Origin of the sequence: Methanofollis aquaemaris, from assembly GCF_017357525.1 — an archaeon.
GTDB lineage: Archaea > Halobacteriota > Methanomicrobia > Methanomicrobiales > Methanofollaceae > Methanofollis > Methanofollis aquaemaris.
On record NZ_CP036172.1, the window covers coordinates 1,873,702 to 1,929,668 of the forward strand.

Below are 55,967 nucleotides of genomic sequence, written 5' to 3' on the forward strand. Positions count from 1 at the left end.
GCGGGGGCGCCCTCGTAGGCCCGACGCTCGCCCGTGAATATGATATGCGGGTGGGGACCAGGCTTATTCTGGGCAAAGTGGGAGAGGAGCGGACAGTGCGGGTCGTCGGGATCCTGAAGGAGTCCGGGTTCTCCGGGACGATGATGACCGACAATGCAGTCCTGGTTCCTGAGCGATGGTATACGAGTGCGTACGGGGACGACGGCTACGACATGGTTCAGGTGGTGGTCAGGGATCTCGGTGAGATCGATCGGGTCAAGGAACGGATCGAGGATAGACTGAACCGCCGGGAGGAGACGGTGACAGTCTGGGACTCCCGGGCCTTCCTGGAGATGATCCAGCAGGCACTGGGGAGCATATCCCTCTTTGTCATGGCCATAGGGGGGATTTCCCTGGTGGTGGCGGCGGTGAGCATCTTCAATGTGATGTTGATGTCGGTCAACGAACGGGTCAAGGAGATTGGGATTCTCAGGAGTGTGGGTGCACAGAAACACGAGATCACCCTGCTGTTTCTGTACGAGGCCGCGATCCTCGGACTGGTCGGTGCCGGGGCCGGCGCCCTCCTCAGTCTTGGGGCCGGGTACCTCCTGGTGATCCTGATGGTCCAGGACACGACCTACTTCTTCACGGCCCAGACTCTCCTCTATGTCCCCTTCGGGATGGGGGTCGGCGTCGTGATCTGTCTGCTCTCCGGCGTCTACCCGGCGCTGCGGGCGGCCGGTCTCAACCCGGTCGAGGCGCTTTCCGCCGAGTGACCGGGAGAAAATGGGTTGGATTCCGGGTCCGGTCAAGATCCTTCGGCGAGGATGCCGATATACCCCTGGACCTCCTCGCTCTCTTTCCTGAGCACTTCTTCAGCGGCCCGCCGGCCGTCGTCATGACCAAGTCTGAGCAGGCACGCAGCGGCCGTCCACCTACAGAAGTTGTCGGTGTCGCTCAACGCCCTGATCAGTGCCTCCACCGCCCGCTCGTCACCAATCTCTTCGAGGGCCCATGCGGCCGCGGTCCTGGTCTCCGGCGTCCCGATGTTGAGAGCTTCGATGAGGGGTTCGACGGCCGGGTTCCCTGCTCTGGAGAGTCCCATAGCCGCTTCCCAGGTCTCTTCGCCCTGTCCCTCCAGGAGGATCGGAACCAGGTATTCAACGCCTTGTTTCCCATTTTTTCCAAGTTCCCATGCTGCGGTGAGTCGTTCGTGGGCAGTGCCTTCTCTGACAAGTCGGGCCAGTCCCTCGAGGTCACCGGTTGATAGTAGTCTCTCGATGGTTCTCATGGTTCTCCTCGCTGTCCGCAGTATGCGGCGGCCCCTTCTCACACGCTGTTCGGTTATCAATATTTGCGAGGAGGTGCCGGGTGGCGGTACTGCCATGCAGGAGGGCCATGCAACCAGTACGAAGAGTATATATCTTGGGGGTGTGCAGTCACCATGGGGACCTCCGGACCCCGGGTGAACTCTATGAGTGACATCAACATCCATATCCCCTTCCCCTTTGACGATGACGGATATATCGAGAGAAAATGTCCGACATGCGAGCGGACCTTCAAACTGCAACTGGACGAGATCGAGATCGAACGGATATCCAGGGCACGATTGAACTCTTTTCATCTCCTCAACTCGAACCGACTCTATACTCTGGAGGAGGACGAGGGCCATGAGTCCACATGCCCATACTGTGGATATTCCGCCCCGGTGACCCATTGGTGGACATATGAACAGCGCAGTTACATTCAAGTCTATGCGAGCATGGTGATCCAGGAGATCCTCCTGCGAGACCTTGCGGCACGGCGCGCGGAGGGGGCAGGTCATTCGAGAGGAACTTATACCACTCGCCTGAACCTGAGGGGGGTGCAGAACCTCCCGCTCCCGGTACCCTGAGCGGGTACGGCTATACTTTTCTTATTTTTTCTGATCTGTTGAATCCTCTTCTGGGGAGGGTGAGTCATGGGCCGACCACACCCCGCCCCCGCGTGCCTGATAGGAGAGGGCGGCACCACGCTCTTCATAATCTCGTCCTGGCAATCGCTATGGCCGTGCACTTCTTCGCGCGAGGATGGGGATGGCGTAGGATCAGAGAGGTACGAAAAAAGTATGAAGGTCTCTACACCGTCATGTTCTCATCTCTTTTCGGCCTCCTAACCCCCGCCGCATCCAGAGGTAGGCCACGACCGCGAGCACCTCGGCGATCGCCACAAACCCGATGATATGAGTGACCGAAACCTCGTAGAGGATGCCCATCACCGTGCTCCCGAGAAACCACCCGGCGCCGTAGACTGCATAGATGAGACCGAAGGCCTGGCCCCGCACGTCGGTGGTCGTTCGGTCGGCGAGGGCGGCCCGCATCACGGTCTCATGCAACCCGATCCCGACACCCCAGATGGCGGTTCCGGCGATGACGAGAGGGACCGAGCCACTGAAGGCGAGGAAGGGGATGGCGAGGTTGACACACGGGATGAAGAGAAGGGCCCGTGTCCCGACGCGGTCGTAAGTCCAGCCAATGAGGAGGGCGATGGCAGTGGAGACGGTCATGGCGAGGGCATAGACAAGGGGGATCTGGGGGTCGGTGAGGAGACCCTGCACCTTGATGTGATACGAGATGAGGGGGAAGCTGGCGAACCCAGCCATCGAAAGGAAGAGAAAGGTGGCGAAAGGGACGAACCGGCGTGGGTCGATGTTCCGCTCCATCTCGTTCCTCTCGAAGACACCGGGTATGGGGGCAGTGTGTTTACCTATAAAGAGGAAGACGAAAAGGAGGGCGATCGGAAGAGTGAGCAGGGCGAAACCCGCCTCATAGCCTGCCCCCCAGAGGACGGCGGCAGAGAGAACGAGGGGACCGATGATCGCACCGACCTGGTCGAGGGCCTTGTGGACGCCGACACCCCAGCCGCGCCCGACCCGGAAAGAGGCAAGGGAGATGATGGTGTCACGTGCCGGAGCCCGGATCGCCTTGCCGACCCGTTCGGTGATGATGAGGACGGCGGCGGCCTCCCAGGTAGCGGCGACGGCGAGAAAGGGGATGGCGATCAGGAGGCCGTACCCGATATAGATGGTCCGCCAGTAGTGTCTGGTCTGGTCTGAGTACAGCCCGGTGAGTGCCCGGAGGCCGTACCCGGTGAACTCCCCGATCCCGGCGACGAGTCCGACGATGGCGGCCGACCCGCCGAGGGTGAGGAGGTAGGGGCCGGTGACACTCCGTGCGCCGTTCGAGACGATGTCACCGAGGAGGCTGACGACCCCGAGAATGAGAATGATCCTGAAGGCGGTCTGCCGCCGGGCCGCACCTGACGGCGGGCGGTCCTCCTGCATGGGGGTGAGGTGGGGAATGGAGGGGAAATAAGTTGCTCTCTCTCACTTTCACGCCCCGCCCCCGATCCCTTCATCTCTTTCCGGTGCCCATGAAGTCTCAAAGACCATGCCCCTCTATCAGATAGAGCACCGCGACCCCCGCCTCGGCACCACAGTGCTCGCTTCGTCTCAGGATCTTGCCGGCGCCCATGCCGAGCGGGTGCGCCTGGCCGCGGTCTTCGGCTATTCAGAACTGCGGCTCAGGAAGGTCTTCGGGACCGCCTTTAGATCGGCTCCAGGTACCAGCGGTAGGTGAAGGTCACGCGCTCTCCGACTTCTTCGCCGTACACCGCACTCGTCCAGGTGCCCGGGGCGACTCTCCCATTGCGGGTGAGACTCAGCCTCACTGCCTGGTCCTCTTCTCCATCGTCTTCGTCTCTGAATCTGAAGACCGAACCATCCGGCCCGGAGATGAGAAGGAGAAGAGAACTCTCATTGTCGTCCCATTTCAGGTCGATCGATGTCCTGGCGGTCCCTGTCGGAACGCCGGTCGCAAAAAAGGCATAATCATCCCCGGCGATCTCTCCTCTGTACTCCTCGTCCACCCTGGCCCCCCCATCCTCTCTGCTCTCTATGGCGTACTGCCCACCAGCCCTGTGCCCTGCACCATCCCCGTCCATTGCGAGGAGGCAGAGGTCGGTCCCACCTCGCCGCCGTTCGGTCCAGAGAAGGAGGTCGCCAGAGAGGGAGGGGGAGGGTTCTTTCATGGACCTGATCTCCTCGAGACTGGTTGACCCTGATCCGGTGAGGTCTGTGAGGCGGACCTGCCAGATGCCGTCGCCGCTCTCTCTCTCCTGCCAGACGATCATGTCTCCCGAGACGACCGGTCGATTCTGTTCTCCCGGTCCGGCGGCGAGCGGCTGTTCCTCGCCGGTGGCCAGGTCGGTGAGGTAGATGTCGGCGGTGCCGTCCCGCCAATCTTCCCAGACAACGACCGAGCCTGAGAGCCAGGGTCGACGCTGATCGCCAGGGGCGGTGCAGACCGCGGTCTCGGTGCCGTCGGTGAGGTTATAGAGGAAGATGCCACTCTCGCTGTTCTGAGTTCTTTCATACACGAGACGGTCCTCTCCGACGACAGGGTGCCCCTCGCTCCAGTTATTTGCCGGGAGGAGGAGGCGTTCCCTTTCCGGTCCGGTGAGCCAGGCCCGACCGGCACCGTCTGTTTCGATCCAGGCGATGCGGTCGCCCTGCACCGGGACGCCCCCGGTCCTGCGTGCGGTCAGCGTCCCACCCGCCGGATCATAGGTGAGGATGTCCCAGTCCCGGTGTCCGGGAGCGTACCAGACGACCAGACCGTCGCAGAGGACCGGGTCGACTCCGGCAGGTGCGCAGGGAACGAGGAGGAGAGGGTGACTCTCAGGGAGGACGCGGAGGGTGGCCGCGCCGCTGCCTGTACTTGCTGCCTGGCCAGGGGCGGCAAGGACAAGGAGAAGGGCGAGCAATGCCGCGGCCCGGCCGCGGCGGTTCATCGCCGTCCCGTCCCGGCCGCAGAGATTAAAGCGACGAGTGCGGCGGCGACACCAAAGCCAGGTGCCTGCGGTGTGGTCTCTGCAGACTGCGGCACAGTGTCTTCGGACATGGGGGTATGCAGGCTCTCAGTCTCTTTCACCGTGGGTGTAGTCAGATTCAGGAATTCTGGCGCCGGCAGAGTTGTCTCCTCTCCGGTGACAAGGTCGTACACCATGATCTCGTTCCTGTCCCTCCCCCTCTCGATCCATGTTACCCGGTCGCCCGAGATGGCGGGGGAGATGAACGCCCCTTCTTTCGAGAGCAATGTCCTGACCTGTCGCTCTCCGGCGTCCAGGATGCGGAGGTGGTATGTCTTTCTGTCCCCCGTCTCCTGCCAGATGAACCGTCCGCCGTTGGCCTGGAAGCCCCGGAGTTCCGGCGTCCGGGCGACTTCTTCAGACCGATCACTCCCCGGAGTCCGCATCATCACCACATATTCGTCACCTGGCCTCTCGGCCCAGACAACATATCCCTCTGAGACGGTGGGCCACTCCAGCCACCCGATTTCGGTGGTGAACTGCTCTGTCTTCCCGGTCCTGGTATCGTAGGCGATCACCCGCGCATTGCCCTTTCCGTCATACTCCCCCCAGACAACAAGGCCGCCCGAGGTCCGGGGTTGGTATGGCTTCCAGCCTTCTTCAGAGGGGTAGACCTCTCCGGTCCCGGTGGCGAGGTCGTATCCGGCAACCGTCAGGCTGTAGTTGAGAGTGCGATCGTCTCGCTCCTTCCAGACGACGCGGTTCCCATCGACGGCGGGCATCCCCGGCCCCCGTTTCCACTCGGTCAGGCCCGTCTTTTCGCCGGTGGCGATGGTGTATGCAAAGATCTTCGTGTGGCCTGACGAACTATAGTTCTCCTCTTTCCCGACCCAGACGAGGTGATCGGTCGAGAGTGCCGGCGCCGAGTACGGGTCGAGGATCGTGCCGGCGTTGACCTGGGTGGTGGTGCCGTCCTCCATCGAAACAAGGTAGAGGTGGTCGGGGTCGATGGCCGGGTTGATCCAGACCAGACGGTCACCGGCGAGGGCGAGATATGTCGGGTCGTACTCCTGCCCCTGCACAGTCCTCTCCACGGTAGTGAGGATCAGGTTCCGCTTCTCGTCGATGAGGGTGAAAAGATGGTCGCCGGGGTTGAGGTGCCCGGTGTCGAGGACGAACGACCAGGTTCTGCCACCGTATCCCTCTTCGACCGTGATCTCCCCCTCTGCAACGATCTTCGCCGGGTCGGCCCCGGTCTCGATCCCGCCCTCTGTCAGTTCATAGGTGAGGACGGTGCCTGGCGCGAGGTTGGTGGTCCCCGAGACCGTGATCGTCTCGCCATGCTCCCAGACTCGGGGGCCGTCGACGTCTGCCCATGAGGGGTACACCGGTACGGTCAACCTGACGATCCCGTCGTCACCCTTCCCGGTCTCGAAGACGTCGGCCAGTCTCCCGGCCAGGCCGGGTCCGTGTCTGACGGAAAACCCGGCACCTTCGGGGGCGACGACCTCACCTCTTCCGTCATCTTCTTGGAAGGTGACCGCCGGTTGCCCATCTTCTCCGGCGTCCTGGACGAAAAGAGTGTAGCCCCCTGAGTCCGTGGCCGATTCAACGGTCCAGGAGAACCCTCCCTCCTCGTTGGTCTCCAGATGATCGCACATGAGTCGTCCCCCTTCCACTGCCCAGATCCACACTCCTCCTTCCCGGTCGGTCTGTCCGGTGACGGTGAGCACGTCGCCCGCAGCAAGGGCGTGGGTGTCTGCCGTAGCCTCGAGGTACGCCCCCACCGGCGCAACCATCCAGAAAATCGCGGTTATCCAGAGAATTCCAAGTATTTCCATTCTGTTCATCTGTTCACTCCCTCATCTCTCCTATCCGGGGGGCCGGGCCCGGTGTCCCACTCCTGATGTCGGCGATTGTGCTATAAACGATCTCTGTGTCTTCTCTCTCCGGGTCAGGGCCGATCAAGAACCTTTATGGTTGAAAAGGGGGTATGACCACCTATGCGACAGCACGGGGTCTTCTTCGTCCTTCTCATGCTCATGACTGTGCTACCGGCATCGGCGTTTTCCTCATATGAGGTCGCCCCCTGGGGCGGGGCTGTCCCTGACAGTGCCGGGGTCGTTCCGGTGCCGCTCGCGTGGTGGGAGGTGCCGATCCCGGTCCTCCTCCTCTTCTTCCTCCTCCCCATTCTTCCGGCATCTTTTTTCGGACTGTTCTGGATGCTGAAGGTCTGTGTGTCCCTGGGTTTCAAACAGGTGCATAGGGGAGCTCTGCTGGCCAACCGAACAAGGCGCCAGGTCTACGACCACATCAGGGCGCACCCGGGGATCGGGTTCGCCGTCCTGAGCCGCGACCTGGGGGTGAACCGCGGGACGATCAGGTATCACCTCGCCGTCCTCGAACAGTTCGGAGCAATTACGATCTGGAAGAACGGTCGGTCGGTGGGGTACTTTGAGAACTCGGGAAAATATTCTGAGTCGGAACGCCGGGCACTTGCGGGTCTGAGCGAGGCCGAACGGGAGATCTGCACGATTCTGGCGATTTCGCCGGGATCGACGAGGAGCGAGGTGGCGGCCAGTCTGGGGGTGGCCGGTTCGACCGTCTCCTGGCATGTCGGCAGGCTCGCACGCCGCGGGGTGGTGGCGGTGAAAAAAGAGGGGCGAGAGGTCAGATATGATCTCTGCCCGCCGGCATCTCTGGCTGTCAGGGAATGATCGGGAAGAGGTCGTCCTCGTCGACGATGTCGGCCCGCCGCACCTGGAGCGTTCGCATGGAAGTGGGGTCACCCTCGGCCTCGACCTCGCCGCACCTGATAAGGAAGAGGAGACGGGTGTACAGGAAGGCGTCGCTGCATTGGTGATATTCATCTGACGAGGCCCCGAGTGCTTCCCCGATGACCATTGCAGCGCTGGTCCAGTCCTCCGGAACGGCGTAGAGCACGTCCTCTCCGAGGGTGGAGGGGATGGTGGGGTAGAGTTGTCCCCGCCAGAGTGTCCTGACATCGTCCTCTTCATTTTTGAGCCTCTCCCAGCTCCGCAGGTAGAACGCGGCCTCGTCCTGCGTGAGATGTCGGGCGCGGTCGGTCTGGTCCCTGAGCCAGTCGGGCGTGAGTTCGCCGAGGCTGATCGGGATGACGCGGTCAGGGCCCTCGTCGGGCTCGTCCTCCCAGACGACGTCGACGCCCTCGGTGAGGTCGATGACCTCGAAGGCGCAGGGATCCGGTTCTCTGGAGAGGAACTCCAGGAACCCGGAATATTCAATGGCCGATCGTCTGGTGAACCAGACGATCCGGCGTGTGTCGCTGGGCCGGGTTTTGTCCCAGAAGGCGCGGATCCCGGGGAGGTCGTCCTGGTACCAGGGCTCGTATTCGGTGTCGGCATAGAGCGTCTCGAAGAAGACCTGTCTATCGGGATAATGGTAGGGGTTGATCGGACCGAGTGATAGGTCGTCTGCGAGAGCGGCGACGTGCTGATCGGGCATGTCTCTGAATGCTGCTTTGAGGCAGCCCCCGGCTGACTCGGTGAAGGCGATGTGCATGGTGTCGGTCATAGTGGTCTGCTCCGGTCTGGTCAGAGAACGTGTGAGATCAGGTGTGATCCGCGGAGGGAAGAGGATTATGGGTTTGGAACGGAACAGAAAGTTTATCTCCAGGTTTGGTTCCGGGTTTTTCCTGTGGGGGTGTGGGCCGGAGGAGAGAGTGGTTTCTGGCTCGCCTTCTCTTCATGATCTCCCCGCCGCCTTCCGTCCCTATCTTCATCTCGGGGGTCCGGGGGCAACGCCCCCGGCGCGAGTGGTGGGAAGGCAGGATGATCCGACATGCCGCCCCCATTTAGACTCTTCACCGCAATCTTGCGCTGGAGAACTTTGCCCCCCGGAAACCCCTCACGAAAAGAGGATAGCCGAGGGGCGGTGATTGAACGAGATCCTCTCTGGTGTCGCGGCGCAAAGAGGGGGAATCCTTCCACATCTTGAAACGCTGCTCTGAGCAATGTTCAATCGCGTATGCTTGAGCTCAGGGTTCATGTTGAATTCAACAGAGCCGAAAAAAGTATCAGACATTTGAGTGATGATCGGGCACGAAGCCGTGTCCGAATGAAATTGGATTCTTGCGTTCAATCTGTATCTCTCGTGAAGAAGAGTGAATCCGAAGGCGCCGGGGGGGAGATTTGAACTCCCGAGGTGCGAGCACCAGTGGCTTTCGAGGCCACCGCCTTCCCGGACTAGACTACCCCGGCCTATTGCGGTAACCCTATCTGTCTGCTGCTCTGATAACCTTTGCGATGGAATGCACCCTTCGGTTCCCCCGCGAGGGGGTCGTGCTCACCTACCATGGTGAGGAAGGCGACACCTGGGAGAAGGCGCTTCTCTGCCTCGGCGTAAACCCCGACATCGTGATCGTCTTCGTGGAAGGCCGTCCCGTAGCCCAGGACGACGAAATAAAAATAGATGAGGCCGAGATAGTCTCGACCTGTTCGCGTGGCTGATCAGGTGATTGGATCTTACTTGCTGGCGGTGACGAACATGTCGTCGACCCGCACCAGCATGCTCGCCATCTCGGCCGCCGAGAGGATCGCCTGCTTCTTCACCCGTGCCGGTTCAAAGACCCGCTCGGCCTTCATGTCCACGATCTCGCCGGTGTAGACATTGAGCCCGGCGTATTTCTCGCCGTGTGCATGAGCCGCCTTGAGGGCGACGATCTTGTCGATGGGGTCGAAGCCCGAGTTCTCGGCGAGGGTCTTGGGGATGTCCTCGAAAGCATCGGCAAAGCCTTCAAGGGCGATCTGGGTCCGTCCGCCGACACTTGCCGCGTACTCTCTGATCTTGAGCATCATCTCGGTCTCGACCGAGCCGCCGCCGACCACGAACGTCCCGTCCTCCAGGGCATCCTGAACAACCCGACGTGCATCCTCGACCGCACGCTCAAGTTCGTCGATGAGGTGCTGGGTCGAACCCCTCAGCAGGATCGTCGTCGCCTTCGGGTTCGGGCACTCGCCGATCGTGACCAGGTCGGCGTCTTCGGTCTGCTCGACATATCCTGCCGTGCCGATCATCTCGGGGGAGAGTTCCTGGACCTTGTTGACGATGACAGCGTGCAGGGCCTTGGCTGCAAACTTCATGTCCTTCTCGGGGACATCCTCGACGGCAAAGATCCCGTACTTCGCCAGGTAATACTGGACGGCGTCGGCGATCCCTTTCTGGCAGAAGACCACGTTGACTCCCGCCGCCTTGATTTCGTCCGCGAGTTTTCTGAGGTTCTCGCGCTCCTGCTCGCCGAAGGCGTTGAGCTGCTCGCTCTCCGAGATCTTGATCTTCGACTTCACCTGGGTCTTGGTGATCTCCAGGGGCTGGGCAAGGAGGGCGATCTTTGCGTTCTCGACCCTCTTTGGCATCGCGTCGGCGACGCGCTTCTTGTTGATGACGACACCCCTGATGAGTTCTGCGTCGTCCATCGTCTCGCCGACATCCTTGACGACCTTGACATCGTCCTCGTCGATGACGATCTTCCCGTCCTTCTCTTCGGCGACGGCCTTGACAGCGTCGACGATGATCCCTGCAACCTTATCCTTCACCGACTCGATCGACTTGCCGGTCATCGAGGTGGAGGCGATCTGGGTGAGGATATCCCGGTCCTCAGGGGTGACGGTGATGACCAGGCCCTTGAGGATCTCGAGGGCCTTGTCCAGACCCATCCGGTAGCCCTGGGCGACGATTGTCGGGTGGATCTCCTGGCCGAGCATGGTGCCGGCCCGCTCCATCAGGGCGCCGCCGAGGATGCAGGCGGTGGTGGTGCCGTCGCCGACCTCGTCGTCCTGGGTCTCGGCGACCTCGACCATCATCTTTGCGCCAGGGTGCTGAACCGAGAGTTCGTGCAGGATGGTGGCGCCGTCATTGGTGATTGTCACATCTCCGGTTGGGGAGACGAGCATCTTGTCCATGCCCCGGGGGCCGAGGGTGGTCCTCACGGCGGCGGCGATCGCCTTTGCCGCCATGATATTTGACTCCTGTGCCTCTGTCCCCTTGGTGCGTTCTACATTGTCACGTAAGATTACGACTGGCTGTCCAGCAAGCATGATAGAAACCTCCGATATCTCATTACTATGGATTAGAACTTCTATATATGCCGTTCGGTGTTGGCCCCGCCCTCTCCCTTCTCCACCTGAAAACCGGCTTCTGACAGGTCTGCCCGCGTCTTTCCGGGCAAAAAAGCAAAGGTCAAACCTCCCGGAGACAACCCTCTGGTATGCAGACAGACCGCGATCCCACCGCCGCCCTCACCAGACTGGAGTGCGGGATCCTCGCTGCCATCCTTCTCATGACCGTTGCTGTTGTCATCCATGTCGGGAACGGGGCGATCGGCGCCCCGGCCGGGATGGTGCTGGGCGCACTGGATATCTCTGGGCATGCCGTCATCATCGACGATCTCTATGGTCACGCCGACCCGGCCGAACCAGGCAGGATGGGCTCGGTCTCCTTCTCGATCCGCCTCTTCCCCGGTGACATGGGGGCAGTGGACATGGGGCAGGCGGCTGTCGGGTTTGCCACGAAGGCTGAAGAGTGGTCGCTCACGCGGGACGGCCCGACCCCCCCCGCATGGAAAGTCATCGAACGTGCCAATGTCCCGCTCTTCCACCCCGCCGATGACGACGACCTCCTCGAACCCGGCGAAGTATTCGTACTCCTGGCAACCCCCGGCCGTTCCCTCGGCTCCGGCGAGACCTTCACCGTCACGGTCGCACCCCCTGGCGGTATCGCCGCCTCGGCCGTCAGAACTGTCCCTTCGAGGGTGACCGGGGTGATGGAACTTGCATAAGACCGCTCTCGTCGTCGGCGGCGGAGTCTATGGGGCCACCTGCACCAGGCACCTCCTCGGCGAGGGATGGCAGTGTGTGGTCATCGATCAGGACTCGCTCTGCCTGGCCGCACGTTCTGTTCTCTCCGGCGGGACCGATGGGAAGGTCTCGTTTGTACGGGGCGGGGTGGCCGCGGCCCTCGACCACTTCACCTCCCATGTTCCCGACTACCTCATCCCCACGGTTCCCTTCCATCTCCTTGCCGCCCTTGTCTCGCGGGCCTGCGGCTTCGTCCCCTCGGAACTGGGCGCCAGTGCGACCGCCGCGGCGCTCCCCCCCGACCTCATCCTCTCCTCCTCCGGAGGAACCCTTGTCCTCTCGTATAATCGCGAAGGCTCATGCCTCCCCGTCTGCCCGGCCCCGTCAGTCTGTCCTGCAACCGGCGAGCACCGCACCCGTCCGCTGCACACTGTCCTCAGGCACGCCCTCCCGACTGCCTCGGTCCTGGAGAGCGTGCAACTTGCCCCTGGCGTCGGCGGTCTGCGGGGCGATGACGTCGCTGCCGTGCTTACCCGTGCGAGGGAAGAAGAGAATATCGTCGTCGGGACGGCCTGCCGGTGCCACGGGGTGGTGACGGCGCTGACAAAAAGAGGAGTTTAGTCGATCCTCGATACCTTGCAGAGCGGGAAGACCGGGACTCCCTCGACGGCCCTGACATCCCGCTTGTCGAAGAGCACCCAGATGGCCACCGGCCTCGCGCCGTGGGACCGCAGATAGTCGACGACCTCATGGAGGGTTCTCCCGGTGGTGATCACGTCGTCGACGATGACGCACGACCGACCGGCGACACCGGCGAAACTCCCTGAGACCGAACCCCTCTTCTTCTCAGCCGAACTGTGCTTGGCCGGGTGGTAGATGGCCAGGCGCGATCCCGTCTCTTCGGCGATGAGGGTGGCCAGCGGGACACCGGAGAGGGAGATCCCGACCACAGTATCGAACTCGGCCTCCTCGGGTCCGATGAGGGTGTCCCCGCTCTCGACCGCAGCCAGATACCGGTGGATGAGCATCCTGGCTGTCATATCGATCATTTCGGCATCGCTGGAAACGACTGTCCAGTCGATATGCACATCCTTTGGGGCCTCGGCCCCGGGCTGCTGGGTCAACAGCCAGGTCACCGTCTCCATCGAGAGGGAGAGTTCATCTGCGATCTGCTCCTGGCTATGCCCTTCGGAGAGGAGGAGCCGTGCCTTGTTGATCAGTTCGTCGAGGGAAGACATACCAAATTGGTCTGCGGACGGGTATATAACAGTTTGCGAAATCAAGGCGCTGTCCTGGATTTTCTGAAATAATGGAGATTTTCTGGCCGTTCCACAACATCCGGGATCATTTTCGCCAGTTCGTCCGCCTGAAAAAGATTGTCTGATGGCCCCTGAGCCTCACCGGCGTTTCCGCCTCACTTCGGCACCGCAGACCGGGCACTCGCCGGGCTCGTCGTAATACCGCCCGCACCCGGCGCACCGGTACTTCCACTTCACCTTCTTTGCCCGCCGCTGCTGGATCGGGTGAGTTTCGACCCCCAGGTTGATCGCCGCGTTCTGGACAGCGAAGTCGTCGGTGTACAGCACGCCCTCCAGGTCGCGGGCCAGGGCCAGCACCTCAAGGTCGGTCGGGGAGAGAACACTGATGTCCCGACTCAGTCCGGCTGCCGCCTCCGCGGCCCGCCGCGCCTCGGGCGAGGGCTCGGTCACGGTCAGGCCGGTAGCCAGCAGCGTCTCGTACCGACACTTTGCCCTGAGGTCGACGAGTTCGGCCACGACCCGCGGGGTGGTGTAGATCTCGCCCTCGTAGGGCCGGTCCACGAAGAAGGCGGTGGCGTCCAGGATAATTTTCATGCCGAGAACACCGCCGGAGAGGTGCCCGAGACCGTGACCTCACGGCCGAAGCGGGCAAGGAGTGCGCAGGCTGTTGCCGCGTGGCTGGAGAGGGCGGGAGCGGTGTACCGCCCGCCGGCCCGGGCCAGATAGATAAGGAGCTGGTCGGCCATATGGACATCGACCTGGCCGGGCGTCTCGATGGCGGCGAGGAGTTCCCATGCCGCCACCCGTCCCACCTTCTCGGCCGGCAACCCCCGTCGGCCCAGGGCCACCCCCCCCTTCGACCCGCACCAGGTCGTCACCGAGGTTCCGGTGCCGGGGCCTCCGGTCCGTACGATCTCAACCGGATAGTCGGGAAGGAGTGCTGCCGCGGCCTCAGCCTGCCGCTCGGCCACATGCTCGGGGAGGCCCTGCGAGCAGGAGATGATCCCCCGGCGTGGGGGCACGACCGTGAGGTCGAGCGGGCGCAGGGTGGAGGGTTCCACGCTGACCCGAACCCGGCCCCCGCCACGCGGGAAGTAGCCCCGGTTGAGGATCTCCATCCTGACCCTTGCCCCATGGGCCTGCAGGACCGGGAGCAGCACCTCGGCGCAATAGTCGATGGTCGGGCTCTTCTGGACCTCGGTCCCGCCGGAGAGAGTGATCGCCCCTCCCGTGGCCAGGGCCACCGGGAGCCAGGCCTGGAGGACGAGCGGGATACTCCCGGCCGTCCCGATCGCGATCTCGCCCCTGGCACATCGCAGTTCGCCGGGGAAAAATGTGAGCTCGGTGCTCCCGATCGAGCACCCCTGCATCTCTGCTCCGCAGGTGAGGGCCACCGCCCGCACCGCCGTGCAGTGCTGGGCCGCCAGTCCGGGCTTTGGGCGCCCTGCCCTGATATGGGTGAGCCTGAGCGGGGTGCCGGTCAGCGCCGCGAGGGCGACGGCGGTCCGTACCACCTGGCCGCCGCCCTCCCCCATCGACCCGTCGATCTCTAACATTTTCTGAGCGCTGCCGCGATACACCTGGCCGCCGAGACCTCAGAGCACGCCCGCTCGATAGTGTCCGAACAGATCACGCTCTTCACCCCCGCACTGCGGAGATGGACATAGGCCCCGCCGGTGAAGACACCGTGGACGCAGGCTGCGTGGACCGCCGCCGCCCCCTGCTCATAGAGCATCTTCGTCGCCGTCGCCAGTGTTCCACCGGTGGCGATGATATCGTCGACGATGACGACCTCTCTGCCTGCGACATCAAAGGTCTTGGGTTCCATCCTGACCTCCTCGCCGGAGAGCCGGGTCTTCTTGAGATAGTCGGTCTGCCACCCGACAGCTGCGGCGACTTCGGCCGCAAACTCCGCCGCACCCGCGTCAGGTGCGAGGATCAGGGGGTTCTCGAAGCCCTTCGTCTTGAGGTGCTCCCCGACCTCCTGGGCCAGGGAGAGATCATGGGCCGGGCAGTCGAAGTATCGGGCGATGTCCCGCTCATGGATGTTGACGGTGATCACATCGGTGACCCCCCTGGATAGTGCCCGTGCCGCCACCCTGGCGCTCACCGGCTCCCCGTCCTTGAATTTCTTGTCCTGCCGTGCGTACCCGAGGTACGGGATGACCAGCGTGTTGGTGGTCGTCTCACAGGCGTCGACGAGGAGCATCAGCTGGATGAACGCATCGTTGTCGGTGACACTCCCGACGATCACGGTTTCGTCATCGAGAGGGTCGAGGACCTGCAGGTAGAGCTCCCCATCGGGGAAGCGGGCAAAGCGTGTGTCCGCCACCTGGACTCCGAGTTCGTCGGCGATCCGGACAGCGAGAATCTGGGATTGTTCTGTGCATACGACCTTCATTTCGGGTATTTCCTCCAGCTGAAACTACTTAAACTATCATGAAAATAGTATTTAAGTATCATTGCCCAATGAGGTTGCACCAATAATGGAAATGACTGATTCTGACATCCTTGAGAAGAATGCGGACGAGGATCTCCTCCTTGATTCAGGAATCTCCGACTCATCGGAGATCGAGGTCCCTCCCCGGCTGATCGACCAGGTGATCGGCCAGGAGAACGCGGTGGAGGTGATCAAGAAAGCGGCCACCCAGCGCCGGCATGTGATGATGCTCGGTACCCCGGGTACCGGCAAGTCGATGCTTGCCAAGGCGATGGCCGAACTCCTTCCCAAAGAGGAGCTCAAGGACGTTCTCGTCTATCCGAACCTCGAGGACTCCAACAACCCGGTGATCAGGACGGTTGCCGCCGGCCGGGGCAAACAGATCGTTGCAGCTCACAAGGCCGAGGCGGCAAAGCGCAAACAGATGCGCAACACGCTGATGATGCTTCTGGTCTTTGGCATCCTGGGCTACTCCCTCATCACCGGTCAGTGGCTGATGGGTATCATCGCGTCGGCCTTCGTCTTCATGGCCCTTCAGTACATGCGGCCGCGTGAGGAGATGATGGTTCCGAAACTTCTGGTATCCAACGAGGCGGACACCACCGCCCCCTTCATCGATGCCACAGGTTCGCATGCGGGTGCCCTTCTTGGCGACGTGCGCCACGACCCCTTCCAGTCGGGCGGGCTGGAGACTCCTTCCCATGACCGTGTCGAGGCCGGGGCGATCCACAAGGCAAACGGCGGTGTTCTCTTCATCGACGAGATCAACACCCTCACCCCTCACTCTCAGCAGAACCTCCTGACCGCCCTGCAGGAAGGGCAGTTCTCGATCACCGGCCAGTCCGAACGCTCGAGCGGGGCGATGGTCAGGACCGAGGACGTGCCCTGCCGGTTCATCATGATCGCAGCCGGAAACCTGGACGCGATGCAGGGGATGCACCCGGCGCTGCGGTCCAGGATCCGTGGCTATGGGTACGAGGTCTACATGCAGGACACGATGGTCGACACCCCGGAGAACCGGAAGAAGTACATCAGGTTCATCGCCCAGGAGGTCAAGAACGACGGCAAGATCCCGCACTTCGATCGTTCTGCCATCGAGGAGGTGCTCAGGGAGGCGCAGCGCCGGTCCAACCGGAAGGGCCACCTCACCCTGAAACTCCGTGACATGGGCGGGCTGATCCGGGTGGCCGGCGACATCGCCAGGCAGGACGGGGCCGAGAGGACCACGGCCGAGCATGTGCTCAGGGCCAAGGGTTCGGCACGCTCGATCGAGCAGCAGATCTCCGACGAGTACATCCAGAGGAGTCGCGACTACGACCTGACCGTCGTCACCGGCACCGAGATCGGGCGGGTGAACGGGCTTGCGGTGATGGGTGCCGACTCCGGCTCGGTCCTCCCGATCATGGCCGAGGTCACCCCGACGCAAGGGGCGACCGGTGCGGTCATCGCAACCGGTCAGTTGAAAGAGATCGCTCAAGAATCCATCAAGAACGTCTCTGCGGTCCTCAAGAAGTTCACCGGCAAGGACATCAAGAACATGGACATCCATGTCCAGTTCATCGGGACTTACGGGGGGGTGGAGGGCGATTCGGCTTCCATCTCGGTGACGACTGCAGTGATCAGCGCTATCGAGGGGATCCCGGTCAGGCAGGACGTGGCGATGACCGGGTCGCTCTCGGTCCGCGGCGACGTCCTGCCCATCGGCGGGGTCACCTACAAGATCGAGGCCGCGGCGAAGGCCGGGATCAAGACGATCATTATCCCGCGGTCAAATGCAGGCGATGTCCTCATCGAGGACCGATACCGCGAGATGGTCGAGATTGTCCCGGTCGATCATATCGAGGAGGTGCTTGAGACGGCGCTGGTCCCGCAGAACCGCGAACTCTTCCTGGACAAACTGAAGAAACTCGCCGCCAGACCGGTGAAGAAGGCGCTGGAGTCTTCTTCCAACATCGGCGGCAGACAGACGGCAGCGTGAAACGATGGAGAGCGTTCGTTACTATGACGTCCGCCATGTCCACGGTTCCTCAACCCATGTCGATATCGACAACGGGATCGTGGAGTCGGCGGGCACCAGCTATTTTGACCATGCAGTGGTCAGGGTGCTCGGCCAGAAGGGTTGGGGCGTCCTGACCCTGGATGCCTTCGACCCCGAGGCCCCGCTGAAGCCCCTCATTGAGAGGGGGTTGCGCCTCGCCGCACTCACCGGCGAGGAGGTCGACCTTGCCACCGCACCCCGTCAGGTGCTCGGAGTGCCCGGCGTGGCCGAGGATCCGCGGGAGATCTCCCTTGAGGAGAAGACCGAAGTCCTCACCGGGATCGAGGCGGCCGCCCGCCTGCCCGGGATCGTGAACACCCGCGCCCGGTATGCCGAGGTGATCGAGGCGGTGCGGTTCTTCGATTCCTCAGGGACCGAGTGCTCGTACGAGATCCCGCGTTGCGGTTTCTCGGTGACGGCGGTCGCCGCCAGGGAGGGGGAGATGCAGATGGGCCGCGAGAGCGAATACACCATCCTCGGTTTCAACCTCAGGCACCGCCAGGAGATGGGAGCGAAGGCGGCCGGTACGGCCGCCGCCCTCCTCGACGCGAAGGCGGCGAAGGGGGGGAGGATGCGGGCGGTTCTCGATCCCGAACTTGCGGGAGTCTTCGCCCACGAGGCGATCGGGCATGCAAGCGAAGGCGATCTGGTCCAGGAGGGATCCTCGGTACTGGCCGGGCGGACCGGCGAACGCATCGGCGCTGCCGGCCTCACGATCGTCGACGACCCCACGCTCCCTGAGTTCGGGTTCGAACCGGTGGACGCCGAAGGGGTCGCCGTCGGCCGGACTGAACTGATCAAGGACGGGCGGGTGAACGCCTTCATGCACTCCCGCCAGACCCTGGCGGCGGTCGGTAACGGCGTCGCAGGCCATGCACGGGCCAGCGCCGGCGACCCGCCCCTCGTGCGGATGAGCAACACCTTCATCCAGGAGGGGGACGCCTCGTACGACGAGGTCGTCGCCGAGTGCCGGGACGGGATCCTCCTCAAAGGTTCCCGCGGTGGCCAGGTCGATCCTGGCCGCGGGGTCTTCCAGTTCAATGCCGAGTACGGCTACCTGATCGAGGACGGCGAACTCGGAGCAATGGTGCGCGATGTCTCGCTCTCGGGCGAGATCCTGGGAACGCTCCATGCGATCGCCCTCCTCGGCAACGACCGCGAGATGCACCAGGGCTACTGCGGCAAGGGCGGGCAGAGCGTCCCGGTCAGTGACGGTTCGCCCCATGTCCTCCTTGAAAACGCGATGGTGGGTGGCAATGGAACTGATTGAGAAGATCCTGGAGTACGGCAGGACGCGGGCAGACGAGGTGGAGGTCTATGTCTCGGAAAGCGAGTCGGTCTCCGCCGATCTGAAGAAGGACCGGGTCGAGAATGCCGGTGGATCGCAGGCGTTCGGGATCGGGATCCGGGTCATCGATCACGGTCGGATCGGGGTCTCGGCGACGAGCAGCAAGGGCGAGTGGCGGGCCTGCCTCGACGCCGCCCTTGCAAGTGCGAGACTCGCCCACCCGCAGGAATGGAAGAGTCTGCCGGGGCCGGCGGCCCTGCCTGACGTCCCGGCGATCTTCGACGCTTCGCTCTCCCTTGATCCCGAGTGGTGCCGGACGGCCCTCGAAGGGATGCTTCATGGGGCGGAAGAGCACGACGCAGCCGTGACCGGGGGCGGGGCCTCGGTCGGGCGGGGAAAGGAGACCGTTGCCAACACCTCGGGCGTGCTGTACGAGCAGGAACGGACGAGCGCCGGGTGTTCGCTGGAGTGCATCCACGAGCAGTCGACGGGGTACGAGTTTGACGCTTCCTGCTTTGCCGGCGAGATCGATCCGGTCCGGGTCGGAAGAGAGGCGGCCTTCTTTGCCGAGCACAGTGCGGACGGCGAGGAGATCGAGACCGGCGACTACGATCTTGTCCTCTCTCCGGTCGCTCTCTCTCAACTCCTGGGCTATGTCCTTGAGCCGGCCCTCTCGGGGAGAAATGTCCATGCCGGTCGGTCATGGCTTGCCGGGAAACTCGGTGAGGTCTGCATCGGCGAGGAGATCTCGGTCTACGACGATCCCCTGGACGGCGGCCTCTCGAGCACGAGGTTCGATGCCGAAGGGATACCGGCACGAAAACTCACGTTCTTCGATCACGGCGAGTTGCGGAGTTATGCCTACGATCTCAGGACTGCCTATCGCTATGGGGCCGAGAGCACCGGTTCGGCGGTCCGCGGCGGTGCAGGTGGCGCCCCTGCCATCGGGATCCACACCCTGGTCATCGACGGGCCCAGGGGCACCGTCGACGATGACCGTGCGGTCTATGTCCACGACGTCGTCGGGGCGCACACCGCCAACGCTCTTACCGGCGACTTCTCGGTCGAACTCTCCAACCCCTCCTGGGTGGAGGACGGGGAGTTCACTGCGCCGGTGAAAGGGGCGATGTACGCCGGGAACGTCTTCGACCTCCTCGGCGAGGTCGTCGCCCTCGGCAGGAAGGAGCGGTCGGTCGGCGGGGCCGTCCTGCCGGCGGTAAGGTTAAGTGGCCAGCGTCTGATTGGTAGATGAGATGATTGAGACAATCCTGTTGATCGTCCTGATGATCGTGGTCGCCGCCGTCCTCTACTACTTCCTCAAAGAGGGGATGAAGTTGGTCATCAACGCCGTCGTCGGACTTGTTGTCCTCTATCTCATCAACCTCTTTGGCCTGATGAGTTATATCGGCGGCAGCGACCTTTCGATCACCTGGGCCTCGGTGATCATCTGCGCCCTCGGCGGGGTGATCGGGGTGGTCCTCCTCGTCGTCCTCGACCTCGTGGGGATCACCGTCTGAACGGGTTCTCTTTTTTTTGGCTCTGTTGAAGATCTCTTTTGGAGTGTGAACGGTAGAGGATGATCACGCCCCGGCGCGTATGGTATGGGAAGGCGTGATGATCCGACGTGCCGCCCTCAATCACAGAATCTTCGCGCCATCTCGCGTCGGGGGCAGACCCCCCCGGGGCATCCGGGACAGGTGCCCGGCGGTACGTCTCATCGACGCCGCGGTGGCCGAAGAGCGGTACGGGATCGAGATGAAATGCCGGGAACATTGGACCCGACCTTTTCACCCTCGCGCCCGGTTCGCGCCAGGCGGGTGACAACGTGGCGGCCGAGGAAAAGAGTTGATCCTTACCTGGATTCGTGTACAGAGTACATAGAGAGAAGTGTGTACAGGTACCCCTGATAATTTGCACACGATCCGGAGAACACCCGGCACCGGTGATCGTGAGGTAAGTCTCCCCGACTGTGATCCGGGCGCGAGTGGAAACAACATGGAAAACCTTGCATGCGCGCCTCGATCACCGATCGAAGGCTGATTATGAGTTATCGTCCGGTGTAAACCGGGCGCGAAGAAGAAAATAACTCTCTGGCCCTGTAAAACTCCTCTCCATTTTCCTGGATCCAGTATAATTCAACCGCCTCCCCACATCGATCGCGCCGGGGGAAACCCCTGGAACCCCCCACGGACAGAGGATCTGCAGGGGTGGCACAATGCTTGATTTCTGTCCGCTCCTCGGCCGCAAGGAGAAGGATCGATCCCTCCATGCCCCAGAGATCTGCAACGAGAAATTTTCATTGCGTATGCTTGGGGCGTGCTCTCGACTCATGCTCAATTACTATGAAAATGATCCAGAAGATCAACTCAGTAGGTATGAATGAGGATTTGACCGCTCAAAGCCCCACATAGACTTGATACACAGAGTACAGAGTCACTCTCTGAACGATCGGCCCTCTGCCTTCCCGGCCCTATCTTCATCCCGGGGGTCCGGGGGCAGTGCCCCCGGCGCGAGCGTGAGGGAAGGCACGTTGATCGGAAGATCTCCAGAATAATTTTCATCCCGTATGCTTGAGGCGTACTTTCCCTTCATGAGTGATTCAACAGGGCCCGAAAAAATCAAAAATTCACGATGGATCGAGGCATTCTCTCAGGCCATCCCTCTCTTGATGATGATTCAGAAAACATTCGCCTCAAAGTAAACCTGCACCTGGTCCCTGAGAAGTTCGTAGGGTTTAACTCCCCTGGAGTGATCTGAGCCCCGCATCTTTGCGACCTCGACGGCCGGGTGGACCTCGGCGAGTTTGTTGGGCCTGACGTATCTGAGGAGGATGACGGTGTCGGCCATGTACTCGACGAGGGCGTATTTGCTTGCGTACGAACTGTTCTCTCTGGTCTCGGAGGTGAGGATGAGGGTGCACGCCTCATCCCGCATGATCTCGATGAACCTGAAGAGTTCCTTTCTCCGCGTCGCCTCGTCGGTGAAGAGGCCCTCGAAGAGTGAGATGGGGTCGATGATCACTCGCTGAGCACCGATCTCCCGGATCAACTGGGGGAGTTCGTTTTTGAGGTGGTTGATCGAGAGGGTGAAGTCGGTAGGGTCGAGTTTGACCACATAGATCGAGGTGTTCCTGACCTCTTCGATGTCCCACCCTTTCCGCTCCATGTCCTGGTAGAGCATCTCCTCGCGCTCGTCAAGGGAGATGTAGATGACTTTCTCCCCGTTTTTCAGACCCTCGTGCGCAAAGTGGAGGGCGAGCGTCGTCTTCCCCGTGCCATAGGTTCCGATGATCGAGCAGATACTTTTTTCCAGCAGTCCGCCGCCGAGCATCTGGTCGAGCCCATCGATACCGAATCGCACCCGCGGAGAGTCTGCGGTCATACGACCACCCTGATATTGGAGACCTCGAACCCGCTTCCGGGCGTGATCTTCACGGCAAACTTGACCAGGTCACGCTCTTCCAGGTGGGGCATCACGCCCCTGAACTTCTGGACATACATCGTTCGCTGCCGTCGCATCCCCTGCAGTTCCTCCCATCTGAAGAGGATGACGGCGTCGGCGGAGTCCATCACTTCGAGTTCGTGCGGCCTGGAGAGCACGCCCTGGGCCAGGGGCAGATAGATCACCGATCCCCACCGCTTGGCGACCCGCTGTATGCCGTGGAGGAAACCGGTGAACGCCCGCCAACGCTCCTGGGTGTCGGCCTGGGTGGCGAGTTCGGTGAGAGAGTCGACGATGATCACACTCTGCGGTGCGGTCTCTGAGAGAAGCCCTGCAAGGCTGGCGAGGATATCATCGCGGTGGGAACGCTGGTGCATCCTGGCAACGATGTCGACGTTCTCCGAATACCACTCGACCGGGACGATGCTGGAATCAAAATAGATCTCAGAGAGATCTTCGAACCTGACACCCTTCTCGATGATGGGATAGATCTCAGGACTTACCGAGAGAGCGACCTCTCCGAGGATGTCCTCTCTGACCCTGGTGATCGTGATGTACACCACCTCGCCGTCGATCCCCGGAGCACTTCCGTTCCCGCTGTTTGTCTTCAATTTTGCGAGAGAAATTGCGGATGTCCTGATAAAGTCGGTCATCCCCGATCCAATGTCGCCGAGAAGAAGGACCACCGAGCCGGGCGGGACGCCGCCCTCCAGCACCGGGTCAAGAGAAGGTATGCCGGTGGGGATCTTGAGATCTGTCTGTCTCCACATCAGTCCTCTTAACATTATGACGGGCACGGTATAAATTCATAGCAGATCGCTTTGACAGGATAAATAAAGATAAATATTGGTTTTGATCAATCCTTCTGACAGGAACAAAATCATGCGTCTCCCCTTCTCCCGGAAGAGGTCGGATGGAACCCGTGTCCCCACAGTATATGACCCCAGGACCGAGCCGCCCCTGGTGGAAGCGGTCATACCTGACGGCTACGACCTCATCGATCAATACTGGGTGGAGGAAGGACGGTCGCTCGTCTGCATCCTCAGGGACACCCGGACCCACCAGCCCGAATACTATCTCATTGAACCGCCGCTCACCAACTTCGAGCACGAACTTCTCGAACGCCTCAACGAAGATCTGCGCAACGTGCTGGTCCTCTTAGATGAGGATCTCAGACAGGACCGCCGTCAGGTTCTGCTGAACCGGGCCGAAGACCTCTTGAAGGAGTATGGTCTCGACCCCGACCTGGAGACGAGGCGGCGGCTTGAATACTACCTCCTCCGCACCTTCCTGGGCTGGTCCAGAATCGACGGGCTGATGAAGGACGAAGAGATTGAGGATATCTCCTGCGACGGCACCGGCGTCCCGCTCTTCCTGTATCATCGGAGGTATCGAAACATCAGGACCAACCTCGTCTTCTCGGAGACCGAACTCGACTCCCTCGCCATTGCGCTCGCGCAACGTTCCGGCAAACATGTCTCGGTCGGTTCCCCGGTGGTGGACGCAACCCTTCCGGGGGGCTCCAGGCTGCAGCTCACCTTCGGGCGCGAGGTCTCGACGCGGGGCACCTCGTTTACGATCCGGAAGTTCAGGCCCGAGCCCTTCACGCCGGTTGAACTTCTCGCGCTCGGCACCTTCTCGGCCGAAGAACTCGCCTACTTCTGGCTGGCGATCGAGAATAACAAGAGCCTCCTTTTCATCGGGGGCACGGCGTCGGGCAAGACCACCTCGCTCAACGCCGTCTCCCACTTCATCCCCCCGCTTGCCAAGGTTGTCTCCATCGAGGACACCAGGGAGATCACCCTGTACCATGAGAACTGGGTGGCCTCGGTGACCAGGGACACGCCCTCGGGTGATGAAGGGGCGGCGATCTCGATGTTCGATCTCCTGAAGGCGGCGATGCGTCAGCGGCCCGAGTACATCCTGGTCGGTGAGGTGCGGGGACGGGAGGCGCAGACCCTTTTCCAGGCGATGAACACCGGGCACACCACCTTCTCGACCCTCCATGCCGGTTCGATCGATGCCGCCATTCACCGGCTTGAGAACGAGCCTCTCGAGGTTCCGAGAAGCACCATCCAGGCCCTTGACATCGCCAGTCTCCAGGCGCTCATCCACCGCGGGACCGAGCGGGTGCGGCGCTGTCAGGAGATCGTGGAGATCGCCTCGGTCGACCCCGGCACCGGCAACCTCCAGGTGAACACCGTCTTCGAGTACGATCCCGTCCATGACCAGATGCGCTATACCGGGCGGTCGCTGGTGTACGCCAGGATCATGGAGGGCCGCGGCTGGACCCGCGACCGACTCGATGAGGAGATCAGGGTGCGGATCACGGTCCTTGAGGCGATGGCGGCGGAGGGGATCACTGACTCCCGGGCGGTCTCGCGGGTTCTCCATGCCTTTGCGATAGATCGCGACCGGGTGATCGGAAAACTCGGCGACCTCTCAGGGCTGTTCCCATGAACGGCGGGAGAGGGGCGGGGAGATACCGGGAGTTTGTCGGGTGGGTGATCGGGCGCGACGAGGTGGGGTATGGGAACCTCGGGCGCTCGCTCGTCTCGGCCAGGCTCGGGATGACTGTCGAACGGTATGTCGGCCGCGCCTTTCTGGTTGCGCTCTCTGCGGCCCTCTTCGGTGCGCTTGTCGCCTACCTCCTCGCAGGGTTCGTCACGCTCCCGCAGCCCGCGGGTGACGCTCTCCCGCTCCCCCTCCCCGGGGCCGGGTTCCTCGGCCCGCTCCTCCGTCCTCTCCTCTCTCTCCTCATCGGTCTGGCTGCGGGCTACGGTTCGTATGCCCTCCTCCTCAGGTATCCGGAGATCGAGATGAAGAACCGGGCGACGAAGATCGATCTCTCCCTCCACAATGCTGTCTCATACCTCTATGCGATGCGCCGGGGTGGGGCCGAGTTGATGGAGATCTTCAGGTCGCTCTCGGTGAACGCAGGGATCTATGGCGAGAGCGCCCAGGAGTTCAGGCAGGTGGTCAGGGACACCGACTACTTCGGCGCGGACGTCGTCACGGCTCTCCGCGACCTCGCCGTCACCACTCCGTCTCCAAAACTCAGGGAATTTCTTGAGGATTTCATATCGGTGATCGAGAGTGGTGGAAACCTCTCGGCTTTTCTCTCGGGACGGGTACGGATCTTCCAGGAAGAGGCGGGTTTTGAGCAGAGAAAATTTCTTTCGAAGCTCGAACTCATCGGCGAGGCGTATGTGACAGTCTTTGTCGCCGGCCCGCTCTTTCTGGTCATCGTGATGGTAGTGACCGGACTGATCGGGGGCGCGGCTGTCACCCAACTCTCCATCCTCACCTATCTCCTCCTCCCGGTCGGGTCCATGATCATCCTCCTCTTCCTTGACCTGGTCTCGATGAAGGAGGAGGTGCCCGAGCGCTATACCGCCGTGAAGGTGCTCGATACCTTCAAGGATGTGCGGACTGTGGACACGGGAGACGAGGGGGCTGACTTTGCGCGTCTGGCCAGGTACGACCGGTACCGCAGCCTGAAGACTTTTCTCAAAAACCCTCTCCGGGTCTTTGTCCTCGAACCCCGCCTGACCTTCCTGATCACCGCGCCTGCGGCGATCGTCTACCTCCTCGTCGTCTTCTTTACCCTCCCGCAAGGGCTCCTTCCAGAGACGGCGATCGTCCTTGTCGACGACCATCTCGCCCTCGCCGCGCTCCTCCTCCTTGTCCCGTACGCCCTCTGCTATGAGGCGTGGGCGCGGAAGGTGCGGGGGATCGAGGCCGCGGTCCCCGACTTCCTTGCCAGGATGGCCGGGATCAACCAGGTTGGGCTGACCCTTGCCCGGGCGATCGAGATCATGGTCAGGACCAACCTCGGCCTCCTCTCGTATGAGATCAAGCGGGTCAGCCGCGATATCACCTGGGGAGCGAACGTGGAGGATGCCCTTGTCAGGTTCGAGCAGCGGGTGCGGACGCCGGCGGTCTCCCGTTCGGTCAGCCTCATCACCGCCGCCTCCCGGATGAGCGGGGAGATCTCGGAGGTGCTCGCCATCGCCGCAAAGGACGCCAGGATGTCCCATACCCTTGCGGAGGAGCGCAAGGCCGGGATGTCCCTGTACATCATCGTTATCTATCTCGCCTACGCTGTCTTCCTCTTCGTCGTTGTCATCATCTCGACCAGGTTCCTTCCCGCCCTCGGAGAGATCGCAGTCCCGTCTGTTGGGGCGGGCACCTTCCTCCCCGGCGTGGGCTCTTCCTCTCTCGTCCCCACCTTCGGTCGCCTTCTCTTCCATATCTCTCTTATTCAGGCCTTCTTCTCGGGTCTCGTCGCCGGGAAGATGGGTGAAGGCTCGGTGAAGGCCGGGGTAAAACATGCGGCGGTGATGCTTGGTGTGGCTTTGGTGGTCTTTGTGTTCCTGGTATGAGGTTTTTCTCGGGGAGAGAGGGCCTCTGAGAACATTGTCGAAAAATTGGCTCTGTTGAAAGCCTCTTCTGGAGTGACCATGAGGGGTTGATCACCCCCTTGCCCCTCCGTGACGGATCGGCAGAGGACGGGACACCCTCTGAACGATTCCCCGCCCGCCTTCCCGCCTCTATCGCAATCCTGGGGGTCGGGGGGCAGCGAGGTGCTCGGTTCCCGTCCCCCTCCCGGTCACGAAAAGAGGAATCGAGGGGGTCACCAGGGTTAGAAATTCTAAAATGCCCTCTCGTACCGGGGGGCCCCTCATTCGGTGGCCCCGGCACGCCCTCCCCATCCCGCAACCCTTATATCCTGCATCTCCCAACATCCCGATTATGTGTTCAGTTGGTGGAGGTACAGATCTCGAGATCGATGAGCGGGTGAAGGGCAAGGCCTACCGGTGCAAGGAATGCGGCGAACGCTTCAAGGCCGTCGGGAAACATCCGGTATGCCCTTCCTGCCAGTCGGAGGACGTTGAGGAGGCATGATCTGTCCCCTGGGGACGGACGACCTCCTCCTTGTCAGGGGTCCATCTTCTTTTCTCCTTGCCGGTGAGGTGCACGAGCGTTTTGCTCTCTGTATCGAGACAAAAGACGACGAGTATTGCGAAGGGCTCCATCCCGGTGACCTTGTCTGCGTCTCGGCCCCAGAAGGCGGCGCCCTCCGTGCGGCCGCGATGATCCTTCTCCTGGTCCGCGACCATCACTTCCCGGTCGTCGCCCTCTCCCCCGGCCACCCCGGTTCCAGGCGGGTGCCGATGGTCGTCTCCGCCGCCCCTGCGATCACCGTCTCCTGCGAGATCACGCGCGGCACGCACCCGGACCAGCACCTCCTCTGCGGCTCGGCCGAACTCGCCGGCCTCACCCTGCGAGGGGGGGGCGGTACTGTCACGCTCGGTGCTCTCCCCGCTGCGTGCACGATCTCGTATATATGTGTTGATCGTGCCCTGGTCGAAGAATAACAACAAATATAAAGGTAATTTTCATCAAATATGTGTAGGCCGTGAGAGGAGGGTTGGATGAAGAGTGAGGTTTTAAAGAGCATCAAGCAGGCAGAAGAAGAGTATAAGTCTATGGTCAGCACCGCAAACACTGAAAATAAGCAGAAAGTTGCGGATGCCAGGGCGGAGGCAGAACGTATCATCGAGAAAGCCACCGCCGATGCAGAGGCCTACAAAAAGACGAGGCTCGCTGAAGCCGGGACCGCCGCCGCGAAAAAACGTGCAGACATCTTGAAGGTCGGCGAACAGAAGGCGGCCACGCTTAGAGCGAACAGCCTTGAGAATCTCGATAAGGCGGTCGAGTTCCTCGTCTCGCGTTTTAAGGAGCAGCTGCATGTTTCAGCCTAAGCGGATGAGTCGTATCCTGATCGCAGGGTCCAAGGACCAGATGGATACGATCGTCCGTGAGTTGTATCATCAGCACGCTTTTCACGTTGAAGATTTTGTCGAGAAGGAAGACGAGGCCTACGAAGGATTCAGGATCGGAATGCCGCTTGACCAAGCAAGCGGTGCGTCCTCCGAGTTGATCAAGATCAGATCGCTCGAGAACACCTTCGGTATCTCTCCGGATACCGTTGATGCCACCAGAAAGCAGGCATCTCCTGAACTGAAGGCCGGCGTCGACCGGACTCTTGCCGCCCTCGTCGAAGACGTCGAGGATCTCACTGCACAACGGTCAAAACTCGAGGCACAGACGAAGGCTCTTGAGACGCGGGTCGCCGCACTCAAACCCTTTGCACCTGTCTCCCTCGACATGGACCTGTATCACGGCTACGAGAACGTCACCGTTTTTGCAGGCTACGTCGAATCCGACGTCGAGATCCCGGTCTCAAACGAGAAACACTTTGTCCCTGGCGGCAAAGGTGGACAGAACTTCATTGCAATTTTTGTCCCTGCATCAGAGGCAGAGGTCGCTGACCGCGCCCTGCTCGAAGCACACTTCCAGTCGGTCCCCATCCCCGAGGGCTCGGGTCCTGTCAAGGATCTCATCTACGATGCCCAGGGGAAGATCGCTCAACTCAACGAACAGATTGAGAAGGTCGAGAGGACCCTTGAGGAAAAGAAGAATGAATACGGCGAAGTCCTTGTTGCATACGACGAATACTTCACGGCCGTCGTGGAGCAGGCGGAGGCCCCGCTGCGGTTTGCAACAACGGAGGACGCCTTTGTGGCAGAAGGCTGGGTGCCGGCCGAGAAGGTCGAGGGCATCATCGCGTCTCTCACCCATGTGACCGGCGGGAAAGTCTATGTCACCGAACTCGAGGTCGGGGACGATTCCAGGGACGTCCCGGTTGAGTACAACAACCCGAAGTTCTCGCACCCGACCGAACTCTTAATTGACGTTTACGCTCGTCCGCGCTACGACGAGTTCGACCCGACGCTGCTCGTCTCGATCGTCTTTCCGGTTTTCTTCGGTTTGATCCTGGGCGATATCGGGTACGGTCTCGTGCTCCTTGCGATGTCCTTCGGATTGCGGAGGTACTTCAAAGGAGAGGCGGGCAAACAGCTCCTGGATACCCTGAGAAACTCCTCGATCATGAGTTGTATCTTCGGTGTCCTCTTCAGCGAATGTTTCGGATTTTCGCTCCCCTGGCATTCGATTATCTACTCCAGACACCTGAACATCGGCGCGAACGCTATCCATCACCCGATGGTCGCCGAACTGCTGATCGTCTCGGTCTGGATCGGCATCCTGCACATCACGCTGGGGCGTCTGCTCCACGTGAGAAACATCAGAGGTGCCATGCACCAGAGCCCCCACGCCACCAAGGAGGTCCTTGGACAGTTCGGCTGGCTCTTTACGATGTGGGGTATCATCGTTGCAATCTGGTCCATTTTCCCCATCCCCCTGATGGTGGACCTCACCGGTTTCCCGCCGGTAGCGATGGGCCTGAACGCGGCAGGTATCTTCGGTATCGTCCTTGTTCTGCTCGGCATGGCCCTGATCGGTCAGGAATCTCCGCTCGAACTGATGGAGATCCCGACGATCGTCAGTCATGTCCTGTCGTACACCCGTCTGGTTGCGGTCGGTCTCTCCTCGGTCGCGATCGCGATGGTCACCAACTACATCGCGCTCGACCTGATCATCGGCCCACAGCTCGAGTCACTCACCGTCGTGGGTGTTGTTATCGTCCTGATTGGTCTTGTCGTCCTGCTCCTCGGCCACGTGCTCAACACGGCACTCGGTCTTCTGGGCGGCGGCCTGAACTCGATCAGGTTGCACTATGTTGAGTTCTTCACCAAGTTCTACAATGGTGGAGGGAAGAAGTACATGCCCTTCGGCATGAGAAGGAAATTTACGGAGGAATAAGAACTATGGCAGATCCAGTTATGACTCTTGAAATGGTTGAAGCATCGCAGATGGGACTGAAGGCAGTCGGCGCAGGTCTCGCCGTCGGCCTGGCCGGTGTGGGTACCGGTCTTGGTGAGATGGGCATCGGTGCCGCCGCCATGGGCGCGACCGCCGAGAACAAGGACATGTTCGGTCTTGCACTGCTCTTCACCGTTATTCCAGAGACAATCGTCATCTTCGGTCTTGTCGTCGCTCTGCTGCTGCTCTTCTAAATACGAAGTGAACACGGAGTGAACGATGGGATTGGAAGCTGTCGTTGGAGATATCAAGGAAAAAGGGCGGAAAGAGGTCGCCGAGATCCAGACCCGAACCGGGGCTGAGGTCAAGAGCATCCTCGAAGAGGCGCAGGAGAAAGCGGCGGCGATCAAGCAGGCGGCTGAAAATGACGTCACGCGGGAAGTCACCCGTATCGTCAACCAGGAAGTCTCGGCTGCCAACCTCGCCGTCAAGCGCGAGACCCTCAACGCGGAGAAGGACACGCTGGCGCGTGTCCATGCCTCCGCCCTCGCCCGAATCGGCGACCTGCCTGCCAATTTCCACGCGCAGGCTCTCCGTTACCTCCTCCCCCAGGCGGCTGCCGATGTCGGGGGCGGTACGGTCTACTGCAACGCCCGTGATATCTCCATTGTCAAGGAGATCCTTGCCGAGAACGCGGACCTTTCCGGGTTCTCGCTTGGAGACCCCGTCGAGATTGAAGGCGGGGTCGTGGTTGAGAGTGCCGATGGCAGGATGAAGGTCGACTACAGTTACCGTACTTTCCTGGAGACGGTATGGGATTCAGGGCTTAAGGATGCGTCTGATATCCTTTTCCCCTGAGGAGGTCTCGGCATGGCTGACGTAGGGGGCCCCGCCCCATACATTTACGTCTCCACGCGCATGCGTGTGCGCAAAGCAAAGTTGATCCCGCGGGAAGAGTACCTGCGGATGCTCAATATGAGCCTGCCCGAGATCACCCGTATCATTGGAGAAACGGAATACAAAAAGGAGATCGACGAACTTTCGTCGTCTTTCTCGGGGGTCAACCTCATCGAGGTGGCGCTCTCCTGGAACCTTGCAAAGGAGTACCAGGAGATCCTGAAGATCACCCCGTCGGGACTGATGAAGTTCGTCCAGAGTTATCTGCGCCACTGGGATATCCAGAACGTCCTGACGATCCTGCGCGGTAAGACCCAGGGGGTCAAGCCGGGCAAGATCAAGGAGGTGCTCATCCCGGCAGGCGAACTCGACAGGAATGTTCTCGACCGACTGCTTGCGGAGGATTCTCCCGAGCGGATCGTCGAGGCGGTCAAGGGTCGACGGCTCGGTCCGGTCCTCGCTGCAGGTCTCCACGAGGCCCTCGAGGCCGGTTCGTTTGCCACGCTCGAAAACGAGTTGTACAAGAACCTGTACGGGCAGATGATCTCCGACGCCAAGGGCGGGATCAAGGGAGGCCATGAGTTCCTGGGATACATCCAGACTGAGATCGACACCAGGAACATCATGAACCTCTTCCGTTTCCGCGCACAGAAGACATCAGGCGAGGCGGTCAAGGCTCTGCTCATCCCTGACGGGAAGGCCTTCTCGGTCGACGAACTGGTCAGGATGAGCAGCATCGAGAGCCTGGACGAGTTGATTGAGGCTGCGAAGAAGAAGGCCACCGATCCCGAACTGGCCGAGGTCTTCGAGGAACTGCGCCAGCAGCGCCCGATCCACGAGGTCGAGGTGCTGTTGACGAATTACCAGCTCAAACAGATGGATCGGCTCTCCAAGCTGTATCCCTTCTCGGTCCTCCCGATCCTCGCCTACCTCGAGATGAAGCGGTACGAGGTGACCAACCTCCGTGCCGTCGCCCGGGGGAAGGAGTACGGCCTGCCGAACGAACGCATCGAGAGTTACCTGGTGATGTAGATGGTTGAGATTGCAGTCGTTGGAAGCAACGAATTTGTCATCGGATTCCGTCTTGCGGGCATTCAGAAGACGCTCGTTGCAGAGGATGACGAGGCCCTGAAGACCACCGTCCAGCACGTGCTTGATGATGCGTCGGTAGGCATCCTGGTGCTGGACAGCAGCGATATGAACAGGCTCCCCCTGCGGCTCCGGGCCCTGCTTGAAGAGTCCGTGAAGCCGACGGTGATCGCGATCGGCGAGGAGGAGGGAGGCCTCTCCATGCGGGAGAGAATAAAGAGATCGGTCGGTGTTGATCTGTGGAAATAAAAGTTGAATCGAACACAGGCACTTCGACAGGAGTGCTGAAGAGGATTGCAGGCCCGGTCGTTACGGCTGTCGGCTTCAATGCCCACATGTTCGACGTGGTCAAGGTCGGCCACGAGGAACTGATGGGCGAGGTCATCAAGATCGCGGGTGAGAACATCATCATCCAGGTCTACGAGGCCACCGATGGCATTCGGCCCGGCGAGCCGGTGGTAAACACCGGTATGCCGCTCGCGGTCGAACTCGGCCCGGGTCTGCTGAAGAGCATCTACGACGGTATCCAGAGACCGCTCGAGGTGCTCATGAACAAGATGGGCAGTTTCATCGAGCGCGGTGTGACTGCACCGGGGCTTGACCGCGCGGCAAAGTGGGAGTTTGTCCCTGTCGTGAAGGCCGGCGATCATGTCGCCCCCGGCATGGTCATCGGGACGGTCCAGGAGACCGAATCGATCCTCCACAAGATCATGATCCCGCCCAACCAGAAGGGCGGCGTGATCAAGGAGATCAAGGGCGGCTCGTTCACCGTCGAGGAGACCATCTGTGTCCTCGAAGACGGGACCGAGATCCAGTTGATGCAGAAGTGGCCGGTCCGTGTGCCGCGGCCGGTGAACGAGAAGATGAACCCTGACATCCCGCTCGTTACCGGGCAGAGGATTCTCGACGGGCTCTTCCCGATCGCCAAGGGCGGTACCGCTGCGATTCCGGGGCCGTTTGGCTCTGGCAAGACGGTCACCCAGCAGCAGCTCGCCAAGTGGTCTGACGCGCAGATCGTGGTCTACATCGGCTGCGGCGAGCGCGGCAACGAGATGACCGAGGTGCTGACCGAGTTCCCGGCACTCGACGACCCGAAGTCGGGCAGGCCGCTCATGGAGCGGACCATCCTGATTGCGAACACCTCGAACATGCCGGTGGCCGCCCGTGAGGCGTCTGTGTACACCGGTATCACCATCGCCGAGTATTTCCGTGACCAGGGCTACGATGTCTCCCTGATGGCCGACTCCACCTCCCGGTGGGCGGAGGCCATGCGTGAGATCTCCTCACGTCTCGAAGAGATGCCTGGTGAAGAAGGGTATCCGGCATACCTGGCCGCCCGTCTCTCTGAGTTCTACGAGCGTGCGGGTCGTGTGATGACCCTCAACGACCTCGAAGGATCGGTCTCGGTTATCGGTGCGGTTTCGCCGCCTGGCGGTGACTTCTCCGAGCCGGTTACTCAGAACACCCTGCGTATCGTCAAGGTCTTCTGGGCGCTGGACGCCAAACTCTCGCAGCGTCGGCACTTCCCGGCCATCAACTGGCTCAACTCATACTCCCTGTATCTTGACACCCTCAACGAGTGGTACGACAAGAACATCTCGCCTGAGTGGAACCAGCTTCGGAACTGGGCAATGGGTGTCCTCCAGAAGGAATCCGAACTCCAGGAGATCGTGCAGCTCGTCGGTTCCGATGCCCTCCCAGAAGAGGAGCAGATCACCATCGAGGTCGCCAGGATGCTCCGTGAGATCTTCCTGCAGCAGAACGCCTTCGACGATGTGGACACCTACTGTTCACTGGAGAAGCAGCTCGATATCCTCAGGGCGATCCGCACCTATGCTGATCTCTCGTCCGCGGCTCATGCCGCAGGCGTGATGCCGGCCCAGATCCTGGCGGTTAAGGCCAAGAACGACCTGCCGCAGATCAAGTTCACGGCAGACTACAAGCCTGAACTCGAGCGGATCCTGAAGGCAATGAAGGACGAATTTGCCGGACTGAAGGCGGGGATGGCATGAAAGAGTACAAGACAGTCAAGCAGATCGCCGGTCCGCTCGTCTTTGTCGAGAAGACCGAACCGGTCGGCTACAACGAGCTTGTGAACATCGTCCTCGCGGACGGTAGCATCAAGCGCGGCCAGGTGCTCGACACCTCCGACGACCTCGTGGTCGTCCAGTGTTTCGAGACGACGGCTGGTATCGGCCGCGACGCCGGGGTCAGGTTCCTCGGCGAGACGATCAAGATGCCGGTCTCCAAGGACATGCTCGGCCGGATCCTCTCCGGCGGCGGGAAGCCGATCGACGGCGGCCCTGAGATCGTGCCTGAGAAGAGGCTCGACATCCAGGGCGCTGCGATCAACCCGTACGCCCGTGCGTCCCCGGCCGATTTCATCCAGACCGGTATCTCGACCATCGACGGGACCAACACCCTGGTCCGTGGTCAGAAGCTCCCGATCTTCTCGGGCGCAGGTCTGCCGCACAATGATATCGCTCTCCAGATCGCCCGTCAGGCAAAGGTGCCTGGCTCCACTGAGGAGTTTGCGGTGGTCTTTGCGGCGATGGGTATCACGAAGGAAGAAGCCAACTACTTCATGGCCGACTTCGAGCGCACCGGTGCGCTGGAGAGGGCGGTCGTCTTCCTGAACCTCGCCGACGACCCGGCGGTCGAGCGGATCATCACCCCGCGTCTTGCCCTGACGACGGCCGAGTACCTTGGTTACGAACTGGGCTACCACGTGCTGGTCATTCTCACCGATATGACCAACTACTGTGAGGCGCTCCGTCAGATCGGTGCGGCCCGTGAAGAGGTGCCCGGCCGACGTGGGTATCCGGGATACATGTACACCGATCTGGCCTGCATCTACGAGCGGGCGGGTATCGTCAAGGGCAAGAAGGGTTCGGTCACGCAGATCCCGATCCTGACCATGCCCGGCGACGATATCACCCACCCGATCGCTGACCTGACCGGGTACATCACCGAGGGTCAGATCGTGGTTTCCCGTGAACTGCACCGGAAGGGTATCTACCCGCCGATCAATGTCCTGCCGTCGCTGTCCAGGTTGATGAACCTGGGTATCGGCGAGGGGCACACCAGGGACGACCACAAAAAGGTCTCCGACCAGTTGTACGCCGGGTATGCGGAAGGCAAGGACCTCCGCGGCCTGGTGGCCATCGTCGGGAAGGACGCGCTCTCCGAGCGTGACCGTGGTTTCCTGGAGTTCGCCGACCTCTTCGAGGGTCAGTTTGTTCGCCAGGGGATCGACGAAGACCGCTCGATCGAGAGGACGCTTGATGTGGGCTGGGAACTTCTGTCCACGCTGCCGGTCGAGCAGCTGGTCAGGATCGACCGCGACCTGATCAAGAAATACCACCCGCTCTATCGGAAGGGCGCAAAGGCTGAGGTGTAAGTCCGATGGCGCTCAGAGATGTCAAGCCGACGAGGTCAGAGCTGATCGACATCAAACGCAAGATCAAGCTCTCCGAGCGCGGCTACAACATCCTCAAGATGAAGCGCGACGGGCTGATCCTTGAGTTCTTCAAGGTGCTGAAAGAGGCGAAGGACACCCGGGGCGAGATGCTGCGCAAGTACCAGCATGCCCAGGAGATGATCGCCCTTGCAAACACGGTCGAAGGGACGATCGGGGTAAAGGCTGCGGCTTTCTCTGTCAAGGAGAACCCCGAGATCACCCTCAAGTCCAAGAACATCATGGGCGTTGTCGTCCCCCAGATCGAGGCAACGAAGGTCAGAAAGAACCTGCTCGAGCGCGGCTACGGTGTGCTCGGCAGCAAGTCGGTCATCGACGAGACGGCCGAGGCCTACGAGGAACTTGTCGAGGCGATCCTCGAGAGTGCCGAGATCGAGACGACGATGAAGCGCCTGCTGGACGAGATCGACCACACCAAGCGGCGTGTCAACGCCCTTGAATTCAAGGTGATCCCTGAGTTGAAGGAAGCCGCTGCGTTCATCAAGATGCGGCTCGATGAGATGGAACGTGAAGAACTCTTCCGTCTCAAAAGGATCAAGGCAAAAGCGATGGTTAAGGCTGAGGCCGAGGCTGCGGCCGAGGCCGAGGCCGCCGTATAAGAGAGAAGAGGAGATATGTCGTCGATTGGGACGATCAGCGAGCTTGCGTCTGAGGGGAAGACGGTCCTCCTCCGTCTGGATCTGAACTCCCCTATTGACCCGGCTTCGAACCAGATCCTGGATGACAAGCGGTTCCGAGAGCATCTCCCGACGATCAAGGAACTTGAGGAGAGCCGCGTTGTCATCATCACCCACCAGAGTCGGCCGGGTAAGAAGGATTTCTCCACCCTGGAGGGGCATGCTGAGAAGCTCGCCCACCTCCTGGGCCGTCCGGTGGGGTATGTCGACGATATCTTCGGCCGGTCGGCGCGGGAGGCGGTTGTGTCCCTGCGGACGGGCGAGGTGCTGATGCTGGAGAATGTCAGGTTCAACGCGGAGGAGAACCTGACGCTTTCGTCGGAGGCGGCGAAGGGGACACATATTGCCCGCCGCCTTGCGGCGATGGGCGATGTCTTTGTCAACGACGCCTTCGGGACGGCCCACCGTTCACAACCGACGGTGGTCGGCCTGCCCATGCTGATGCGCTCGGCCGGCGGTCTCCTGATGGAGCGGGAGGTGACAAACCTCTCCCGCGTCTTCACGGGGGCGCCGCGGCCGGTGACCTTTGTCCTGGGCGGGACGAAGGTGGACGACTCGATTGCGGTGGCGGCGAATGTTCTGGAGAACGGGGTCGCCGACCAGGTGATCGTCATCGGTGTCGTGGCCAATGTCTTCCTCACGGCGGCAGGCTACGATATCGGGACACCTTCGGCCGACCTGATCGCTCAGTTGAAGTACACGGGCGAGGTCGCAAAGGCGAAGGCCCTCCTCAACCGGTTCGGTGACCGGATCCTCTTCCCCGACCAGGTGGCCGTCCGCGAGGGCGGTGAACGGGCCGAGTATTCGATCGAGGCAATCCCGGCAGAGGCGCCGGTGATGGACATCGGTGCCGACGCGCTTCAAACGGTGAATGAGGCGATCTCGTCGTCAGGGACGGTCGTCGTCAACGGCCCCGCAGGGGTCTTCGAGGATCCGGCCTTCTCGGCCGGCACCTTCGAGATCTTGCGGGCCTCTTCAAAGGTGCCGTTCTCGGTGGTCGGCGGTGGTCACACTGCGGCGGTCATCGAGCAGATGGGACTCGATTCGGCCTTCACGCATATCTCCACCGGTGGAGGCGCATGCATCGAGTTCCTGACCGGCAAGAAACTCCCGGCGATCGCGGCACTGGAGCGCTCGCGGGAGATCTTCGGGTGAAGGGGGTTCGGCCCTCTTCACGTCTTTTCGTTCTGTCCTGAGAGCCGTTGAGGACGGTCCGGGGTTTTATGGTGTGTTGTTCGTTTTCGGGCGAGTGGTAACGCCCCGGGATTGTTGGAGTTTAGGGCTCTGTAGAATTCGGCATGAGCCTCCGGGCTCAAGCATACGCGATGAAAATTCTCGTTGGTCTCTGGCGGGCATGGATCCGTGCTCCCTCTTCAGAGCAGGACACCAGATGGGACCGCCACTTCATTGCCGCCCCGCCCCTATCTTCGTCGCGGGGGGTCCGGGGGTTGCACCTCGTGGTCCTCTCATTCAGATGATTGGGCTGGGCGGGAGTCAGTCGACAGGATGGTGCAATTGCCTCACCTGGTCCACCGCCTGGCAGTTATCTGTCGATCGTCATCGTGAGGGACCGGGGAGGCGAAGTCTCCTCCAGGCATGGGGTGTTCTGCGTTCTTTTTCGGAATGTTCAAGGGTTCGTAGAGTGATAGGGCCATGATCGCGTATGCGGGTGTTCAGACTTTTCGCTCTCGTCTCTCTCCTCTTTCTCTGCATGCTTCCGGCGGCGGCGACAAATATGGTTCCTGAAGGGCCGATCAGTCCGGAGAGCGTGATCGCCCTCGTTGTCTTCTGGCTGACGCTCTACTGCATCGCCGCCGTGGTCTTCAGTGCAGTGGTGGCGGGGATCTATCTCCTGCTTGAGTGTCTCCCGATGCCGCGGGTGCGGGCCGCGCTCCCGCCACTTGTCCTCGCCTTCGTCGCGGGGGCGTATCTTCTGGGGGCGTTCGGCCAGTTCCCGGCCCGATTCCCGCTCTCGATTCTTTCTCTTGCCATGGCCGTGCTCACGCCCTGGCCGGTGGTGGCATCCGGGTTCGGGTCAGGGCGGCGGCCCTGGGTGCTGGTGTTGATCGCTGCGTTTACGACGACCCTCCTGGCCACTGCGCTGAATTTCTTCCCCTACGTCGGCGGCCCGGGCCAGGTCGCATATATGCCTGATATCGGCCTCGATATCTTCTTTGAGATCGGTGAGACAGTCTGTATTGCGTGCCTCGTCTGGGCAGTGATGCTCCTGCTCGGCCGTCTCAGGGAGGGGGAGCGGGTCTTCCTCCTCGTGCCGCTGCTGGTGATCGTGTGGGTGGGCCTCTCACGAGGGGCGCCTTCCTCGCTCTTCCCTGAGGGTGCGCTCATCGCCGGCGGAGTTGCGTCGGTGCTCCTCCTGGCCGCCGCCCCTCTCGCCGGTCGGCGACGTGTCGGGGCGCTGTTGCTCGTCGTCGCGGCGGCTCTGACGGTGGCAGGGGGTCATGCCCTTATCCTCACGCCTGGTGGCGAGTGGGCTACTATCAGTGTCGCCCTCTTCATCGTCCTGATGCTTGCCCTGGGCACGGCCGCCGGGCTCATCCTCATTCAGCCGGAGGGCCTGCCCTGGTGCATGGGTGCGGCCTTCGCCGCCCCGCTCCTCGTCGCCCTGGGGTATCGGCTCGTCGGGGGAAACTGGTGGGAGATCTGGGAGCGGGTCGGGGCATCTCTCCTTTCTCTCCTTCTGCTCGGTGCGGTGAGTACTCTTGCTGCGGCGACGATCGGCGGGTTTGCGAGGTGGGCGAAGAGCGGGAAAGACGAGGGGCCGGTGCATTCGGAGTAGGTTGTGGGCAGCACAGTCGGGTGATCAGATGAACACGACAGAATGGCGGAAGGTTCGACAGCGTTGTTCTATGATGAGGCACGCACCGCCTCCGCTCAATGTTTTCCCTTCTTCCTGAGCACGCTGTTCCCTGACTCTGTCCTATTGTCCCGGACTTCAAGGAGCGCGGCGATCACCTCCATCGAGTGACCGTCGGTTCTTCGGTGAAATCTCGGCGCTCTCAGACTAAGCCCTTCGATTCTGCGCCCTTGCATCGGTCCCCCCGTGCGAGTCTGATAGGGGTGGGAGGGCATACCTCTATATATGGGTTGCGCCCCGGCTCACTCGTACCGAAGCGCCTCGATCGGGTCGAGGCGCGAGGCCTTCCAGGCCGGATACACCCCTGAGAGGAGACTGGTACCGAGGCCAAAGCCCATCCCGAGGAGGACCGACCCGATCCCATCAGGCCCAAGGCCGGTCGGCACCGTCCCGTACCCCGCAAAGACGGTCTCCGCGACCGAAGCGGTGACGGCCATGCCGGCAACGGTGGAGACGGCGCCGCCGATGAGGCTCCCGGCGACGCCGAGGATGAGCGCCTCGTACAGGAACATGCGCATCACCTCGGTGCGTCGCGCCCCGATGGAGCGCATCACCCCGATCTCGTGGAAGCGTTCGGTGACCGAGATGATCATCACGTTCAGGATCGAGACGCCGGCGACGAGGAGGGCGACCCCACCGATGCCGAGGAGGAAGATCGAGATGGCGTCGTAGGTCTGGTAGAAGAGTTCGAGGATCTCCCGCGAGTCCTGGACGTCCACCACTTCCTTTCGCCGGTTGAACTGGTCGGCGATGGCCTTTTTCACCGCCGGGATATCGCCGAGGTCGGTGACCTTCACCACCACCCGGTCGTACGCGGGTTCGGGGTGGCGCTCGGTGTACCATCCATGGGTGACGACGACGGCATAGTCGGGGTTGATGTCGATGCCCATGCCCCGCTCCTCCAGCACACCTGCGACCCGCACGTCCTCGCCGCCGAGGTTAATCCGCCCGCCTGCCCGCACCTCGGCCTCCTCTGCCAGGAGCGATCCGACAAGGACGCTCTTCCCTGAAGACGGCGGCAGGGCGCCGTCCTCGACGTCGAGGAGCACCGGGATGTCGTCATGGTGGATGACGATCACCGGGACATACCCTTTTTTCCGGCCTCTCTCCAGGAGTTCGGCGGTCTGAAACAGAGGCACCGCCTGATATGGCCCAACGGCTCGCTCGATCCGATCCAGGTCACGCTCGGTGAGCCCGCCGGCCAGGGCCGAGCGCGGGTCGAAGGGGTCGCCGCTCGCGGCCGCAAGGTGGGGAGTGACGACCACCGTGTCTGAGACGTCGGCGACGAGGCCGGAGAAGAGGATGATGAGGTTGTTGCCCAGGATCCCGAGGGTGGCGATGGCCGCGACCCCGATGACGATCCCGAGGGCCGCCAGCCCGGACCTGACCCAGTGGCGTCTGAGGTTCCTGACCGCAAAGGTGAGAAAGATCCCGGCCACTCCCTTCACCCCCGCAACGCCTCGATCGGTGTCATCTGTGCGGCCTGCCATGCGGGATACACCCCGGCGGCGACGCTGGTCACGATCCCGAAGAGCATCGCACCCAGGATGTAGGCGACCGAGAGGGGGTCGAAGACCGTCGCCCCCTCGGCAAAGGTCGTCCCGGCGGTGAAGACTTCGATGGCGGCGAGGCTGATCACATACCCGCCGACAAAACTGAGGGCGCCGCCGATGAGGCTCCCGGCGAGGCCGAGGACCAGGGCCTCGTACAGGAACATGCGCATCACCTCCCCTCGCAGGGCGCCGATGGAGCGCATCACCCCGATCTCGTGCCGCCGTTCGGTGACCGAGATGATCATCACGTTGAGGATGCTCACCGCCGCGATGACCAGGGAGACCGCCCCGATCCCGAGGAGGAACCGCCCCATCGCGTCATAGATCTCGTTCACCTGGTTGAGGCTCTCGCGCGAGTCGGTGATGTCCACCGTCTCGTCCCGGCGGTTCATGAGGTTCTCCACCGCGGTCTTCACCTCCTCCATCTCGTCGGGGTCGCGGACCGTGATCACCACATAGTCGTAGCCCTCCTTCTGGGGGAACTGATCCCTGAACCGGTCGCGCTCGATGACGACCGCATAGTCGGGGTTGATGTCGAAGGCGAACCCCCGCTCCTCCAGCACCCCGGCGACCCGCATCTCCTCGTCGCCGAGAGCGATCCGGCTGCCGGCCCTGATCCCGTACTCCTCTGCCAGGACCGATCCCACCAGGGCAGCCGGCGAACCCGGCCTGAGATAATTGCCCTCAGAGAGATCGAGGAGATCGGGGATGTCGTCGGTCGCAAGCCCGATCACCTGGGCATACCCGCCCTCATTGCCGACGCGGAGGTCGGCGGCCTCCTCGACGACCGCGACCACCGGGTTCCCGCCGGCCGCCCGTTCGATCCGGTCGACGTCGGCCTCTGAGATGGTGGCGGCCACCACGGTCCTGGGGTCGCCGACGAACCCCTCGCCTCCGAGGGCGGTGTGCGGGGTGATCACCACGGTGTCGCCGACGTCGGCGATGAGCCCGGCGGCCAGGAGGTTGATGGAGTTGCCCATCACCCCGAGGGAGGCGATGGCGAAGACCCCGATGACGATCCCGAGGGTGGCGAGGAATGACCTGACCGTGTGGCGCCTGAGGTTCCTGGTGGCGAAGGAGAAGAAGATCATGCGATCCTGCCGTCGACGAGATGGATCCGCCGGTGTGCGTAGGCGGCGATGTTTGTGTCATGGGTGACCATGATGATCGTCTTGCCGCGCCGGTTCATCTGGGTGAGGAGGTCCATGATCCCCTCGCCGGTGTGAGTGTCCAGGTTGCCGGTCGGTTCGTCGGCGAGGAGGATCTCGGGTTCGTTGATGAGGGCCCGCGCGATGGCCACCCGTTGCTGCTGTCCGCCGGAGAGTTCGGCCGGGCGGTGGGTGTGGAGTTCGGGCTCCAGGCCGACGGCGTCGAGGAGTTCGAGGCATGCCTCGTCGCACCCGCTCCGCCGTTCCTTGAGGACGCGGGGGAACTCGACGTTCTCGATGATGTTGAGGAGGGGGATGAGGTTGAACTGCTGGAAGATGAAGCCGATGTGATCGCGGCGCAGACGGGTGAGGTCGTCGTCCGAGAGAGTGCCGATGTCCCGTCCCTTGATGGAGAGGGTGCCTGAACTCGGGGTGTCCAGGCAGCCGATGAGGTTGAGGAGGGTGGACTTGCCAGAGCCCGAGGGCCCCATGATGGCGACGAAGTCGCCGGCCTTGATCTCGAGGTCGATGTGGTCGAGGGCGACGACGTCCCCTGCCGGGAGGGGATAGACCTTGCTGACGTCCACAAATCTGATGATCGATTCTGGTTCATTCATGGCGCAACGCCTCGATGGGGCTGAGGTGCGAGGCCTTCCATGCGGGGTAGGCCCCTGAGAGGAGACTGGTGGCGATGCCGAAGGCCACGCCGTACGGGATGGCGATGAGGCTGGTGGGCTCGAAGAGGAATTTGGTCTCTTCGAGCATGACCGCGAGGGCGAGGTAGCCGCCGAAGAGACTGAGGACGGCGCCGATGGCGCTCCCGACGAGTCCGAGGATGAGGGACTCGTACAGGAAGATCCGGAGCACTTCCCCCTGTCTGGCACCGATGGAGCGGATCACCCCGATCTCGCGGGTCCGTTCGGTCACCGACATCATCATCACGTTGAAGATGGAGACGCCGGCGACGATAAGTGAGATGCCGCCGATCGCGGTGGTGAAAGTCGAGATCCGGTTGAAGGTGTCGAGGAGGGTTTCGAGGATCGCCCTGGTGTCGAGGACGTCCACCTCGTCCTCGCGCCGGTTGAGTTGCATCTCGATCGATTCTTTGATGCCGTCGATCTCTTCGAGATCCTCCACCTTCACGATGACGAGGTCCCACTCTTCGCCGCCGTAGAAGTCCTGGTAGAACTCGTCGGAGACGATGACCGCACGGTCGGGGTTGATGTCGAAGCCAACGCCCCGCTCTTCGAGGACGCCGGTGACCCGGAGTTTCTGTTCTTCGTCGCCGATCCTGAGTCTGCTTCCAGGGATGAGGTCGTAGTCCTCGGCAAGAATGGCGCCGACCATCGCCCCGCTTTCGCCCCGCAGGTAGGTGCCGTCGGTCACCTCCAGGAGGTCGGGGAGGTCGGTGGGGCTGATCCCGTAGACCGGCGCCGCGGTCGTCTCCCCGCCGATGACGAACCGGTCGCTCCCGCTCATGATCGGGATGACCAGGTTGGACCCGGCGGCCCGCTTGATCTCGTTCACCTGCCGGTCGGTGACCCCGCGGCCGCTCACGGCGATCGGAGGGCCATCTCCTTCTCCCCCGCCGCCGGTGTGGGCGGTGATCACGATGGTGTCGCCGACGTCGGTGAGGGACTCTGAGATCGAGAGGACCAGGCTGTTTCCGAGGATGCCCATCGAGGCGATGGCCGCCACCCCGATGACCACTCCGGTCACGGCAAGGAAGGAGCGGAGCCAGTGGAGCCTGATGTTGCGCGTGGCAAACTGGAAAAAGATCATCCCCCCTTCCATCGCTATCCTGCCAGGGGTGCGCGGCAATAAACGTGCCGGTGAGAGGGGGGCGACTCGAAGATCTTCGATCTTTTCGAACTCACTGTCGCTCGTTCCCCCCGGCATCCCTCCACGGACGAGAGAATTGGTGGGGGCCGGCAGAGTGGTGGATCAAATGAGTGGTCCGCACTGTCTCTATCAGCCGAATCCCCTCCCCCCACAATCTTCCGAATAAGGGGATCAGGGGCCGAAAGGGCCGTAAAAAATCGTCTTTTATGGCTGAAAATCGGAGCAAAATCCATGAGATTTGTCGGTATCATATCGCCTCTCTTTCTAGGTACAGGGTGAATGATATCACTCCCGCTCATACAGTCCGCCAGAGGGCGAGGAGAGGCCCATGATACTCTGAGTATCTCGTGAAAAACCCTTATTCCGTCAGTATCGTAAAATCTCTTCAGAATGGGCCGGGACCGGTCTGTCTGTTCCCGAAACAGGGGCTGAAATGGGCAGATCTCGCCCCCGGTCCCATACGGTTGAGGTGAGAAGAAATGTGAGAGAAGGGTGAGTGAGCGATAGAGTTCCGGCTGGTTATCGCTCACCTGGGTTGGTTTTCGGGTCCTCTGTTTCTGCCTTCCGCTCCCTGATCGCCCTCGCTGCCTGGGCGAAGAGGCCGTGAACACCTTCGGCGAGTGGGTGGACGTCGATAAGGTCTTCGAGGTCGAAGACGGTCTTATTCTGCCTCATTGCCTCTGCGAGGTAGGTGGCGGTGATCCCGGCGCCAGGCGAGGCCGCCCAGATGCCGCGGAGCGCCCCGGTCTCAGGGTCAACGAGAACCGTACCGAGACCGGTATCGCCCTTCGGGACCGACCAGAAGGAACCCGGGCCTGCCGGGGCCGGGAGGGAGAGGGCGATGCCGTCGTCGCCGTCGTCGCAGAAGGCGAGGTCGTTTGCGAGGGCGAGGGCTTGTGGTACGGCTTTCGGGGCGTAATTCATCTCACGGCCGAGGATGTTCTCCGCCGCGACCACCCCCTGGAGACGGGCGAGAGGGGTGAGGTACGGCGGGCCGGCGGCGTCGCCCGCGGCATAGACGTCCGGGACCGAGGTCTGCATCCGGTCGTCGACGACGATCTCCCCGCGGGGCCCCTTCTCCACACCGATGACCATCGAGGTCTGGGGCACGAGCCCGACGGCCAGGAGGACGGCATCGGCCTGGCACTCTCCCGGCGCCGCGCCGCCGAACGCCGCACCTTCCACCCGATCGCTGCCGATGATCGCGGTGAGCGGGGTATGCTCCCGCACCTCGACGCCGGAGAGTTCTTTGAGGGCCAGTCGCCTGAGGCGGGGGTCGAGGTCGCCGAGGAATTCCCGCCGAGCAAGGAGCGTGACCTGGCTCCCGAGTCGGCTGAAGATGTATGCGAACTCAGCCGCCGAGACCCCGCCGCCCGCGATGACAAGACGCTCAGGGAGGGCCGGCATCGTGCGAAGCGTGCGGGAAGTGTAGACCCCCGGCAGATCGGTGCCGGGGAGCGCCGGGACCGCGGGCGCGGACCCGGTCGCGATGACGACCGCCTCGGCCTCGACCTCTTCGTCGTCGATGAAGATCCGGCGCCCGTCGACCCTGGCCGTCGCCCCATAGCGGACCTCGACGCCTGCGGCCCGCGTCTCCCTGTCGAGGACGGTTCTGATCTTACTCTGGACCTCTCCCATCTCGCGGAGCAGCGCGGGAAACTCCAGGTGCAGGACGCCTTCCAGCACTCCGGCCGCTGCGAAGTCCCCTACTCGCTCCATCGTCCGTGCGGCGTCGTTGAGGGCGCAGACCTGCATGCACCCCGAGTTAAGGCACTGCCCCCCGATGGCCTCCCGCTCGACCAGCGTCACCTCACGCCCGGCCTGACCAAGCCTGGCGGCCGCGAACCGCCCGGCTGGACCCCCTCCGATGACGACGATCATGACTTCAGAAGATCTCCACGCCCTCGTCAGAGGGCATGCCCATCACCTCGCCCGTGAAGGCGTTCACTTCGACGACTCGATCCCTTCCCTCGACCTGCCAGACCGGGACATAGACCATGGCCACCTCGGTGGTGATGTTCTCCTTCTTCGGCTTGAGTATCTCTTCACGGTAGAAGACCGTGTCGCCTTCCTCTTTTTTGATCCTGACCCGTTGCGTGAGGTTCTGGATCATGGCGGCGACCGCCGTCTCCTCGATACCTTCGCGAGGGATCTTCGGGGTGAGCACCTCGCAGCCGTCGGGCATCATCGTGTCCACTGCGTCGCCGAGACTCATCTCCATCCTGGTCCCGTTGATCGCATTGATCCCGTCGTTTCGTTCGGCCTCGAAGGAGACCACCCTGTTCATCACCGACTGCGAACCGGTGCTTGTGCAGTGGCAGCACCAGTACGGGACGAAGCGGCACCGCGCCTTTCCGCGCGTCCCCGAGAGGATCGCCGCGTCCCGCTCGCCGACCTTGATCGGGAGATGACGGATGGCACTCTTCGTCTGCCCGCCTCTCCCGACCGGAACGGCTTCATCGAGGACGAATTTTCTTCCGAAGATCCGGGCGAGTGCCACCTCCCCCGCGTACCTGGCGATCTCCTCTTCCCCCCAGCAGGTGCAGTGCTCTGCAGCGAGCGCACCGTCGAAGGTGACCAGGATCTTCCTGCATACCTCGGTATGCTCCCCGTTCCTGAGCCTGAAGGTCCGGTGGCAGAACCTGTCGCACTCCTCCTGGTTGTCCGAGATCAAGACCACGTAACTGTCTTTGTCGCCCACGGCCGAGAGATCGAAGAGCTCGTCGGCGGCCTCGACCTCGTATCCCGAGGCATTCAGGATCATTGCTACAATATCCTGCGTCCTCTCCCGAAGATCGCCTTCCATCTGTTGTAATGGGGCTTTGTCCATTGAACAATTTTTCCATCTGTGTCGGCTGTTTATATGGGGAGTCGGAGAGGATTGATCGGTGCTGTGGCTTTTTAGAATTCAAACTCTGTTTGGGGCGGCCCGTCTGATCGACATGCCTTCAAGCACGCTCGCACCGGGGAATTCGGCCCCCTGGTCCATGGATGAAGATAGACAGGGGACGGCAAACCCCTCTCCCAGCACGGATGTGATGACCTCAACATGAAAACTCGCATGAAAATGGGTGTCCTGACCCCTCGACCCCGTTGGACGGAACCTTTTTTCTATTCCCGTAACCGAGATCATGGTGTGAATGCTCCCCTGAAGTTCATCCATCATCTGATCGAAGAAGAGGCCATGCAGGTGACCTTCGACCCTGTCGAGGACGAAGGGCTCGTCATCTACAACCTCTCCCTGATCAGGGAGGATGACTTCGAACCTGTCCTTGCCATTATGAAACGAGCCTCCAGGGCCGGCCTGGCGCCGAGCGACCTGGTCCGAGTCCTGCAGCCCGGTGAAGGAAACAATATGGCCGTGATACCTGACAGGATGGTCGGGCTCTGTACGGTCTGTTCCATCACCTTTGACGGGGTGATGATCCGGCGGGGTGCGCCCCTTCACCCGGTCGGCGGCGGCGTGGTCGAGGTCGAGGACGGTGTGCCCAGGCGGTTCACCGACATGCTTCTCTACGACGCCACGACCATCGACCCCCTCCAGGTTCTGGTCTCCCAGGAGATCACCGACGTCTGGGGAGTGATCCGGGAGGGGAGGGGCAGTGTCCTGGCCAACCTCAGGGAATGTCATATGGAGGCCGAACCGACGGTGGCCGGGATCCTCGAAGACCTAGAACGCAGTCGGATCGGCGGGGTGCTTGAGGTGGGTGCCCCGAACGCCCCCGTCCTCGGGTTCGGGTGCTCGCCCCAGTACTTCGGGATCACGATCCTGGGCGGGACCAATGTGATGGCCGCAGTAAAAGAGTCGGGGTACAGGGTTGAGATCAACTCGCTGCGCGGGCTCATCGATATCGGCGATCTCGAATCGGTCGATCACCTCTGACGGGTTTTTCCGAGGTAACTCCTGGTCAACTCCGAATACCTTGAAAAGAATCGTGCGAAACCCTCTGACTCGGAATATAGGGCGGTCGGCACCTCACCGTGTCCGCCCATCGCCACCAGCACTTTTTCTCGATCAATAAAGAGCACTCCTGCCATGTCGGTCCCGCGTGTCTCTTCACGCCAGATCGGCGGGACCGAGACGATGACTTCCATTCCCTCAGGGATCTCGCCTTCCCATGCGGAGGCGATCACATCGACCCTGACCCCTCTTTTCACCGCGCCGGAGAGGGAGTCCCGGAGGTCTTTGAGGAGGATCCAACTTCCGATGATCTCGACCTGCTCCTCCGCCTGGGCGATGAGGTCGCGCATCCTGCTCTTGATATTTGCCTCGCCCAGGATATTCCAGATCAACTCCTGGCCGCCCCCTTCGATGCTCGCTCGCTCTGCATAGATCTCCCCGAGCACCACCTTGGCATACGCTCCTTTCTCCTCGATCTCGCGCATGAGGCTATTGATCGCCTCGTCCGGGGGGATGGCGTTGAAGCGTTTGGGTGTGGTGTGGGAGACCGTGACCAGGTTCTTCTGGAGGAGGCGGTCGAGGACCGGGTAGACCGATGCGCGCGGCACCCCCGAGATCTCGTGGATCTCGGTTGCGGTGGCACTGGTGACCCTGAGGAGGGCGACGTAGACGAGTGCCTCGTACTTGGTCAGACCGAGGGTTTTGAGGGCGGTGGTGATTCCCTGTGGGGGCTGTGGCGGTGGCGACATGACAATATCTATTTATATCAGCCAGCGGATAAATGTTGTTACAACAATAACAACAAGGTGAACATATGGATATCAGAAAGTGCATTCTCCTGAGTCTCCTCATGATAGCGCTTGTCGTTCCCGCCCTTGCAGGCGTTCAGTTTCTGTACGGCAAGCCGGAGATGTCTGCGGCGATCTCAGGGACAAACGAGTTTTCTCCAGGTGTCGAGACCCCGATCGCCGTGGTCGTCTCGAACAGCGGAACCAACCCCATCATGGAAGTCGACCCCACGAAGATCACCCCCCAGGACCCCCCCAACCTGGCCAAACTGGTGAAGGTCGGGCTTGAAGCAGGCGACGCACCGGTCGAGATCAAGTCCGACCCACAGATGCTTGGCGACATACCGGGCGGGATGAGCAAACCGGTCACCTTTGTCGTGAAATTCGACAAGGATGCAAAGGCCGGGACCTATGACCTCTCGCTCGTCCTCACCTACCAGTATGTCGACTGGAACGAGCAGAGAGATAACAGCAACATCCTCCAGACCGACTACCGGAAGAAGACCGAGAAGATCTCTCTCCCGGTCACCGTGAAGTCTGATGTCAACCTCCAGGTGAACAAGGTGGAGACCGAGCACCTCAATGTCGGGACCGAGGGATACCTCAAACTTGTCCTGGAGAATGTCGGTGACGAGCATGCCGGGAAGGCGGTCGCCAAACTGGTGCCAGACGCCAACGGCCCCCTGGTCCCGACCGATGGGAGCGTCTATATCGGCGACTTCAACCCCGACGACGTGACGACCTGTGTCTTCAAGGTCTCGACCTCCAAGGACGCCGAGCCCCAGACCTATCCCCTGAACGTGGTCGTGGAATACGAGAAGGCCAACGGTGAAAAGGCCACCTCTGACACCGAAGTCGTCGGCGTTCCGGTCGGCGGCAAGATCGACTTTACGATCGTCTCGACAGCCTCCTCGGTCCACCCCGGTCAGAAGGCAACGATCGAGGTGACTTACAAGAACATCGGATCCGCAACAGCCTACAATGCCCAGGCCAGGATCAGTGCCGTCGATCCGTTCACCTCCAATGACGACACCGCATATCTCGGTGACCTTGCCCCTGGCGAGACCGCTGTCGCCCATTACAAGGTGACCGTCGACAAGGAGGCAACGCTCAAGAACTATGGCCTTGACTCAGAGATCCGCTACCGTGACGCCCTGGACAACAGCCAGATATCCGACACCATGAAACTGACCGTCGGCGTGGTTAAGGCCGAAGGTCTCGGTGCCGCGATGTCCAATCCGATCGTCATCGCAGCAGTCCTTGCGGTCCTGATCGGTGCCGGGTATTATATAGTCAGAGCGCGCAAGTCGAAGTGATGTTTCCCTGGGACGGACCGCTGCCTGCACCACATATCAGAACCCTCGCTGATATGGCTGAGGTGCTGGCCGAACCCATGGGTGCGGGCGGGGATCCCGGCCGACCCCTCTATTTTATGTACCGGGATCTGGCCAGAAACGATCACGACCGGGCCTGGCTTGAAGGGCATGTCCTCAGATACGACGCCACGGTCATCCCGCCCGGACGTGTGGGGGGGGAGTATGTCAAGACCAAGGGGCACTTCCATCCCGAAAACCGGGTGGGCGTGCGTTTTCCTGAGGTCTATGAAGTCGTCACCGGGAAGGCCCACTTTCTCCTGCAGACCTGGATGGCAGACGATGTCGTCCTCGTCGAGGGGTCGGCCGGCGATGTGGTAGTGATCCCGCCAGGTTACGGGCATGTCACCATCAACCCGGGCGAGGAGGAACTGGTGCTTGCAAACATCGTCTCGACGGCGTTTTCGAGTGAATACGGCCCGTATGTCAAACGGCACGGCGCCGCCTACTATGAGATGGCTGACGGTACCCTGGCCCCGAACCCGGCCTACGAGGATCCGGCCCCTATCCGCCTGGCGGCCCCGGCGGCGGTGCCGGCCTTCTGTACCGGCCGGAAGTCGCCGCTGTACTCCCTTGTCGGGAAAGAAAAGTGTCTGGACTATCTCAACCGGCCTGAAAAATATGGTAAGGCCTTCAGCGGGTGCTTAAGAGATCTGGCGGAGCAACCCGCTTGTGCGCCGATGCCCTGACTCTTTTGAGAACCAGTTCTTCAATCTCATTCTCCGCCATCCAGTCCTTCTCTGCAAGTGACCTGAGGGCCGCATCGATCTCGTCGTAGGTCGCCCCGAGTTCTTTCTCATCGGTCTGCCCCGTCCAGAGCCCGGCGGACGGCGGTTTCTCGACGACCCGTGCGGGGAGCCCCATCTCCCGCGCCACCTCGAAGACCTCTGTCTTGTACAGGTGGAGGATGGGCTGGATGTCGGCGGCGGCGTCGCCGTGTTTGGTCGAGTAGCCGACCAGATACTCGGTCCTGTTGGAGGTTCCGCAGACCAGACGGTTCTCCTGGTTTGCGACGGCGTACAGGAGGGTCATCCGTGTCCTGGCCATCAGGTTGCCGAGGACATATTTGCTCTCGGTGAGTCCGGGATACTGGCGGTAGGCCTCGATCACCGGTTCGATGGACATCTCCCTCAGTTCGATCCCGAGGTGCCGACAGACGGCCCCGGCATCTTCGAGGTCCGCGGGGGGGGTGACCGCACTGGGCAGGGCGATCCCGACCACCCGCTCGGGGCCGACGGCCCTGGCTGCAAAACCAGCCGCCACTGCGGAGTCGACCCCGCCGCTGATTCCGACGACGATCCCGTCTGCGCCTGCGTTCCAGACTGCATGGCGGACCATCTGGTCCACCGCTTCCATGACACATCCGATCTGCTCGATCATATTTATCCAACCTGAAAATATCCTGATATTTTCTGACCGCTGTCTTGGGGGTGAAGATATTGATACTCCTGTCGGAGAAGGAGGGGCCGGTTCATCCTCCCCGCGCTTCCCTGAGCACCTGGCAGGAGCGGCAGCGCTCGCCGGCATAGGGTTCGCCGCAGACCTCGCAGACCTTCAGGCTCTCCCCGGTCGTGCCGCAGACCCCGGAGAGTTCTTCGCCCAGGTTCTTGAGCGCGAACCTCGCGGCCGGGTGGCGGAGGGCATAGTCGTTGAGGAGGTTTCTGACATCTCCCCTGAGGGCGGTGCGGGAGTACGGGCACGCCCCCTCCTCGAAGTGCGCCAGGGTCAGGTGGGCATACAGGGCAACCTCACGTTCGGGTACCATGGCGAAGGGTTTGATCCTCGGGACGACCCCTGCCATCGGGGTCTGTTTCCCAAGCAGCCGCGCCGCGTCCCCTCTGAGGACGTTCATCAGTATCGACTGGGCCTCGTCGTCGAGGTTCATCCCGACGGCAAGTCTGGTTGCCCCGAGGTCGCGGGCGGCGGCGTTGAGGCAGTGACGACGGAGCACTCCGCAGTAGGTGCAGGAGAGGGTGTCCCCCTTCTGCTCCACGATCCGGTCGGTGGTGGTCCCGAGCATCTCCGTAAAGGAGACGCAGTGCCAGGGGACGCCGTGGTTCTCTGCGATCTCGCGGGCCACGGTTGGATCGCGGTACCCGGCGATCCCCTCGTCCACGGTGAGGGCGAGTAGGGTGACGTCCCGGCGTTCACCAAAGGTTCTGGCAAGAAAGTGGAGGAGGGCGCCGGAGTCCTTCCCACCTGAGAGGGCGACCGCGATGGTGTCTCCCGACCGGACCCACCGGCGTTTTCTGATCTCCCGCTTCGCCTTTGCCTCCACATCGGCGATAAAGTGGTCCCTGCAGAGGTGAAGCCCTGAGTAGCGCTGCCAGATCACCGCTTCCTTCCTGCACTTTGAACACTGCATTGCCCTGACCTGATCAAACTTTATCATCAGCCCTGATATAATCTGTAGTACGCATGCCAGTTTCTCCTGAGCAGATGAAGGCTCTGCACAAATACGACCTTAACGTCCTGTATGCCATCGAGCGTCTGATGCAACGGTACGCCTGGGTGCCTCTCGATGTCCTGAAGACAGCAACAAAACTTTCGGAGTCGGAACTGACGTATCGGCTCGGCCGACTCATCGAATGGGACCTGGTCAGGTCCGACGCGGTGCCGTACCCCGGTTACGCCCTCATCTTCGGGGGGTATGATACCCTCGCCCTTCAGACCCTCATCAAGCGGGGTTCGGTCTCGGCCCTCGGTCCTGTTATCGGGGTCGGGAAAGAGTCCGAGGTCTATGGGGGCCTTGGCCTTGGGCCGGTGGTCCTGAAGTTCCATCATGTGGGGCAGCGATCCTTTCAGTCGGCCAGGAAGGAGCGGGGGTATATGCCTGGCGGCGGCCACTGCCCCTGGATCTTCGCCTCGGCAAAGTCGGCCGAGCAGGAGTTCGAGGCCCTCTCCCGTCTCTCACCTGAGGTCTCGGTCCCGGTCCCGGTCGACCGATCCCGCCATGTGGTGGTGATGTCCGAGGTGCAGGGGGTGAACCTGAACCGCTGCATCCTCGAAGAGCCGCGTATGGTCCTCGATGAGATCCTGGAGAATGTCAGGCTCGCCTATGCGAAGGGCGTGATCCATGCCGATCTCTCGGAGTACAATATCATGCATGACGGGGAGAAGGTCTGGCTCATCGACTGGCCGCAGTGGATCGAGACCGACCACCCGAACGCCGAGGCGATCCTTCGCCGCGACATCGAGAATGTGCTTACGTTTTTCAGGAAAAAGTACCGGATAGACTATCCCACCGAGGAGGCGGTGGGTGTGGTGGTCGGGTGAAGGTCTTCGGGGTCGACATCATCAGGGGCTCGGTCCGTTCCAGGACCGAACGGCCGGTCTATGCCCTGGTCGTCCTGGAGGACGGCGAGGTGGTCGCCACCATGCAGGTGAATGCCTTCCGTCTCTCCAGGCTGATCGGACGCGAAGAGCCCGATATCCTGGCCACCGACTCGGTCCAGGAACTCGCTGTCGACCAGCGTGCCCTCGTTGGCTTTATGCAGACCCTGCCGACGAAGACGGCGCTGGTGCAGGTGACCGGCGGCGAGCGCAAAGAGACGCTCCAGAAGGTGGCCGGGCGGTACAATATCCTGGTCGAGAAGACCGACCCCTTTGCCGAGGCCGGGGCGGCGGCGCGGATCGCGTACCTGGGCGGCGGCGCGGTGGTGGTCGCCTTCGAGAAGACGACCGAGGTCACGGTCTCCCGCCACCGTTCGCCCGGCAAGGGGGGATGGAGCCAGAACCGGTACGTGCGCAAGGTGCACGGGGCGGTGCGGGAGCGGGCCCGCGAGGTGGAGGGGCATCTCGTGGCTGCCGGGCTGCGGTACGAGAAGAGCGAACGGCTTGCCTTCGGGGGGTTCTCGCGGGTGCAGTTTGTGGTCTATGCACTCAGAGACGAGATCCCGGTGCGGACGTATGCGGGGGCCGACGTGCAGGTGCGGGTGCAGGGGCGGCGTCTGGACAGGATCCGGTACGAGCCACTCTCGCGCCGGCCGCGCTACCTGATCGTGGGGATCGATCCGGGCACGACGACCGGGATCGGGGCGGTGACGCTGGAGGGCGAGGTGGTGGAGATCTTCTCGTCCAGGCAGATGGGTCCTGCAGAGATGATCGAGCATATCACCTCGGTGGGCAAGCCGCTGATCATCGCCTCAGATGTATCGCCGATGCCCGACACTGTCGAGAAGGTGCGGCGGGCCTTCAATGCCGTGGCGTACGTCCCACCGCAGGACCGGTCGGTGGAGTTGAAACTCGACCTGACGGCCGGGAGCGGCTACGCCAACCCGCACGAGCGCGACGCCCTCTCCGCGGCGCTGGACGCCTACCGTTCGTACAAGAACAAGTTCCAGAACATCGCCAGGCGAGTGCCGCCCGGTTTCGATCTGGACGAGGTGCGGGCCGGGGTGTTGCGGGGGCGTTCGATCGATGCGGTGCTCACTGATCTCTCGGGACGGCAGCGGCCTACGAAGCCTGAGAAGGAGGCCGCACCTCCGCCGGAAGTTCCAGTGGAGCGGGACGAACGCAGCGAGCGGATCGCGCAACTGGAGCGGACGGCGAAGCGACTGCGCGAGTTCGTGCAGGAACTCGAAGAGGGGATCGGCGAGAAGGACGCGGAGATCACGCGCCTGAAACGCCAGATCCGGCGCGAGCGCTCGGACCGTTCGAAGGTGGTTCTGCGGGATGCGGAACTGGGGAAGAGGGACGCGCAGATCGCGGCGCTCAAGAAGCGGCTCAGAAAGGAAGAGAAGAGGAACAAGAGCCTGAAAAAACGGATCGAACGGATGCGACGGGTCGAGGAACTCCAGATCGGTGAGGGACAGGCAGCGGTGAAGGCGCTCGACTCGCTCACCCACGACGCGCTCCGGGCGCTGGAGGCCGAACTGGGGCTCGGCGAGGAGGACGTCGTCTCGGTGCGGACGACCGGCGGGTGGGGCCGGAGCGTGGTGAAGGACCTGGCTGCGAGGCAGGTGCGGGCGGTGGCGGTGCCCGGCGACTCCCTCGACGAGCAGGATCCGTACCTCGTCGCCGAGGCACTGGTCGCCGGACTCCCGCTGGTCCCGGCCGGTGCGGTGGGGCTGCGGCTGATGGGTCGGATCGGGACGGTCGAGGAGGAGCATCTTGCCGCGGCCCTGGAGGCCTGGGGTGAACGGGTCGAGGCGCGTGAGCGGGAGAAGAAGGCGGCGATGCTCAACCAGGTCTTCAAGGAGTACCAGACCGAGCGGGAGAAGGAGGTGCGGCGGCGTGGATGAACGTGGACTCATCCGGGGCATCTCCGCGATTCTCCCAGGCGGGGCGACGGCAGACGACTGTGCGGTGCTCCCGCACGGCGACGAACTCCTCCTCCTCTCGACCGACATGCTCCACGAGACGACCGACTTCCCGGTCGGGATGACCGACGCGGAGATCGGGTGGATGGCGGCGGCGGTGACCATCTCGGATATCGCGGGGATGGGGGCGCGGCCGCTTGCCCTCCTCCTCGCGGCCGGGCTCGACCGGCCCGAACGGCTTGCCGGGATCACGGAGGGGGCGGCGCGGTGCTGCCGCACCTACGGCGCATCTCTTGTCGGCGGGGACACCGACGCCCACACCGAACTGACTCTCGTCTCCACCGGCCTCGGTGCGGCTGAGCAGGTGGTGCGACGACGGGGCGCCCGCGTCGGCGACCTGATCTGCGTCACCGGGTACCTGGGCGGGGCACAGGCGGCGCTCTCAGGCTACGACGACTACTGGCAGCGGCTCATCGCCCCGCGGCCGCGGGTGGCCGAGGGCCGAACCCTCAATGCGGCGGGGGCGACGGCGATGATGGACATCTCGGACGGGCTTGCGATGTCGCTCCACGACCTCCTGGGCGTGAACGGGTGCGGGTTTGCAGTGGAGAGCGAGCGTCTCCCCGGTCCCGCGGGAGTGCCCGAGGCCGAAGGCCGGGCGTTCGCCCTCTCCGGCGGCGGCGACTTCGAACTCCTCTTCACCATTCCCCCCGAACACTTCCCGGTGGCGGGGGTGGAGGCGACGGCGGTCGGGCGGGCCGTCGCGGCGCATGGGGTGTGGGCCGATGGCGTGCCTCTGGCGGCGGAAGGGTATATGCACCGGTGGGAGTGAGGACTCTCTCTTTTTTCGAGCGTTAGGTTCCATCAGAAGGATAGGCGGGGGCGGCGATGAAATGGTGGTCCCACCGGCTGTCCTCTTCCAGGGCTGGAGCAAGGAGCCGTGCATGCCCTCGGAGATCCACAAGAATTTTTCATCAGGCATACGTGCGCCCCGACGGCCTCCCCCGCCGTCCATCCCCCTCTATGCCCTCCACCGGGCGGTACCAAAAGAAGGAATCAACGTTCTCTCGGTGGGATTTATAGATCGTCTGTGGTTTTGAAAATCAATATATCAAATAATGACATCCTGAACCGATCGAAAATAGGATATATTGTTGTCAAATTATAGTTACTCATCCAGATCCGCTTCATTTTCAGGAGGTTCTTATCACGACTGAACGGTTCATCT

At 62.0% G+C, this 55,967-nt stretch carries 53 protein-coding genes and 1 tRNA gene (1 of these 54 running past the window's edge); 32 read left to right on the top strand and 22 right to left on the bottom strand.

Features of this window, described 5'->3' with window-relative positions:
• Positions 1 to 755, top strand: partial view of an ABC transporter permease gene (locus tag RJ40_RS09010; RefSeq protein ID WP_265580523.1) — the 3' portion only. 406 nt of this gene lie to the left of the window's left edge; 755 of the gene's 1,161 nt are visible here — the last part of the coding sequence; the start codon falls outside the window, past its left edge; its stop codon occupies positions 753 to 755.
• 32 nt (positions 756 to 787) lie between these two features.
• Here the strand turns inward: RJ40_RS09010 and RJ40_RS09015 are convergent, their stop codons facing one another.
• Positions 788 to 1,270: a HEAT repeat domain-containing protein gene (locus RJ40_RS09015; RefSeq protein ID WP_265580524.1), complete on the bottom strand. Its 483-nt coding sequence runs from the start codon at positions 1,268 to 1,270 to the stop codon at positions 788 to 790.
• A 183-nt stretch (positions 1,271 to 1,453) separates the two neighbouring features.
• Between RJ40_RS09015 and RJ40_RS09020 the strand changes: the two genes are divergently transcribed.
• Positions 1,454 to 1,873, top strand: a complete 420-nt coding sequence (locus RJ40_RS09020) for a hypothetical protein (RefSeq protein ID WP_265580525.1) — start codon at positions 1,454 to 1,456, stop codon at positions 1,871 to 1,873.
• A 231-nt stretch (positions 1,874 to 2,104) separates the two neighbouring features.
• On the opposite strand, the gene RJ40_RS09025 is transcribed toward RJ40_RS09020, so the two are convergent.
• On the bottom strand, positions 2,105 to 3,301 hold the full coding sequence (locus tag RJ40_RS09025) for an MFS transporter (RefSeq protein ID WP_265580526.1): 1,197 nt from the start codon (positions 3,299 to 3,301) through the stop codon (positions 2,105 to 2,107).
• Between the two features lie 106 nt (positions 3,302 to 3,407).
• Between RJ40_RS09025 and RJ40_RS09030 the strand changes: the two genes are divergently transcribed.
• Positions 3,408 to 3,596, top strand: coding sequence for a hypothetical protein (locus RJ40_RS09030; RefSeq protein ID WP_265580527.1), 189 nt, complete (start codon positions 3,408 to 3,410; stop codon positions 3,594 to 3,596).
• Here RJ40_RS09030 and RJ40_RS09035 read toward each other — a convergent pair.
• Positions 3,565 to 4,809: a TolB family protein gene (locus RJ40_RS09035; RefSeq protein ID WP_265580528.1), complete on the bottom strand. Its 1,245-nt coding sequence runs from the start codon at positions 4,807 to 4,809 to the stop codon at positions 3,565 to 3,567. The genes RJ40_RS09030 and RJ40_RS09035 overlap by 32 nt on opposite strands.
• Positions 4,806 to 6,677, bottom strand: a complete 1,872-nt coding sequence (locus tag RJ40_RS09040) for a PGF-CTERM sorting domain-containing protein (RefSeq protein WP_265580529.1) — start codon at positions 6,675 to 6,677, stop codon at positions 4,806 to 4,808. The genes RJ40_RS09035 and RJ40_RS09040 overlap by 4 nt, the downstream gene beginning before the upstream one ends.
• A 153-nt stretch (positions 6,678 to 6,830) precedes the next feature.
• On the opposite strand from RJ40_RS09040, the gene RJ40_RS09045 reads away from it, so the two are divergent.
• The gene (locus RJ40_RS09045) at positions 6,831 to 7,544 is read left to right on the top strand and encodes a winged helix-turn-helix transcriptional regulator (RefSeq protein ID WP_265580530.1); all 714 of its coding nucleotides are present in this window, start codon (positions 6,831 to 6,833) and stop codon (positions 7,542 to 7,544) included.
• Here RJ40_RS09045 and RJ40_RS09050 read toward each other — a convergent pair.
• Together RJ40_RS09050 and RJ40_RS09055 are read right to left on the bottom strand one after the other, a co-directional pair.
• Entirely contained in the window at positions 7,534 to 8,379 is an 846-nt protein-coding gene (locus tag RJ40_RS09050) for a DUF3658 domain-containing protein (protein ID WP_265580531.1), read from the bottom strand. The genes RJ40_RS09045 and RJ40_RS09050 overlap by 11 nt on opposite strands.
• A 602-nt stretch (positions 8,380 to 8,981) precedes the next feature.
• A tRNA-Ser gene (locus tag RJ40_RS09055) sits at positions 8,982 to 9,065 on the bottom strand.
• 45 nt (positions 9,066 to 9,110) lie between these two features.
• On the opposite strand from RJ40_RS09055, the gene RJ40_RS09060 reads away from it, so the two are divergent.
• Positions 9,111 to 9,314 carry a thiamine S protein gene (locus RJ40_RS09060; protein WP_265580532.1) on the top strand — a complete coding sequence of 68 codons (204 nt, stop codon included), beginning with the start codon at positions 9,111 to 9,113 and terminating at the stop codon, positions 9,312 to 9,314.
• A 15-nt stretch (positions 9,315 to 9,329) separates the two neighbouring features.
• Here RJ40_RS09060 and thsA read toward each other — a convergent pair whose 3' ends face one another.
• Positions 9,330 to 10,901, bottom strand: a complete 1,572-nt coding sequence (gene thsA / locus RJ40_RS09065; RefSeq protein ID WP_265580533.1) for a thermosome subunit alpha — start codon at positions 10,899 to 10,901, stop codon at positions 9,330 to 9,332.
• Positions 10,902 to 11,071: 170 nt separating this feature from the next.
• Between thsA and RJ40_RS09070 the strand changes: the two genes are divergently transcribed.
• Both RJ40_RS09070 and RJ40_RS09075 read left to right on the top strand, forming a co-directional pair.
• The gene (locus RJ40_RS09070; protein ID WP_265580534.1) at positions 11,072 to 11,641 is read left to right on the top strand and encodes a hypothetical protein; all 570 of its coding nucleotides are present in this window, start codon (positions 11,072 to 11,074) and stop codon (positions 11,639 to 11,641) included.
• On the top strand, positions 11,634 to 12,281 hold the full coding sequence (locus RJ40_RS09075) for a hypothetical protein (RefSeq protein ID WP_265580535.1): 648 nt from the start codon (positions 11,634 to 11,636) through the stop codon (positions 12,279 to 12,281). The genes RJ40_RS09070 and RJ40_RS09075 overlap by 8 nt, the downstream gene beginning before the upstream one ends.
• On the opposite strand, the gene RJ40_RS09080 is transcribed toward RJ40_RS09075, so the two are convergent.
• The 4 genes from RJ40_RS09080 to RJ40_RS09095 form a co-directional block, all read right to left on the bottom strand.
• Positions 12,278 to 12,898 carry an orotate phosphoribosyltransferase-like protein gene (locus RJ40_RS09080; protein ID WP_265580536.1) on the bottom strand — a complete coding sequence of 207 codons (621 nt, stop codon included), beginning with the start codon at positions 12,896 to 12,898 and terminating at the stop codon, positions 12,278 to 12,280. The genes RJ40_RS09075 and RJ40_RS09080 overlap by 4 nt on opposite strands.
• 159 nt (positions 12,899 to 13,057) lie before the next feature.
• Complete coding sequence (locus RJ40_RS09085) at positions 13,058 to 13,513, bottom strand: NOB1 family endonuclease (RefSeq protein WP_265580537.1); 456 nt, start codon at positions 13,511 to 13,513, stop codon at positions 13,058 to 13,060.
• Entirely contained in the window at positions 13,510 to 14,475 is a 966-nt protein-coding gene (gene rtcA, locus RJ40_RS09090) for an RNA 3'-terminal phosphate cyclase (protein WP_265580538.1), read from the bottom strand. The genes RJ40_RS09085 and rtcA overlap by 4 nt, the downstream gene beginning before the upstream one ends.
• Positions 14,469 to 15,320: a ribose-phosphate diphosphokinase gene (locus RJ40_RS09095; protein WP_265580539.1), complete on the bottom strand. Its 852-nt coding sequence runs from the start codon at positions 15,318 to 15,320 to the stop codon at positions 14,469 to 14,471. The genes rtcA and RJ40_RS09095 overlap by 7 nt, the downstream gene beginning before the upstream one ends.
• Before the next feature lie 85 nt (positions 15,321 to 15,405).
• On the opposite strand from RJ40_RS09095, the gene lonB reads away from it, so the two are divergent.
• Genes lonB through RJ40_RS09115 form a run of 4 tightly spaced genes read left to right on the top strand, consistent with a single transcriptional unit; the run spans position 15,406 to position 20,202 of the window.
• Positions 15,406 to 17,337, top strand: a complete 1,932-nt coding sequence (lonB, locus tag RJ40_RS09100) for an ATP-dependent protease LonB (RefSeq protein WP_394357379.1) — start codon at positions 15,406 to 15,408, stop codon at positions 17,335 to 17,337.
• A gap of 4 nt (positions 17,338 to 17,341) precedes the next feature.
• Positions 17,342 to 18,667, top strand: a complete 1,326-nt coding sequence (locus RJ40_RS09105) for a TldD/PmbA family protein (RefSeq protein WP_265580541.1) — start codon at positions 17,342 to 17,344, stop codon at positions 18,665 to 18,667.
• Complete coding sequence (locus RJ40_RS09110; RefSeq protein WP_265580542.1) at positions 18,654 to 19,937, top strand: TldD/PmbA family protein; 1,284 nt, start codon at positions 18,654 to 18,656, stop codon at positions 19,935 to 19,937. Before RJ40_RS09105 ends, RJ40_RS09110 begins: the two co-directional genes overlap by 14 nt.
• Position 19,938: 1 nt before the next feature.
• Positions 19,939 to 20,202 (top strand): pro-sigmaK processing inhibitor BofA family protein, encoded by a 264-nt coding sequence (locus tag RJ40_RS09115; protein WP_265580543.1) that lies wholly within the window; start codon positions 19,939 to 19,941, stop codon positions 20,200 to 20,202.
• A gap of 1,159 nt (positions 20,203 to 21,361) precedes the next feature.
• Here the strand turns inward: RJ40_RS09115 and RJ40_RS09120 are convergent.
• Positions 21,362 to 22,066: a KaiC domain-containing protein gene (locus RJ40_RS09120; protein WP_265580544.1), complete on the bottom strand. Its 705-nt coding sequence runs from the start codon at positions 22,064 to 22,066 to the stop codon at positions 21,362 to 21,364.
• On the bottom strand, positions 22,063 to 22,896 hold the full coding sequence (locus RJ40_RS09125) for an RAD55 family ATPase (RefSeq protein WP_265580545.1): 834 nt from the start codon (positions 22,894 to 22,896) through the stop codon (positions 22,063 to 22,065). The genes RJ40_RS09120 and RJ40_RS09125 overlap by 4 nt, the downstream gene beginning before the upstream one ends.
• 112 nt (positions 22,897 to 23,008) lie before the next feature.
• On the opposite strand from RJ40_RS09125, the gene RJ40_RS09130 reads away from it, so the two are divergent.
• From RJ40_RS09130 to RJ40_RS09200, 15 genes are all read left to right on the top strand, one after another.
• On the top strand, positions 23,009 to 24,586 hold the full coding sequence (locus tag RJ40_RS09130; RefSeq protein ID WP_265580546.1) for a type II/IV secretion system ATPase subunit: 1,578 nt from the start codon (positions 23,009 to 23,011) through the stop codon (positions 24,584 to 24,586).
• Positions 24,583 to 26,511: a type II secretion system F family protein gene (locus RJ40_RS09135; RefSeq protein WP_265580547.1), complete on the top strand. Its 1,929-nt coding sequence runs from the start codon at positions 24,583 to 24,585 to the stop codon at positions 26,509 to 26,511. Before RJ40_RS09130 ends, RJ40_RS09135 begins: the two co-directional genes overlap by 4 nt.
• 370 nt (positions 26,512 to 26,881) lie before the next feature.
• The gene (locus RJ40_RS09140; RefSeq protein ID WP_265580548.1) at positions 26,882 to 27,034 is read left to right on the top strand and encodes a hypothetical protein; all 153 of its coding nucleotides are present in this window, start codon (positions 26,882 to 26,884) and stop codon (positions 27,032 to 27,034) included.
• Positions 27,031 to 27,507, top strand: coding sequence for an alpha/beta hydrolase (locus RJ40_RS09145; protein WP_265580549.1), 477 nt, complete (start codon positions 27,031 to 27,033; stop codon positions 27,505 to 27,507). Before RJ40_RS09140 ends, RJ40_RS09145 begins: the two co-directional genes overlap by 4 nt.
• A 57-nt stretch (positions 27,508 to 27,564) precedes the next feature.
• Complete coding sequence (locus RJ40_RS09150) at positions 27,565 to 27,894, top strand: V-type ATPase subunit subunit G family protein (protein WP_265580550.1); 330 nt, start codon at positions 27,565 to 27,567, stop codon at positions 27,892 to 27,894.
• A complete protein-coding gene (locus tag RJ40_RS09155) occupies positions 27,881 to 29,857 on the top strand; it encodes a V-type ATP synthase subunit I (protein WP_265580551.1) in 1,977 nt (658 codons plus the stop codon). The genes RJ40_RS09150 and RJ40_RS09155 overlap by 14 nt, the downstream gene beginning before the upstream one ends.
• Positions 29,858 to 29,862: 5 nt before the next feature.
• A complete protein-coding gene (locus RJ40_RS09160) occupies positions 29,863 to 30,111 on the top strand; it encodes an ATPase (protein WP_265580552.1) in 249 nt (82 codons plus the stop codon).
• A gap of 25 nt (positions 30,112 to 30,136) precedes the next feature.
• Complete coding sequence (locus RJ40_RS09165) at positions 30,137 to 30,715, top strand: V-type ATP synthase subunit E family protein (protein ID WP_265580553.1); 579 nt, start codon at positions 30,137 to 30,139, stop codon at positions 30,713 to 30,715.
• Positions 30,716 to 30,727: 12 nt separating this feature from the next.
• Positions 30,728 to 31,786, top strand: a complete 1,059-nt coding sequence (locus RJ40_RS09170) for a V-type ATP synthase subunit C (RefSeq protein ID WP_265580554.1) — start codon at positions 30,728 to 30,730, stop codon at positions 31,784 to 31,786.
• Positions 31,787 to 32,092, top strand: coding sequence for a V-type ATP synthase subunit F (locus RJ40_RS09175; protein ID WP_265580555.1), 306 nt, complete (start codon positions 31,787 to 31,789; stop codon positions 32,090 to 32,092).
• Positions 32,083 to 33,855: an ATP synthase subunit A gene (locus RJ40_RS09180; protein ID WP_265580556.1), complete on the top strand. Its 1,773-nt coding sequence runs from the start codon at positions 32,083 to 32,085 to the stop codon at positions 33,853 to 33,855. Before RJ40_RS09175 ends, RJ40_RS09180 begins: the two co-directional genes overlap by 10 nt.
• Positions 33,852 to 35,243, top strand: coding sequence for an ATP synthase subunit B (locus RJ40_RS09185; protein WP_265580557.1), 1,392 nt, complete (start codon positions 33,852 to 33,854; stop codon positions 35,241 to 35,243). Before RJ40_RS09180 ends, RJ40_RS09185 begins: the two co-directional genes overlap by 4 nt.
• Before the next feature lie 5 nt (positions 35,244 to 35,248).
• Positions 35,249 to 35,920 (top strand): V-type ATP synthase subunit D, encoded by a 672-nt coding sequence (locus RJ40_RS09190; protein WP_265580558.1) that lies wholly within the window; start codon positions 35,249 to 35,251, stop codon positions 35,918 to 35,920.
• A 15-nt stretch (positions 35,921 to 35,935) separates the two neighbouring features.
• On the top strand, positions 35,936 to 37,153 hold the full coding sequence (locus RJ40_RS09195; protein ID WP_265580559.1) for a phosphoglycerate kinase: 1,218 nt from the start codon (positions 35,936 to 35,938) through the stop codon (positions 37,151 to 37,153).
• A gap of 508 nt (positions 37,154 to 37,661) precedes the next feature.
• Positions 37,662 to 38,795: a hypothetical protein gene (locus tag RJ40_RS09200; protein ID WP_265580560.1), complete on the top strand. Its 1,134-nt coding sequence runs from the start codon at positions 37,662 to 37,664 to the stop codon at positions 38,793 to 38,795.
• A 320-nt stretch (positions 38,796 to 39,115) separates the two neighbouring features.
• On the opposite strand, the gene RJ40_RS09205 is transcribed toward RJ40_RS09200, so the two are convergent.
• From RJ40_RS09205 to RJ40_RS09230, 6 genes are all read right to left on the bottom strand, one after another.
• Positions 39,116 to 40,363 carry an ABC transporter permease gene (locus tag RJ40_RS09205; protein WP_265580561.1) on the bottom strand — a complete coding sequence of 416 codons (1,248 nt, stop codon included), beginning with the start codon at positions 40,361 to 40,363 and terminating at the stop codon, positions 39,116 to 39,118.
• On the bottom strand, positions 40,318 to 41,517 hold the full coding sequence (locus tag RJ40_RS09210) for an ABC transporter permease (RefSeq protein WP_265580562.1): 1,200 nt from the start codon (positions 41,515 to 41,517) through the stop codon (positions 40,318 to 40,320). The genes RJ40_RS09205 and RJ40_RS09210 overlap by 46 nt, the downstream gene beginning before the upstream one ends.
• Positions 41,514 to 42,191 carry an ABC transporter ATP-binding protein gene (locus tag RJ40_RS09215; protein WP_265580563.1) on the bottom strand — a complete coding sequence of 226 codons (678 nt, stop codon included), beginning with the start codon at positions 42,189 to 42,191 and terminating at the stop codon, positions 41,514 to 41,516. Before RJ40_RS09215 ends, RJ40_RS09210 begins: the two co-directional genes overlap by 4 nt.
• The gene (locus tag RJ40_RS09220) at positions 42,184 to 43,368 is read right to left on the bottom strand and encodes an ABC transporter permease (protein ID WP_265580564.1); all 1,185 of its coding nucleotides are present in this window, start codon (positions 43,366 to 43,368) and stop codon (positions 42,184 to 42,186) included. Before RJ40_RS09220 ends, RJ40_RS09215 begins: the two co-directional genes overlap by 8 nt.
• A 567-nt stretch (positions 43,369 to 43,935) precedes the next feature.
• Positions 43,936 to 45,297, bottom strand: coding sequence for an FAD-dependent oxidoreductase (locus RJ40_RS09225; RefSeq protein WP_265580565.1), 1,362 nt, complete (start codon positions 45,295 to 45,297; stop codon positions 43,936 to 43,938).
• A gap of 4 nt (positions 45,298 to 45,301) precedes the next feature.
• A complete protein-coding gene (locus RJ40_RS09230) occupies positions 45,302 to 46,222 on the bottom strand; it encodes a hypothetical protein (RefSeq protein ID WP_265580566.1) in 921 nt (306 codons plus the stop codon).
• A gap of 330 nt (positions 46,223 to 46,552) precedes the next feature.
• Here RJ40_RS09230 and RJ40_RS09235 point away from each other — a divergent pair, with 330 nt between their 5' ends.
• Positions 46,553 to 47,299, top strand: coding sequence for a DUF128 domain-containing protein (locus tag RJ40_RS09235; protein ID WP_265580567.1), 747 nt, complete (start codon positions 46,553 to 46,555; stop codon positions 47,297 to 47,299).
• Here RJ40_RS09235 and RJ40_RS09240 read toward each other — a convergent pair.
• Complete coding sequence (locus tag RJ40_RS09240; protein WP_265580568.1) at positions 47,290 to 48,066, bottom strand: TrmB family transcriptional regulator; 777 nt, start codon at positions 48,064 to 48,066, stop codon at positions 47,290 to 47,292. The two genes, RJ40_RS09235 and RJ40_RS09240, sit on opposite strands and share 10 nt — an antisense overlap.
• A 65-nt stretch (positions 48,067 to 48,131) precedes the next feature.
• Between RJ40_RS09240 and RJ40_RS09245 the strand changes: the two genes are divergently transcribed.
• Both RJ40_RS09245 and RJ40_RS09250 read left to right on the top strand, forming a co-directional pair.
• Positions 48,132 to 49,421, top strand: coding sequence for a COG1361 S-layer family protein (locus tag RJ40_RS09245; RefSeq protein WP_265580569.1), 1,290 nt, complete (start codon positions 48,132 to 48,134; stop codon positions 49,419 to 49,421).
• A 53-nt stretch (positions 49,422 to 49,474) separates the two neighbouring features.
• Complete coding sequence (locus RJ40_RS09250; protein ID WP_265580570.1) at positions 49,475 to 50,167, top strand: glucose-6-phosphate isomerase family protein; 693 nt, start codon at positions 49,475 to 49,477, stop codon at positions 50,165 to 50,167.
• Here the strand turns inward: RJ40_RS09250 and RJ40_RS09255 are convergent.
• Together RJ40_RS09255 and RJ40_RS09260 are read right to left on the bottom strand one after the other, a co-directional pair.
• On the bottom strand, positions 50,112 to 50,858 hold the full coding sequence (locus RJ40_RS09255) for an NAD+ synthase (RefSeq protein ID WP_265580571.1): 747 nt from the start codon (positions 50,856 to 50,858) through the stop codon (positions 50,112 to 50,114). The two genes, RJ40_RS09250 and RJ40_RS09255, sit on opposite strands and share 56 nt — an antisense overlap.
• Before the next feature lie 91 nt (positions 50,859 to 50,949).
• Positions 50,950 to 51,870 carry a TIGR00269 family protein gene (locus RJ40_RS09260; protein WP_265580572.1) on the bottom strand — a complete coding sequence of 307 codons (921 nt, stop codon included), beginning with the start codon at positions 51,868 to 51,870 and terminating at the stop codon, positions 50,950 to 50,952.
• 26 nt (positions 51,871 to 51,896) lie between these two features.
• On the opposite strand from RJ40_RS09260, the gene RJ40_RS09265 reads away from it, so the two are divergent.
• The 3 genes from RJ40_RS09265 to thiL are packed head-to-tail and all read left to right on the top strand — an operon-like array spanning position 51,897 to position 55,571.
• Positions 51,897 to 52,754 carry a serine/threonine-protein kinase RIO2 gene (locus RJ40_RS09265; RefSeq protein ID WP_265580573.1) on the top strand — a complete coding sequence of 286 codons (858 nt, stop codon included), beginning with the start codon at positions 51,897 to 51,899 and terminating at the stop codon, positions 52,752 to 52,754.
• Entirely contained in the window at positions 52,751 to 54,721 is a 1,971-nt protein-coding gene (locus RJ40_RS09270; RefSeq protein WP_265580574.1) for a DUF460 domain-containing protein, read from the top strand. Before RJ40_RS09265 ends, RJ40_RS09270 begins: the two co-directional genes overlap by 4 nt.
• Positions 54,714 to 55,571 carry a thiamine-phosphate kinase gene (thiL, locus tag RJ40_RS09275; RefSeq protein WP_265580575.1) on the top strand — a complete coding sequence of 286 codons (858 nt, stop codon included), beginning with the start codon at positions 54,714 to 54,716 and terminating at the stop codon, positions 55,569 to 55,571. The genes RJ40_RS09270 and thiL overlap by 8 nt, the downstream gene beginning before the upstream one ends.
• The last annotated feature ends 396 nt before the right edge of the window (positions 55,572 to 55,967 follow it).

Excerpts from the sequence above, each read along its gene's own strand:
- RJ40_RS09035 (WP_265580528.1), bottom strand. The coding sequence starts at position 4,809 with ATGAACCGCCGCGGCCGGGCCGCGGCATTGCTCGCCCTTCTCCTTGTC.
- RJ40_RS09015 (WP_265580524.1), bottom strand. The coding sequence starts at position 1,270 with ATGAGAACCATCGAGAGACTACTATCAACCGGTGACCTCGAGGGACTG.
- thsA (WP_265580533.1), bottom strand. The coding sequence starts at position 10,901 with ATGCTTGCTGGACAGCCAGTCGTAATCTTACGTGACAATGTAGAACGC.
- RJ40_RS09150 (WP_265580550.1), top strand. The coding sequence starts at position 27,565 with ATGAAGAGTGAGGTTTTAAAGAGCATCAAGCAGGCAGAAGAAGAGTAT.
- RJ40_RS09030 (WP_265580527.1), top strand. The coding sequence starts at position 3,408 with ATGCCCCTCTATCAGATAGAGCACCGCGACCCCCGCCTCGGCACCACA.
- RJ40_RS09255 (WP_265580571.1), bottom strand. The coding sequence starts at position 50,858 with ATGATCGAGCAGATCGGATGTGTCATGGAAGCGGTGGACCAGATGGTC.
- RJ40_RS09265 (WP_265580573.1), top strand. The coding sequence starts at position 51,897 with ATGCCAGTTTCTCCTGAGCAGATGAAGGCTCTGCACAAATACGACCTT.
- RJ40_RS09060 (WP_265580532.1), top strand. The coding sequence starts at position 9,111 with ATGGAATGCACCCTTCGGTTCCCCCGCGAGGGGGTCGTGCTCACCTAC.
- RJ40_RS09155 (WP_265580551.1), top strand. The coding sequence starts at position 27,881 with ATGTTTCAGCCTAAGCGGATGAGTCGTATCCTGATCGCAGGGTCCAAG.
- RJ40_RS09200 (WP_265580560.1), top strand. The coding sequence starts at position 37,662 with ATGCGGGTGTTCAGACTTTTCGCTCTCGTCTCTCTCCTCTTTCTCTGC.
- RJ40_RS09020 (WP_265580525.1), top strand. The coding sequence starts at position 1,454 with ATGAGTGACATCAACATCCATATCCCCTTCCCCTTTGACGATGACGGA.
- RJ40_RS09095 (WP_265580539.1), bottom strand. The coding sequence starts at position 15,320 with ATGAAGGTCGTATGCACAGAACAATCCCAGATTCTCGCTGTCCGGATC.
- RJ40_RS09135 (WP_265580547.1), top strand. The coding sequence starts at position 24,583 with ATGAACGGCGGGAGAGGGGCGGGGAGATACCGGGAGTTTGTCGGGTGG.
- RJ40_RS09240 (WP_265580568.1), bottom strand. The coding sequence starts at position 48,066 with ATGTCGCCACCGCCACAGCCCCCACAGGGAATCACCACCGCCCTCAAA.
- RJ40_RS09130 (WP_265580546.1), top strand. The coding sequence starts at position 23,009 with ATGCGTCTCCCCTTCTCCCGGAAGAGGTCGGATGGAACCCGTGTCCCC.
- RJ40_RS09110 (WP_265580542.1), top strand. The coding sequence starts at position 18,654 with ATGGAACTGATTGAGAAGATCCTGGAGTACGGCAGGACGCGGGCAGAC.
- lonB (WP_394357379.1), top strand. The coding sequence starts at position 15,406 with ATGGAAATGACTGATTCTGACATCCTTGAGAAGAATGCGGACGAGGAT.
- RJ40_RS09145 (WP_265580549.1), top strand. The coding sequence starts at position 27,031 with ATGATCTGTCCCCTGGGGACGGACGACCTCCTCCTTGTCAGGGGTCCA.
- rtcA (WP_265580538.1), bottom strand. The coding sequence starts at position 14,475 with ATGTTAGAGATCGACGGGTCGATGGGGGAGGGCGGCGGCCAGGTGGTA.
- RJ40_RS09250 (WP_265580570.1), top strand. The coding sequence starts at position 49,475 with ATGGCTGAGGTGCTGGCCGAACCCATGGGTGCGGGCGGGGATCCCGGC.
- RJ40_RS09195 (WP_265580559.1), top strand. The coding sequence starts at position 35,936 with ATGTCGTCGATTGGGACGATCAGCGAGCTTGCGTCTGAGGGGAAGACG.
- RJ40_RS09165 (WP_265580553.1), top strand. The coding sequence starts at position 30,137 with ATGGGATTGGAAGCTGTCGTTGGAGATATCAAGGAAAAAGGGCGGAAA.
- RJ40_RS09175 (WP_265580555.1), top strand. The coding sequence starts at position 31,787 with ATGGTTGAGATTGCAGTCGTTGGAAGCAACGAATTTGTCATCGGATTC.
- RJ40_RS09160 (WP_265580552.1), top strand. The coding sequence starts at position 29,863 with ATGGCAGATCCAGTTATGACTCTTGAAATGGTTGAAGCATCGCAGATG.
- RJ40_RS09215 (WP_265580563.1), bottom strand. The coding sequence starts at position 42,191 with ATGAATGAACCAGAATCGATCATCAGATTTGTGGACGTCAGCAAGGTC.
- RJ40_RS09260 (WP_265580572.1), bottom strand. The coding sequence starts at position 51,870 with ATGATAAAGTTTGATCAGGTCAGGGCAATGCAGTGTTCAAAGTGCAGG.
- RJ40_RS09190 (WP_265580558.1), top strand. The coding sequence starts at position 35,249 with ATGGCGCTCAGAGATGTCAAGCCGACGAGGTCAGAGCTGATCGACATC.
- RJ40_RS09245 (WP_265580569.1), top strand. The coding sequence starts at position 48,132 with ATGGATATCAGAAAGTGCATTCTCCTGAGTCTCCTCATGATAGCGCTT.
- RJ40_RS09040 (WP_265580529.1), bottom strand. The coding sequence starts at position 6,677 with ATGAACAGAATGGAAATACTTGGAATTCTCTGGATAACCGCGATTTTC.
- RJ40_RS09125 (WP_265580545.1), bottom strand. The coding sequence starts at position 22,896 with ATGTGGAGACAGACAGATCTCAAGATCCCCACCGGCATACCTTCTCTT.
- RJ40_RS09140 (WP_265580548.1), top strand. The coding sequence starts at position 26,882 with ATGTGTTCAGTTGGTGGAGGTACAGATCTCGAGATCGATGAGCGGGTG.
- RJ40_RS09210 (WP_265580562.1), bottom strand. The coding sequence starts at position 41,517 with ATGATCTTCTTCTCCTTCGCCACCAGGAACCTCAGGCGCCACACGGTC.
- RJ40_RS09050 (WP_265580531.1), bottom strand. The coding sequence starts at position 8,379 with ATGACCGACACCATGCACATCGCCTTCACCGAGTCAGCCGGGGGCTGC.
- RJ40_RS09085 (WP_265580537.1), bottom strand. The coding sequence starts at position 13,513 with ATGAAAATTATCCTGGACGCCACCGCCTTCTTCGTGGACCGGCCCTAC.
- RJ40_RS09170 (WP_265580554.1), top strand. The coding sequence starts at position 30,728 with ATGGCTGACGTAGGGGGCCCCGCCCCATACATTTACGTCTCCACGCGC.
- RJ40_RS09080 (WP_265580536.1), bottom strand. The coding sequence starts at position 12,898 with ATGTCTTCCCTCGACGAACTGATCAACAAGGCACGGCTCCTCCTCTCC.
- RJ40_RS09120 (WP_265580544.1), bottom strand. The coding sequence starts at position 22,066 with ATGACCGCAGACTCTCCGCGGGTGCGATTCGGTATCGATGGGCTCGAC.
- RJ40_RS09230 (WP_265580566.1), bottom strand. The coding sequence starts at position 46,222 with ATGGAAGGCGATCTTCGGGAGAGGACGCAGGATATTGTAGCAATGATC.
- RJ40_RS09105 (WP_265580541.1), top strand. The coding sequence starts at position 17,342 with ATGGAGAGCGTTCGTTACTATGACGTCCGCCATGTCCACGGTTCCTCA.
- RJ40_RS09025 (WP_265580526.1), bottom strand. The coding sequence starts at position 3,301 with ATGCAGGAGGACCGCCCGCCGTCAGGTGCGGCCCGGCGGCAGACCGCC.
- RJ40_RS09220 (WP_265580564.1), bottom strand. The coding sequence starts at position 43,368 with ATGGAAGGGGGGATGATCTTTTTCCAGTTTGCCACGCGCAACATCAGG.
- RJ40_RS09070 (WP_265580534.1), top strand. The coding sequence starts at position 11,072 with ATGCAGACAGACCGCGATCCCACCGCCGCCCTCACCAGACTGGAGTGC.
- RJ40_RS09225 (WP_265580565.1), bottom strand. The coding sequence starts at position 45,297 with ATGATCGTCGTCATCGGAGGGGGTCCAGCCGGGCGGTTCGCGGCCGCC.
- RJ40_RS09185 (WP_265580557.1), top strand. The coding sequence starts at position 33,852 with ATGAAAGAGTACAAGACAGTCAAGCAGATCGCCGGTCCGCTCGTCTTT.
- RJ40_RS09115 (WP_265580543.1), top strand. The coding sequence starts at position 19,939 with ATGATTGAGACAATCCTGTTGATCGTCCTGATGATCGTGGTCGCCGCC.
- RJ40_RS09205 (WP_265580561.1), bottom strand. The coding sequence starts at position 40,363 with ATGGCAGGCCGCACAGATGACACCGATCGAGGCGTTGCGGGGGTGAAG.
- RJ40_RS09045 (WP_265580530.1), top strand. The coding sequence starts at position 6,831 with ATGCGACAGCACGGGGTCTTCTTCGTCCTTCTCATGCTCATGACTGTG.